Origin of the sequence: Actinomadura formosensis, from assembly GCF_050948385.1 — a bacterium.
Taxonomy (GTDB): Bacteria; Actinomycetota; Actinomycetes; order Streptosporangiales; family Streptosporangiaceae; genus Spirillospora; species Spirillospora formosensis.
Map to the genome: position 1 here is coordinate 1,249,775 of NZ_CP192011.1, position 56,644 is coordinate 1,306,418.

The 56,644-nt window shown below is 72.7% G+C and carries 52 protein-coding genes (2 of these 52 cut by a window edge); 27 read left to right on the plus strand and 25 right to left on the minus strand.

The features are described 5' to 3' along the window. Together ACQP1N_RS05920 and ACQP1N_RS05925 are read right to left on the minus strand one after the other, a co-directional pair. On the minus strand, positions 1-1,995 hold the 5' portion of the coding sequence (locus tag ACQP1N_RS05920; RefSeq protein ID WP_433229514.1) for a helicase-associated domain-containing protein. 372 nt of this gene lie to the left of the window's left edge; only the first 1,995 of its 2,367 coding nucleotides appear in the window; its start codon is at positions 1,993-1,995; the stop codon falls past the left edge of the window. Positions 1,996-2,099: 104 nt separating this feature from the next. Next, on the minus strand, positions 2,100-2,717 hold the full coding sequence (locus ACQP1N_RS05925) for a TetR/AcrR family transcriptional regulator (RefSeq protein ID WP_067805246.1): 618 nt from the start codon (positions 2,715-2,717) through the stop codon (positions 2,100-2,102). Positions 2,718-2,902: 185 nt separating this feature from the next. Between ACQP1N_RS05925 and ACQP1N_RS05930 the strand changes: the two genes are divergently transcribed. From ACQP1N_RS05930 to ACQP1N_RS05940, 3 genes are all read left to right on the plus strand, one after another. After that, entirely contained in the window at positions 2,903-3,415 is a 513-nt protein-coding gene (locus ACQP1N_RS05930; RefSeq protein ID WP_242608758.1) for a GNAT family N-acetyltransferase, read from the plus strand. Between the two features lie 237 nt (positions 3,416-3,652). Continuing rightward, a complete protein-coding gene (locus ACQP1N_RS05935) occupies positions 3,653-4,285 on the plus strand; it encodes an HAD family hydrolase (protein ID WP_433229516.1) in 633 nt (210 codons plus the stop codon). 154 nt (positions 4,286-4,439) lie between these two features. Then, positions 4,440-4,835, plus strand: coding sequence for a cold-shock protein (locus ACQP1N_RS05940; protein ID WP_067805239.1), 396 nt, complete (start codon positions 4,440-4,442; stop codon positions 4,833-4,835). A 60-nt stretch (positions 4,836-4,895) separates the two neighbouring features. Here the strand turns inward: ACQP1N_RS05940 and ACQP1N_RS05945 are convergent, their stop codons facing one another. Then, positions 4,896-6,299: an MFS transporter gene (locus tag ACQP1N_RS05945; RefSeq protein WP_433229518.1), complete on the minus strand. Its 1,404-nt coding sequence runs from the start codon at positions 6,297-6,299 to the stop codon at positions 4,896-4,898. A gap of 316 nt (positions 6,300-6,615) precedes the next feature. Here ACQP1N_RS05945 and ACQP1N_RS05950 point away from each other — a divergent pair, with 316 nt between their 5' ends. After that, positions 6,616-7,311, plus strand: a complete 696-nt coding sequence (locus ACQP1N_RS05950; protein ID WP_433232587.1) for a DUF3027 domain-containing protein — start codon at positions 6,616-6,618, stop codon at positions 7,309-7,311. A gap of 4 nt (positions 7,312-7,315) precedes the next feature. Beyond that, positions 7,316-10,279 carry a sacsin N-terminal ATP-binding-like domain-containing protein gene (locus tag ACQP1N_RS05955; RefSeq protein WP_433229519.1) on the plus strand — a complete coding sequence of 988 codons (2,964 nt, stop codon included), beginning with the start codon at positions 7,316-7,318 and terminating at the stop codon, positions 10,277-10,279. Here the strand turns inward: ACQP1N_RS05955 and ACQP1N_RS05960 are convergent. After that, on the minus strand, positions 10,276-10,560 hold the full coding sequence (locus tag ACQP1N_RS05960; protein WP_067805233.1) for a DUF2530 domain-containing protein: 285 nt from the start codon (positions 10,558-10,560) through the stop codon (positions 10,276-10,278). The two genes, ACQP1N_RS05955 and ACQP1N_RS05960, sit on opposite strands and share 4 nt — an antisense overlap. A 105-nt stretch (positions 10,561-10,665) precedes the next feature. On the opposite strand from ACQP1N_RS05960, the gene ACQP1N_RS05965 reads away from it, so the two are divergent. From ACQP1N_RS05965 to thpR, 3 genes are all read left to right on the plus strand, one after another. Next, positions 10,666-11,133 carry a MarR family transcriptional regulator gene (locus tag ACQP1N_RS05965; RefSeq protein WP_067805264.1) on the plus strand — a complete coding sequence of 156 codons (468 nt, stop codon included), beginning with the start codon at positions 10,666-10,668 and terminating at the stop codon, positions 11,131-11,133. 450 nt (positions 11,134-11,583) lie between these two features. Continuing rightward, a complete protein-coding gene (locus ACQP1N_RS05970; protein ID WP_067805261.1) occupies positions 11,584-12,840 on the plus strand; it encodes an MFS transporter in 1,257 nt (418 codons plus the stop codon). A gap of 78 nt (positions 12,841-12,918) precedes the next feature. Further along, entirely contained in the window at positions 12,919-13,542 is a 624-nt protein-coding gene (gene thpR, locus ACQP1N_RS05975; protein WP_084263380.1) for an RNA 2',3'-cyclic phosphodiesterase, read from the plus strand. Here the strand turns inward: thpR and ACQP1N_RS05980 are convergent. Both ACQP1N_RS05980 and ACQP1N_RS05985 read right to left on the minus strand, forming a co-directional pair. After that, entirely contained in the window at positions 13,479-15,641 is a 2,163-nt protein-coding gene (locus ACQP1N_RS05980; protein WP_131732560.1) for a hypothetical protein, read from the minus strand. The two genes, thpR and ACQP1N_RS05980, sit on opposite strands and share 64 nt — an antisense overlap. A 118-nt stretch (positions 15,642-15,759) precedes the next feature. Next, a complete protein-coding gene (locus ACQP1N_RS05985) occupies positions 15,760-16,779 on the minus strand; it encodes a hypothetical protein (RefSeq protein ID WP_433229520.1) in 1,020 nt (339 codons plus the stop codon). 217 nt (positions 16,780-16,996) lie between these two features. Here ACQP1N_RS05985 and ACQP1N_RS05990 point away from each other — a divergent pair, with 217 nt between their 5' ends. Next, a complete protein-coding gene (locus ACQP1N_RS05990; RefSeq protein WP_433232591.1) occupies positions 16,997-17,911 on the plus strand; it encodes a class II glutamine amidotransferase in 915 nt (304 codons plus the stop codon). Positions 17,912-17,960: 49 nt separating this feature from the next. On the opposite strand, the gene serC is transcribed toward ACQP1N_RS05990, so the two are convergent. The 3 genes from serC to ACQP1N_RS06005 form a co-directional block, all read right to left on the minus strand. Further along, positions 17,961-19,097: a phosphoserine transaminase gene (gene serC, locus ACQP1N_RS05995; RefSeq protein ID WP_067801950.1), complete on the minus strand. Its 1,137-nt coding sequence runs from the start codon at positions 19,095-19,097 to the stop codon at positions 17,961-17,963. Positions 19,098-19,141: 44 nt separating this feature from the next. Further along, entirely contained in the window at positions 19,142-19,483 is a 342-nt protein-coding gene (locus tag ACQP1N_RS06000; RefSeq protein ID WP_067801948.1) for a hypothetical protein, read from the minus strand. A 147-nt stretch (positions 19,484-19,630) separates the two neighbouring features. Next, positions 19,631-20,734 carry a citrate synthase 2 gene (locus ACQP1N_RS06005; protein ID WP_067801946.1) on the minus strand — a complete coding sequence of 368 codons (1,104 nt, stop codon included), beginning with the start codon at positions 20,732-20,734 and terminating at the stop codon, positions 19,631-19,633. 185 nt (positions 20,735-20,919) lie between these two features. Here ACQP1N_RS06005 and pdxH point away from each other — a divergent pair, with 185 nt between their 5' ends. Both pdxH and ACQP1N_RS06015 read left to right on the plus strand, forming a co-directional pair. After that, on the plus strand, positions 20,920-21,576 hold the full coding sequence (gene pdxH / locus ACQP1N_RS06010; RefSeq protein WP_242608759.1) for a pyridoxamine 5'-phosphate oxidase: 657 nt from the start codon (positions 20,920-20,922) through the stop codon (positions 21,574-21,576). Further along, positions 21,573-22,883, plus strand: a complete 1,311-nt coding sequence (locus tag ACQP1N_RS06015) for an MFS transporter (protein ID WP_433229521.1) — start codon at positions 21,573-21,575, stop codon at positions 22,881-22,883. The genes pdxH and ACQP1N_RS06015 overlap by 4 nt, the downstream gene beginning before the upstream one ends. On the opposite strand, the gene ACQP1N_RS06020 is transcribed toward ACQP1N_RS06015, so the two are convergent. Next, positions 22,869-23,570, minus strand: coding sequence for a UdgX family uracil-DNA binding protein (locus ACQP1N_RS06020; RefSeq protein WP_433229522.1), 702 nt, complete (start codon positions 23,568-23,570; stop codon positions 22,869-22,871). The genes ACQP1N_RS06015 and ACQP1N_RS06020 overlap by 15 nt on opposite strands. Positions 23,571-23,669: 99 nt before the next feature. Here ACQP1N_RS06020 and ACQP1N_RS06025 point away from each other — a divergent pair, with 99 nt between their 5' ends. The 3 genes from ACQP1N_RS06025 (at position 23,670) to ACQP1N_RS06035 (ending at position 27,883) form a co-directional block, all read left to right on the plus strand. Then, positions 23,670-24,371, plus strand: a complete 702-nt coding sequence (locus ACQP1N_RS06025) for a metal-dependent transcriptional regulator (protein WP_067801935.1) — start codon at positions 23,670-23,672, stop codon at positions 24,369-24,371. Between the two features lie 189 nt (positions 24,372-24,560). Continuing rightward, positions 24,561-26,888 (plus strand): SpoIIE family protein phosphatase, encoded by a 2,328-nt coding sequence (locus tag ACQP1N_RS06030; protein ID WP_067801931.1) that lies wholly within the window; start codon positions 24,561-24,563, stop codon positions 26,886-26,888. Continuing rightward, positions 26,888-27,883 carry a zinc-dependent alcohol dehydrogenase family protein gene (locus tag ACQP1N_RS06035; RefSeq protein WP_433229524.1) on the plus strand — a complete coding sequence of 332 codons (996 nt, stop codon included), beginning with the start codon at positions 26,888-26,890 and terminating at the stop codon, positions 27,881-27,883. The genes ACQP1N_RS06030 and ACQP1N_RS06035 overlap by 1 nt, the downstream gene beginning before the upstream one ends. Here the strand turns inward: ACQP1N_RS06035 and ACQP1N_RS06040 are convergent. Together ACQP1N_RS06040 and ACQP1N_RS06045 are read right to left on the minus strand one after the other, a co-directional pair. Next, on the minus strand, positions 27,880-28,716 hold the full coding sequence (locus ACQP1N_RS06040) for a class I SAM-dependent methyltransferase (protein WP_067801921.1): 837 nt from the start codon (positions 28,714-28,716) through the stop codon (positions 27,880-27,882). The two genes, ACQP1N_RS06035 and ACQP1N_RS06040, sit on opposite strands and share 4 nt — an antisense overlap. Positions 28,717-28,852: 136 nt before the next feature. Beyond that, positions 28,853-29,014: a hypothetical protein gene (locus tag ACQP1N_RS06045; protein ID WP_165488361.1), complete on the minus strand. Its 162-nt coding sequence runs from the start codon at positions 29,012-29,014 to the stop codon at positions 28,853-28,855. Positions 29,015-29,120: 106 nt separating this feature from the next. Between ACQP1N_RS06045 and ACQP1N_RS06050 the strand changes: the two genes are divergently transcribed. From ACQP1N_RS06050 to ACQP1N_RS06075, 6 genes are all read left to right on the plus strand, one after another. Further along, positions 29,121-29,516, plus strand: a complete 396-nt coding sequence (locus tag ACQP1N_RS06050) for a hypothetical protein (protein WP_242608761.1) — start codon at positions 29,121-29,123, stop codon at positions 29,514-29,516. Between the two features lie 184 nt (positions 29,517-29,700). Further along, a complete protein-coding gene (locus tag ACQP1N_RS06055; protein ID WP_067801916.1) occupies positions 29,701-30,846 on the plus strand; it encodes an acetyl-CoA C-acetyltransferase in 1,146 nt (381 codons plus the stop codon). A gap of 69 nt (positions 30,847-30,915) precedes the next feature. Next, a complete protein-coding gene (locus tag ACQP1N_RS06060; RefSeq protein ID WP_433229527.1) occupies positions 30,916-31,710 on the plus strand; it encodes an enoyl-CoA hydratase/isomerase family protein in 795 nt (264 codons plus the stop codon). Between the two features lie 95 nt (positions 31,711-31,805). After that, complete coding sequence (locus tag ACQP1N_RS06065) at positions 31,806-32,474, plus strand: hypothetical protein (protein ID WP_067801905.1); 669 nt, start codon at positions 31,806-31,808, stop codon at positions 32,472-32,474. Positions 32,475-32,604: 130 nt separating this feature from the next. Further along, the gene (locus ACQP1N_RS06070) at positions 32,605-33,345 is read left to right on the plus strand and encodes a hypothetical protein (protein ID WP_067801903.1); all 741 of its coding nucleotides are present in this window, start codon (positions 32,605-32,607) and stop codon (positions 33,343-33,345) included. Positions 33,346-33,603: 258 nt separating this feature from the next. Next, positions 33,604-36,474 carry a helix-turn-helix transcriptional regulator gene (locus tag ACQP1N_RS06075; RefSeq protein WP_433229529.1) on the plus strand — a complete coding sequence of 957 codons (2,871 nt, stop codon included), beginning with the start codon at positions 33,604-33,606 and terminating at the stop codon, positions 36,472-36,474. A gap of 50 nt (positions 36,475-36,524) precedes the next feature. Here the strand turns inward: ACQP1N_RS06075 and ACQP1N_RS06080 are convergent, their stop codons facing one another. Further along, on the minus strand, positions 36,525-37,337 hold the full coding sequence (locus ACQP1N_RS06080; protein WP_067801899.1) for a class I SAM-dependent methyltransferase: 813 nt from the start codon (positions 37,335-37,337) through the stop codon (positions 36,525-36,527). A 193-nt stretch (positions 37,338-37,530) separates the two neighbouring features. Further along, complete coding sequence (locus ACQP1N_RS06085; protein ID WP_433229531.1) at positions 37,531-39,471, minus strand: acyl-CoA dehydrogenase family protein; 1,941 nt, start codon at positions 39,469-39,471, stop codon at positions 37,531-37,533. Positions 39,472-39,631: 160 nt separating this feature from the next. Here ACQP1N_RS06085 and ACQP1N_RS06090 point away from each other — a divergent pair, with 160 nt between their 5' ends. Beyond that, positions 39,632-40,354 (plus strand): IclR family transcriptional regulator, encoded by a 723-nt coding sequence (locus tag ACQP1N_RS06090; protein WP_433229533.1) that lies wholly within the window; start codon positions 39,632-39,634, stop codon positions 40,352-40,354. A gap of 28 nt (positions 40,355-40,382) precedes the next feature. Here ACQP1N_RS06090 and ACQP1N_RS06095 read toward each other — a convergent pair whose 3' ends face one another. From ACQP1N_RS06095 to ACQP1N_RS06105, 3 genes are read right to left on the minus strand one after another with little or no spacing between them, the layout of a single operon-like run. Further along, entirely contained in the window at positions 40,383-41,417 is a 1,035-nt protein-coding gene (locus ACQP1N_RS06095) for an ABC transporter permease subunit (RefSeq protein ID WP_067801896.1), read from the minus strand. Beyond that, on the minus strand, positions 41,414-42,295 hold the full coding sequence (locus ACQP1N_RS06100; RefSeq protein WP_067801894.1) for an ABC transporter ATP-binding protein: 882 nt from the start codon (positions 42,293-42,295) through the stop codon (positions 41,414-41,416). The genes ACQP1N_RS06095 and ACQP1N_RS06100 overlap by 4 nt, the downstream gene beginning before the upstream one ends. Beyond that, positions 42,292-42,696, minus strand: a complete 405-nt coding sequence (locus tag ACQP1N_RS06105) for a GntR family transcriptional regulator (protein ID WP_174548876.1) — start codon at positions 42,694-42,696, stop codon at positions 42,292-42,294. The genes ACQP1N_RS06100 and ACQP1N_RS06105 overlap by 4 nt, the downstream gene beginning before the upstream one ends. 185 nt (positions 42,697-42,881) lie before the next feature. Here ACQP1N_RS06105 and deoC point away from each other — a divergent pair, with 185 nt between their 5' ends. The 5 genes from deoC to ACQP1N_RS06130 all read left to right on the plus strand — a co-directional run bounded on the left by deoC (position 42,882) and on the right by ACQP1N_RS06130 (position 47,835). After that, complete coding sequence (gene deoC, locus ACQP1N_RS06110; RefSeq protein WP_067801887.1) at positions 42,882-43,811, plus strand: deoxyribose-phosphate aldolase; 930 nt, start codon at positions 42,882-42,884, stop codon at positions 43,809-43,811. A 2-nt stretch (positions 43,812-43,813) separates the two neighbouring features. Then, positions 43,814-45,244, plus strand: coding sequence for an aldehyde dehydrogenase family protein (locus ACQP1N_RS06115; RefSeq protein ID WP_433229536.1), 1,431 nt, complete (start codon positions 43,814-43,816; stop codon positions 45,242-45,244). Next, positions 45,237-46,091, plus strand: coding sequence for an aldehyde dehydrogenase family protein (locus ACQP1N_RS06120; protein ID WP_067801883.1), 855 nt, complete (start codon positions 45,237-45,239; stop codon positions 46,089-46,091). Before ACQP1N_RS06115 ends, ACQP1N_RS06120 begins: the two co-directional genes overlap by 8 nt. Positions 46,092-46,173: 82 nt before the next feature. After that, on the plus strand, positions 46,174-46,890 hold the full coding sequence (locus ACQP1N_RS06125) for a hypothetical protein (protein ID WP_131732562.1): 717 nt from the start codon (positions 46,174-46,176) through the stop codon (positions 46,888-46,890). A 6-nt stretch (positions 46,891-46,896) separates the two neighbouring features. Continuing rightward, a complete protein-coding gene (locus ACQP1N_RS06130; protein WP_433229537.1) occupies positions 46,897-47,835 on the plus strand; it encodes an LLM class flavin-dependent oxidoreductase in 939 nt (312 codons plus the stop codon). Between the two features lie 4 nt (positions 47,836-47,839). Here the strand turns inward: ACQP1N_RS06130 and argS are convergent, their stop codons facing one another. The 6 genes from argS to ACQP1N_RS06160 form a co-directional block, all read right to left on the minus strand. Further along, a complete protein-coding gene (argS, locus tag ACQP1N_RS06135) occupies positions 47,840-49,585 on the minus strand; it encodes an arginine--tRNA ligase (protein WP_067800655.1) in 1,746 nt (581 codons plus the stop codon). A gap of 52 nt (positions 49,586-49,637) precedes the next feature. Beyond that, entirely contained in the window at positions 49,638-50,786 is a 1,149-nt protein-coding gene (gene plsX / locus ACQP1N_RS06140) for a phosphate acyltransferase PlsX (protein ID WP_433232593.1), read from the minus strand. 222 nt (positions 50,787-51,008) lie between these two features. Continuing rightward, the gene (locus ACQP1N_RS06145) at positions 51,009-51,425 is read right to left on the minus strand and encodes a hypothetical protein (RefSeq protein ID WP_067800729.1); all 417 of its coding nucleotides are present in this window, start codon (positions 51,423-51,425) and stop codon (positions 51,009-51,011) included. Between the two features lie 101 nt (positions 51,426-51,526). Continuing rightward, positions 51,527-51,901, minus strand: coding sequence for a hypothetical protein (locus tag ACQP1N_RS06150; protein WP_067800658.1), 375 nt, complete (start codon positions 51,899-51,901; stop codon positions 51,527-51,529). Beyond that, positions 51,898-52,758 carry an alpha/beta fold hydrolase gene (locus tag ACQP1N_RS06155; protein WP_242608763.1) on the minus strand — a complete coding sequence of 287 codons (861 nt, stop codon included), beginning with the start codon at positions 52,756-52,758 and terminating at the stop codon, positions 51,898-51,900. Before ACQP1N_RS06155 ends, ACQP1N_RS06150 begins: the two co-directional genes overlap by 4 nt. Then, entirely contained in the window at positions 52,755-53,480 is a 726-nt protein-coding gene (locus ACQP1N_RS06160) for a DUF998 domain-containing protein (RefSeq protein ID WP_067800661.1), read from the minus strand. The genes ACQP1N_RS06155 and ACQP1N_RS06160 overlap by 4 nt, the downstream gene beginning before the upstream one ends. Before the next feature lie 416 nt (positions 53,481-53,896). On the opposite strand from ACQP1N_RS06160, the gene ACQP1N_RS06165 reads away from it, so the two are divergent. Further along, the gene (locus ACQP1N_RS06165; RefSeq protein WP_084263095.1) at positions 53,897-55,213 is read left to right on the plus strand and encodes a KamA family radical SAM protein; all 1,317 of its coding nucleotides are present in this window, start codon (positions 53,897-53,899) and stop codon (positions 55,211-55,213) included. A gap of 103 nt (positions 55,214-55,316) precedes the next feature. Here ACQP1N_RS06165 and ACQP1N_RS06170 read toward each other — a convergent pair whose 3' ends face one another. Together ACQP1N_RS06170 and ACQP1N_RS06175 are read right to left on the minus strand one after the other, a co-directional pair. Further along, positions 55,317-56,489: an MFS transporter gene (locus tag ACQP1N_RS06170; RefSeq protein WP_433229540.1), complete on the minus strand. Its 1,173-nt coding sequence runs from the start codon at positions 56,487-56,489 to the stop codon at positions 55,317-55,319. 135 nt (positions 56,490-56,624) lie between these two features. Next, positions 56,625-56,644 carry the 3' portion of a YbhB/YbcL family Raf kinase inhibitor-like protein gene (locus tag ACQP1N_RS06175; protein ID WP_067800666.1) on the minus strand. The gene runs 502 nt beyond the window's last position, so the window shows 20 of its 522 coding nt (coding positions 503-522); its start codon lies beyond the right edge, outside the window; it ends in the stop codon at positions 56,625-56,627.

Below are 56,644 nucleotides of genomic sequence, written 5' to 3' on the forward strand. Positions count from 1 at the left end.
GGCGGTCGGCGGCGGGTCGGCGCGCTGCGCGTCCGGCCGGGTCACGATCACCCCGCCGCCGGGCGCCTCGGCGACCGGGGCGAGGCCCATGGCGCGCAGGCCATCGAGCAGGTCGGCGCGCTGCAACCCGGACGCGAGGACGGTCGGGGCGAGGCGGTACAGGCGCAGCGGGCCGGCGCGGCGGTCGGCGAGGATCTCGTCCAGGGTGGCGGGGGAGTCGGTCCGGACGTAGGAGGAGAGGGCGCCGACGCGCAGGTGCCCGTGCCGGCGGGCGACGTCGTCGATCAGGTAGCCGAGCGGCTGCGGCAGCGGGGTCGCCGAATGCCGGGTCAGCAGGCCGGTGATGTCGGCGGCGGACCGTCCGGCGTCCAGGGCGCGGCGGATCGACTCGGGCGTGAACCGGTAGACGGTGGCGCCGCCGGTGGACTCGACGTCGGCGGTGAGCGCGAGCTCGCGGGCGAGGTCGGTGACGAGCGGGCCGGGCGCGATCGCGGTCAGGTCGGCCTGGATGACGATCTGGTCGACCGGATCGGGCAGGTACTTCTCCAGGGCGGGTTCGGGGTCGTCGCCGGCGAGGAGGTCGCGGGCGAACGGGACCAGCTCGCCGAACCCGGTGAGGCCGAGCACGGCGGCCTCGCGCAGCGTCCAGCCGATCATCCGGTCCCGGGTGGGGCCGCCGCGGCGGGGCCGCAGCCAGCCGAGCCGGGCGTGGAGGGAGCCTTCGTCGACGACGGCGCCGCGGTCGGCGTCCGTGAGGACCTCCAGGATCTCCCGGCGGAGGGCCGGGGCGCCGCTGCGCACCATCGCCTCGCTGAGCGCGTTGATCAGCCGGTCGCGGTCGTCGCGTTCCCCGGCGAGCCCGGCGGCGCGGTCGGACTTCAGCCAGCCGCGCGCCAGCTCCGTCCAGCGCCCGGCGGTGTCGCGCATGAGCCACAGGTCGTAGGCGGGCGTGGGCAGCCATTCGCCGTCGAGGTCGCCGCTGCGGGTGAGCAGCCCCGCCGCGTAGGCGACCTCGACCAGCAGCGCGGCCTTCCATTCGGGGACGTCCAGCAGCGTCGCGGCGGCGCGCAGGTCGCGGACGGCGAGGCCGCCGCTGCGCAGGACGGGCGGCGGTTCGAGCCCCCAGCGCTCCAGGAGCTCCTCGATGAGCCGGACGGCGCCCTGCGCCTCGCCCGCGGCGGCGCGGACCACGACGTCCTCCCCGCGCGGCTCCCGCGCCGCGGCCGGGAGCTGGGGCGGTTCGGCCGGGACGTCCCGGAAGAGGCGGTCGCCGCGCAGATGCAGCGCGACCTCGCGCGGGAGGGTGACGGTGCGGTCGTCTTCGGCGGCGAGGAGGCCGCGCGCGAGGAGCCGTTCGATCGGGGTGGCGGCGGTGCCGGTCCGGACGGGACGGCGCGCGTCGGCGACCCGTCCGACGGGCGGCCCCCACGCGAGCTGGTCGAGCGCGGCCCGCGCCTCGGGCCCGGCGTCGTCGATCAGCGCGGCCGGGTCGGCGAGCAGTTCGGCGAGCCGCCGCAGCAGCCGCGTCGAGTCGGGGAACCCGCGCGGCGCCGCGCCCTCCAGGTCGATGATCAGGTCGGTGAGCCGCTCGACCGGATAGCCCGCGAAGACCTCCTGGGCGGGCGGGCCGAGCCCCGCCGGATGCGGCAGGGCCTGCCGGACGCCGGGCGCCGTGGCCGGTGTCCCGTCCCCCCAGGCCAGCCCATGGCGGCGCAGCGTGCCGAGCGCCCGTTCGATCTGCGCGGGGGTCGCGCCGAGAGCGGTGGCGAGCGCGTCCGGTTCCGGGGCCGGCAGGACGAGGAGGGCTTCGAGGACGGCGAGCGTGAACCGGTCGAGCCGGTCGAGCGCGCGGGACACCGCGGCGGGCGTCGCGGCGCGGGCGGCGAGCGCGGTCAGGTCGGCGGGGACGGGGGCGAGCAGTTCGGGACGCGCGGACAGCAGCGCACGAAGCTCGTCGTCGCCCCGTGCGCGCAACCAGTCCGCATACGTTTCCATGCCGTTCCCCAACTTTATGTCGCGCGCACGTAGCACGTACGCGAGCCTCAAGGGTAGGGCCCGCGGGGCGTGCCCGCAGCCGGTGGGGAACGGGAGGCCGCAGGTCAGGTGGCGGGCGTGCGCTCCAGGCGCAACAGTCCGAGCCCGAGCCGCGCCCAGCTCTCCACGAACCGCTTCTCGTCGATGTGGGACGGCGGTTCGTACATCGACTCGTTCGCCAGCCAGTAGTTCACCACGGCGCCGCCGAGGACGGTCGCGATGGCGGGCCAGTCCTCGGCCGAGCCCTCGAACTCGGGCTGGGTGGACAGCCACGTCGCGATCCCGTCGTACAGCGGGTTGACGATGCCCTCGCGCATCTCCGCGACCAGGTTCGGGAACTGGTCGAGGTCGCGGAACAGCACCCGGATGAGGTCCTGCTCCTCGCGCATCTTGGCGAGCCCGGCCTGGCAGGTCATCCGCAGCCGGACCTCCAGCGGACGCTCCTCGAAGGCGGGCGCCTGGACGAGGACGTCGCTGATCTGGCGGCGCGTCCGCTCGATGTGCTCGCGGATGGCGGAGGCGAGCACCTCCTCCTTCGAGCGGAAGTGCCGGTAGAGGCCGCCCGCGCCGGGGGACAGCCCGGCCGCCGCCTCGATCTCCGCGACCGACGTGGCCGCGTAGCCCCGGTCGGCGAACAGCCGGAGCGACTCGGACACGATGCGCTCACGCGTGGATGTCGACATGGTGATGAATTCCTCCAGAAGAACACTAAGGCATCTTCGGCCCGCGGGCCGCCGCGTCCGGTGCGGCACGCCCGGATTCGTGATGCGTCTCGTCCGGGGGCCCGGGGGGCTAGAGTTCTTTGGCGCACGCCAGTTCCTCGCCGCATGCCCCGTCGCCGGGAGGGGTTTCGCTGGAAAGGTCGACGATGTTCAACTCTCCGCGGAAGGCGGCGGGCGGCGCGTTCCTGCCCGAGGACTTCGTGGTGCCCACGCTGGTGGCGGGGCCCGACTTCCAGATCCGCCCGATCACCGTGCACGACGTGGTGAAGGACTACGGCGCCGTGATCGGCAGCCTGGACCGGCTCGCCGGCCGGTTCGGGCCCGAGTGGGGCTGGCCCGACCGCGAGTTCACCTTCGAGCAGGCCCTGATCGACGTCGCCTGGCTGCAGAAGGAGGGCCAGCTGCGGCGCTCGTTCAGCTACGTCGTGATCACGCCGGACGGGGAGCGGCAGCTCGGCCGCATCCACGTGGCCCCGTCCGATGATCCGGAGACGGACGCCGTCGTCGTGTTCTGGGTCCGCGCGGACGAGGAGAACTCCGCCCTGGAGAAGGAACTGGAGACGTTCGTCCGCCAATGGGTGACGACGGCCTGGCCCTTCACCAAGGTCCGCTTCCCGGGCCGGGACCCGGGCGAGGGCTCAGGCCAGGCGGCGCACTAGACCCGCCAGGACCCGGCCGAGGGCCGGGTAGACGACGGCGGCGCCGGGGGCGAGATCGTCCTTGGGGTCGGGGTGGCTTCTTCGGGTACAGCGTTTTCCCTGGTCAGTCGGTTTGTGGTCGGGGGCCCGGGTATATCGGCACTACGGTCCCGCGCTCTCCTACTCGGATCCCGTCGCATCGCCACTACCGGGAGAGCGCGGGTCCTCTCGTGTGTCCGGACCTTTACCCTGTGAGACGTGCCCGATCTCCTTCCCTCCAGTGCCCCCTTCGCCGTCGGTTTCGACCTGGACCTGACCCTGGCCGACACGCGGGCCGGGATCAGCGCCGTGTACGCGGCGCTCGCCGCGGAGACGGGCGTCCCGATCGACACCGGCCTCGTGGTGCGGCGCATCGGGCCGCCGCTGGAGGAGGAGATGGCGTACTGGTTCCCGGCGGACGAGGTGCCCGTGATGGCGGCGCGGTACCGGGCGATCTACGCCGACATCGCGATCCCGGCGACCGTCCTCATGCCGGGCGCCGCCGCGGCGCTGGAGGCGGTGCGGGCCCGGGGCGGGCGCGTGGTCGTCGTGTCCGGCAAGAACCAGGCCGACACCGAGCGGACCGTCCGGTTCCTCGGGCTGCGGGCGGACGCCGTGGTCGGCGGCCTGTTCGGCGCCGACAAGGGGGCGGCGCTGCGCGAGCACGGCGCCGGCGCCTACATCGGCGACCACACCGGCGACGTGGACGCCGCACGGGCCGCGTCGGCGGTGGCGGTGGCCGTCGCGACGGGTTCGTTCGACTCGGCGGCCCTCACCGCGTACGGGGCGGACGTCGTCCTGCCGGACCTGCTGGCCTTCCCGGAGTGGTTCGGCGGGTTCCGGGCGGCCTGAGCCGCGATATTCGGGTGCCGCCGCAGAACGTCCCCGATAGCGTTGAAGACGTGGCCTCCACAGGCGTCGCGGGGGGGACCCGGCGTGTACACCGGTCCGTGGCGAGGCACTAATCTTGTGGGCGATTCAGGACGATTACCGAACGAGGTCTCCGGTGCCGACTGGCAAGGTCAAGTGGTACGACTCCGACAAGGGGTTCGGCTTCCTCACCCGCGACGACGGCGGTGAGGTCTTCGTGCACTCATCGGCGCTGCCGAGCGGGGTCACGACGCTCAGACCGGGCCAGCGCATCGAGTTCGGCGTGGTCGAGGGGCGGCGCGGCCAGCAGGCGCTGCAGGTGCGGGTGCTGGAGTCGCTGCCGTCGGTGGAGAAGACCATCGCCAAGCAGCGGCGCAAGAAGCCGGACGAGATGGTCGTCATCACCGAGGACCTGATCAAGCTGCTGGACGGGATCTCCAACACCTACCGGCGCGGCAAGCACCCGGCCCCGGCGGAGGCGAAGAAGATCGCGACCGTGCTGCGCGCGGTCGCCGACGACCTGGCGCCCTGAGCCGCCGGTCGCCCCGAGCCGCCCGTGCTGAGCCGCCCGTGCTGAGCCGGTCGCACCGGGCTAGGCGCGCATCTCCGGGTGCGCGTCCTTGATCGTCGTGTGCTGGTCCGGACGGCGGGTGCGGCGGCGTGTCCCGGCCTGCCGGGACACGAGCAGCCCGAAGGAGGCGGCCAGCACCGCCGCGACGGCCGCGAGCGCGACCCGGCCGTCCGCGACGATCGACATGCCGAGGCCGAGCAGCCCGCCGAGCACCCAGCTGAGCTGGTGCAGCGTCTCCGACACGGCGAACGTGGACGAGCGCATCTCCTCGCCGATCTCGCGCTGCACCACCGCGTCCATGGACAGTTTGCCGAGCACCTGGCCGAGACCGGCCGCGGTCGCCACCGCCAGCGCCGCCCACAGCCCGAAGAACGCGGCGCCCGCGGCGGTGACGCCGGTGACGGCCGCCAGCGTCGCCGACACGATGAACCGGGGCGCCCGCGCCTTCATCCAGGCGCCGAGCGCGGTGCCGAGCAGCCCGCCGGCGGCCGCGCACGCCGCCAGCAGGCCCAGCGCGACATGGTGGGACACCGGGTCGAACCGTTCCTGCCGCAGCAGGAACGCCAGGTAGATGATCAGGAAGCCGGAGAAGGCCCGCAGCACCGCGTTGGCCTCCATCGCCTCCGCGACGAGCGGCCCGACGCGCGGCAGCGTCCGCCAGCGGCGCGCCTGTTTCGCGGCCTTGTCCGGCTGCGTGCGCCGTGTCCCGCCGGGGACGTCGACGCGCCCCGGCAGCCACATGGTGAACACGACTCCCAGCAGGAACACGACCGTGCCGATGCGCAGTACCCAGGCCGCCCCGATGAGGACGGCGAGGCCCGCGGTGACGGGCGCGACGATCGACGCGGTGATCAGCCCCGCGAACGAGGCGCGCGCGTTCGCCGTGACGAGCGAGATCTCCTCCGGCAGGACGCGCGGGGTGGCCGCCGCCCGCAGCACCCCGAACGCCTTGGACAGCACGAGCACCCCGAACGCGGCGGGCAGGAAGGTGACCTGGTCACCGTGCGGGAGAGCGCTCGCCATCGCCCAGCACAGCAGTGCCCGCATCACGAACGTGCTCGCGATCGCGTACCGGCGGGCGTGCCTGGCCCGGTCGAGCGCGGGGCCGATCAGCGGCGCGACCAGCGCGAACGGCGCCATCGTGACGATGAGGTAGAGGGCGACCTGGCCGCGCGCCTGGTTGACGTCGAGGCCGAAGAACAGCGTCCCGGCCAGCGCGACCGCGACCATCGCGTCACCGGCGGAGTTGATCGCGGACGCCTCGATCAGGCTGCCGAGCCCGCTGCGTCCCGCGCCCTGCGCGTGCGTGACGCGGCGGGTGAGCCGTCCCGTCCCGAGCACGGCCGAGCGCACGGCGCGGGCCGCCCGCGCCGCACCCCCGGCGGCGGCGCGTACGGACCCTCCGGCCCTTGCCCGGTCTGCCATGCGCCTGCTCTCCCCCTGCGGTCGTTCCGGCTCGGCGCCGGGACACGGCCAATGGAGTCGTTCGACCGAGGGTACGTTCCCCGCTGAGCGGGAGGCTCACCTCGCGCCCGGCCGGGCGGGTGTCCGGTCATGCCGTCCGATGGGCGAGAATTGGGGTGTGAGCCCACAGCGCCAGTCCAGCCCCGCGCGACCCGCCACCGCGCGCACCACCTCCGGGCCCGCCCGCCGGACCCGCACGCCCGCCGTCGATCCGGCCTGCGCCGAGGCCGTCGACCTCGCCCGCGAGGCGGCCGAGGAGACCGCCGGCGCCGCGGGGATCGGCGAGCACCTCGGCGTGCGCGCCGAGGCGGACCGCGTGGTCACGCACTATTTCGAGTGCCTCGACCTCGCCTACCGGGGCTGGCGCTGGGCGGTCACCGTGACCCGGGCGGCCCGCGCCAGGATCGTCACGGTCAGCGAATGCGTCCTGCTGCCCGGCGACGACGCGATGCTCGCGCCCGAGTGGGTGCCGTGGCTGGAGCGGCTGCGTCCCGGCGACCTCGGGCCCGGCGACCTGCTGCCGACCGCGCCCGACGACGTCCGGCTCGCCCCCGGCTTCACGCAGGTCGACGACTCCACCGACCGCGCGGCCCAGTGGGAGCTCGGGATCGGCCGTGTCCGGGTGCTGTCCCGCGAGGGACGCGACGAGGCCGCCGCCCGCTGGTACGAGGGCGTCGCGGGCCCCCGCGCCCCGATCGCCGCCTCCGCCCCCGCCCAGTGCTCCACCTGCGGCTTCTTCGTCCCGCTGGCGGGCGAGCTGCGGCAGATCTTCGGCGCCTGCGCCAACGAGTACGCCCCCGACGACGGCCGTGTCGTCTCCGCCGACCACGGCTGTGGCGCGCACTCCGAGGCGGTCTCCATCCCGGCCGCGTCCGAGCACAACCCGCCGGTGATCGACGAACTGGGCTATGAGGTCGTCCCCACCGGCGACGACACCGTGCCCCTGGACGACGAGGCCCTCGGCCATAGCTGATCCCATGCCGGAAACCCCGGACATCTTCGGCGCGCGCGCCCTCCGCGACCGCGTACTGCGCGCCTGGGCCGAGTCCCCGGCGCGCTTCCGCGAGGACGCGAACGCCGAAGAGGACCACGCCCTGGGCGGCTACCGCGACCGCGTGGTGATCGAACTCGCCCAGAACGCCGCCGACGCCGCCGCCCGCGCCGCCGTCCCCGGCCGCCTGCGCCTGACCCTCCGCACCCTGCCGGCGGGCACCGTCCTGACCGCCGCGAACACCGGGACGCCGCTGGACGCGGCGGGCGTCGAGGCCCTCTCCACCCTCCGGGCCTCCGCCAAACGCGGCGACGCCGAGGCCGTGGGCCGTTTCGGCGTCGGCTTCGCGGCCGTCGTGGCCGTGACCGACACCCCCTCCATCGCGTCCGGGAACGCGGGCGTCGGATGGTCGCGGGAGCGGGCTCGGGCGCTGGTGGAAGGGGTGCCCGGGCTCGCCGGGGAACTCGGCAGGCGGGGCGGGCACGTGCCTTTGCTGCGGCTGCCGTTCGCGCTCGAAGAACTGCCGGAGGTTCCGGACGGGTTCGACACGGTGGTGCGGCTGCCGTTGCGGGAGGACACCGTCACGTCGGTCCGGCGGCAGTTGGGGGAGGTGGGGGCCGCGCTGATGCTGGCTTTGCCGGCGTTGGAGCGCGTTGAGATCGATGTTGAGGGGGACGTGCGCGAGCTGGCCGCCGAGCGGCGTGCGGATGGCGAAGTCGTCATCAACGGGAGTTCGTGGCGGACGGTCGAGTCGCATGGGGAGATTCCCGGGGCGCTCCTGGAGAACCGTCCCGTGGAAGAGCGGGCGCGGCCGTTCTGGCAGGTCCGGTGGGCCCTCCCAGAGGACGGGTGGCCCGAGGGCATGCCGGGGGTCGTGCACGCGCCCACGCCCAGTGATGAGCGGCTGGACCTGCCCGCGCTGCTCATCGCGTCGTTCCCGCTTGCGCCGGATCGGCGGCATGTCGCGCCCGGGGCGTTGACCGACTTTCTGGTGGAGCAGGCCGCGGAGGGCTATGTGCGGCTGCTGGGCGGGCTTGCGGGGTCGCCCGCGGTGCTTGAGCTCGTGCCGGGGCCGATCGGGGCCGGGGAACTGGACGCGCGGGTCCGGCGGGGGATCCGGGAGCGGCTGCCCGAGGCGCCCGTGCTGCCGCACCGGACGCGGGGGCGCGACGCGGTCGCCGTTGACGCGCCCGCCCCGTTCGTCGAGGTGCTCGGCGCGGACGGCGTCGTCGGCGGTCTGCTGCCGCCGCGGTGGCCGGCGCGGAGCCCGGCGCTGGCGGCGCTCGGGGTGCGGCGGGTCGAACTGGCCGATGTGATCGACGAGCTGGCCGCCGTGGACCGGGAACCGGCGTGGTGGCATCGGGTGTACGGGGCGCTCGACGGGGCCGCCAGGGACGCGCTGGGGGCCTTGCCGGTTCCGCTGGCGGGCGAGGCGGGACGTGTGGTCCGCGGCCCGCGGGGGTTGCTCATCGCGGACGGTGTCGATCCCGCGGGGCTGGACGTGCTCGGGCTGCGGTTCGTCCATCCGGAGGCCGTGCATCCGCTGCTGACGCGGCTCGGGGCGGTCGAGGCGGGGCCGCGGACCGTGCTCGCGGACGCCGCCGTGCGGGTGGCCGTCGAGGAGTCGTTCGAGGCCGACGACCCGGACGTGATCGCCGAGGCGGTGCTGGGGCTGGTCGCGGCGGCGCGTCTTGATCCCGGCGAGGAGCCCTGGCTGGCCGAGCTGGCCCTGCCCGGGGAGGACGGGGAGCTTTACCCGGCGGGTGAGCTGCTGCTGCCGGAGAGCCCGTTGCGGGGGCTCATGGCCGGGGACGCGCCGTTCGGTGTGGTGGACGGCGAGGCGCTGGAGCGGTGGGGCCCGGAGACGCTCGCGGCCGTGGGCGTCCTGGACGGGTTCGCGCTGGCCAAGGGCGAGGACGTGAACCTGACGGGCCTCGCCGACGAGGCGGAGACCCTTGAGCTCGATGACGAGGATCTGTGGGCCGAGGACGTGCTCCGGAGGGTCGGGCCGCAGGATCTTCCGCCGCTCGTGCCGGAGTTCGTGGCCGTCCGCGACCTGGAACTCGTCGATGACTGGACGGCGGCGCTGAGGCTTCTTGCCACGCCCCCGTGGCGGGCCGCGATCGTTGATCCCGCGCATGTGACCCTGCACGACGGCCGGCGCGTGGCGGTGCCGTCGTACACGGCGTGGTGGCTGAGGCGGCACCCGGTGTTGGACGGCCGCAAGCCGGGTGAGTTCCGGCTGGGCGGGGATGAGTCGCTGACCGGGCTCTATGACGTCGCTCCAGAGGGCCTGGACGAGCGGCTACTGCTCGCCTTGGGCGTCCGCACATCGCTGGAGGAACTGCTCTACGAACCCGGAGGCGCGCAAGAGCTGCTCGACCGGCTCGGTGACCCCGGCAGGAACGTCAGCCGTGCCCAACTGGGCGTGCTCTGGACGACCTTGGCCGATACCCCCGAGGTTGATGTCGAGCCACCCGACCATGTGCGAGCCGTCGTGGACGGCGAAGTCGAGGTCGTGGACGCGGAGGACGCCATCGTCCTCGACAGCCCTGACCTCCTGCCCCTCCTGCAAGGGCAGCCTCTGGTCATCGCCGCCCAAGGGCGTGACACGCGGCTTGCCGAGCTTCTTGATCTGCCCTTGGCAGGGGACGAAGTGCCGGGCGAGGTCGGGACGGAAGGCGAGAAGCGTCCCGTGCCGGATGCGGTGAGGGCCGTCCTGCCGGAGGCGCCCGCCGACTACCTCGCGCACGACCGCCTCACCGTGGACGGCCAGGAGGTCCCCTGGTGGACGCGGGACGGCGAAGTCCACGCGAGCGGCGTCCACGGGCTGGCGCGGGCGCTCGCGTGGTCGACCGGGCACTGGGCCGATCGGCTTCTCATCGAGGCCGTCCTGCGCGACCCGGAGAGCCTGCCCGCCCTGCTGGCCGAGGCCGACCTGGAGCCCTAGCCGGTCCGCTCGCGGTCCGCCGCCGGGGCCGGCTCCGAGCGGGCGGCGCGGGCGGCGTCCGCGCGGGCCCGTCCCGCCTGGAGCCTGGGGACGTACCACATGGCGAACAGGCCGATCCCGATGCCGGTGACGCACACCCACAGCCACCAGCGGTCCTCGGACGGCAGCCCGACGACCAGCAGCACGACGAGCGCGACCGCCCACGCGATCGCCCCCGCGGCCGCGATCCGGACGTCGTTGGTCGGCATCGGCGGCGGGTCCGGTCGGCGAGGTTGGCTCATGGGGTCAGGCTACGTGTCACGTCCGCGGGCGTACATCGGGCCCGGCGTCCACCACGGCGCCGGTGGCGTGGCAGCATGGGCAGCAGCACCGGGAGAACGATGACGATGACACCGCCACCGATCCGGGGGCGCACCGCGTCCGCACCGGGTCTGGCCGAGGAACTGCGCATATCGATCGCGCGGCTGTCGCGCCGGCTGCGCACGCTGCGGCCGGCCGCGGCGGGCGGGGGCGGCCGGCCGCTGTCGCTCACGCAGTTCGCCGCGCTCGCCGCCATCGAGCGGCACGGGTCGATGACGCCGCGCGAGCTGGCCGACCACGAGAAGGTGCAGCCGCCGTCGATGACCCGCGTGCTCGCCTACCTGGAGGAGCACGGGCTCGTCGCGCGCAGCCCGCATCCGACGGACGGGCGCCAGGTCGTGCTGCACGTCACCGAGGAGGGCGCCGCCATGCTCGCGGACGAGCGGCGCCGCAAGGAGGCGTGGCTGGCCCAGCGGCTCGCCGAGCTGTCGGCCGGCGAGCGGGAGATCCTCCGCAAGGCCGCCCCGATCATCGACAGGCTCAGCCGGTCCTGACCCGCCGGGCCGCCGGTGTGGCCGCGTTCATAGGCCCTTGCCGGAATGACGCTCCTCCGATTACCGTTAGCATTGGTAATGACTTCTGCTAACGAAAGCTTCGATGAGCCGGAGGGGACCGCGACGCGCGGCCCCTACGGTCGGCGTCGCGCGCACACGGCCCGCGCCGCCGCCCCCGCGACACCCGCGTCCCCGAAGACCGCGGCCCCCGCGCGCACCCGGCACCGCCGTTCCGCGGCCGGGCGTCCGATCGCGCGTGCGACCGTCCGTCCCGCCGCCCTCCCCCCTGCCGACCACCGGGACGCCCCCGCCGCCCCGCGCCCGGACGAGCCCGCCCCTGGCCCGCCGCCCGCGGACGATGCCGGAGCGGTCCAAACCGCCGTCCCGGACGAGCCCACCGCCGAAAAACCGGAGCAGCAGGCCCAGGACGAAGAGCCGCGCCCCGGCGGAATGTTCCGTTCGCTCCGCAACCGCAACTACCGGCTGTACGCGGCCGGCCAGGTCGTCTCCAACACCGGCACCTGGATGCAGCGCATCGCGCAGGACTGGCTCGTCCTCGAACTCGCGCACGGCAGCGGCACCGCGCTCGGCATCACCACCGGCCTGCAGTTCCTGCCGATGCTGCTGTTCGGCCTGTGGGGCGGCGTCATCGCCGACCGCTACCCCAAGCGCCGCGTCCTGATGCTGACCCAGATCTCGATGGGCGTGCTCGCGCTGGTCCTCGGCCTGCTCGCGGTGAGCGGCAGCGCGCAGGTGTGGCACGTGTACCTGCTGGCGTTCGGGCTCGGCGTCGCCACGGTCGTCGACAACCCCACCCGCCAGGCGTTCGTCATCGAGATGGTCGGCAAACGCGACCTGCCGAACGCGATCGCGCTGAACAGCGCCACGTTCAACGGCGCCCGGCTGCTCGGCCCCGCCGTCGCCGGGGTGCTGATCGCGCTCATCGGCACGGGACCGGTGTTCCTGGTGAACGCCGCGTCCTTCGGCGCCGTCCTGTTCGGCCTCTACGCGATGCGGACGGACGAACTGCACGAGGCCGCGCCGGTCAAGCGCGCCAAGGGCCAGCTCCGCGAGGGCCTCCGCTACGTGCGCGGACGCCGTGACCTGATGCTCGTCCTGATCCTCGTCGGGTTCCTCGCCACGTTCGGCATGAACTTCACCACGACCGTCGCGCTGGTCGCCAGGGAGGTCTTCCACACCGACGCGTCCGCGTTCGGCCTCGCCTCCAGCATGCTGGCGCTCGGCGCGCTCAGCGGCGCGCTGCTGGCCGCCCGCCGGGTCGCGCGGCCCCGGCTGCGGCTGCTCGTGGTGATGGGCCTGGTGTTCGGCGCGCTGGAGGTCGTCACCGGGCTGATGCCGACGTACTGGATGTTCCTGGCACTGCTCGTCCCGACCGGGATCGCGATGATGACGATCACGACGGCGGCGAACGCGACGATGCAACTCGGCGTCGCCCCGGAGATGCGCGGCCGGGTGATGGCCTTGTACATGCTCGTGTTCCTCGGCACGAACCCCGTCGGCGCGCCCGCGGTCGGCTGGCTCGCCGAGCACTTCGGCGCCCGGATGAGCCTCGTCCTCGGCGGGCTGGTCTCCGTTCTCGCCGCGCTGGCCGTGGGCGCGGTCGCCGCCCGGGGCCGCTCAGGTGAGGCCGGGGTGGTCCGCCTCGCGTCGGCCCGGCTCCGCCGCCCGCGTGCCGCCGAAGGATGACGGGGGCGGCGCGGCCGATCCGCGTGACAACGGGGCCGTCTGCTGAAAAGCTGGCGGCGTGGCCTTTCGGACGTTCCCATGAGGCTTTTCGTGGCGCTCGTGCCGCCACCGGACATCCTGGACGAGCTTGAAGAGGCCGTCCTGCCGCACCGCGACGCGGTGCCCGGCCTGCGCTGGGTGCGGCGCGACCTGCTGCACGTCACGCTGACGTTCTTCGGCGAGGTCGACGACCGCGCGTTCGACCGGCTGCTGCCCCGGCTGGAGCGCGCCGTCGGACGGCACGAGCGGATGACGCTGTCGCTGGCCGGCGCGGGCGCCTTCCCCGGCAACGGCGCGCACGCCCGCGTCCTGTGGACGGGCCTGTACGGTGACCGCCGCCGGCTGGCCCGGCTCGCCGCCTCCACCACCGCCGCCGGACGCCGCGCCGGGACGCTCCAGGACAAGCACCGCGGCTTCCGGCCGCACCTGACGTTGGCGCGGTCCCGGCAGCCGCTGGACGTGCGGGCGCTCATCGAGCCGCTGGCGGCGTTCGCCGGAGCCTCCTGGGAGGCCGGCTCCATCCAGCTGATGCGCAGCCATCTGCCCGGCAAGGACCACGACCAGGTCGTGTACGAGCCGCTGAAGACGTGGTCGCTGCGTCACAGCTCCGGCGGGGGAGGCGCGGGACGGTCGGCGTCGGGCGGCCCCCAGGGGACGCCGTAGCGCTCGCAGGCGCGGCGCAGCTCGTCCAGGTCCGGCGGGAACGTGATCTGCCGCAGCACCCGCCCGGACGGCGCCCACACCACCAGGCGCGGCATCCGCTCGACCGCCTCGTCGATGCCGACGCCGCCGACGCGGTCACGGGCCAGCTCCCACTCGACCTTGCCGCGTCTGGTGACGACGGCGAGCCCGGCGGACGACACGCGAAGCTGGGACCGGTTCCGGTCGTACACCCAGTAGCCGAGGAGCCCGATCAGCAGCCCGGCGGGCATCGACCAGCTCGCCGTGGCGTTGAACCCGCCCAGGTCTGGGCCGAGCCACACCGCACCCAGCAGCGCCACCGCCTCGCACAGCAGGACGCTCATGCCGTAGGTCCCGATGCGGGAGCGGCGAGTCGCGTCCAAGAGCGCGCCCGGGGCCGTGACGGGGCTGGGCGGCGAGGAGGCGGGGAACGTGACGTCCTGCTCGCCCAGGCCCTCCGGCCATGAGGGCGGGGCCGGACCGTCCTGAACGGTGCCGTCCTGGCCCGTGCCGGGCGTGGGCAACGCGGCCGTGGCGCGCTCGGGCTCCGGAGCGGCGAGCGTGGACACGGCCGAATGGAACGCGGCGCTCAGGTAGGCGTCGTACTCGGCGTCGGTGACCGGCAGGCCCGCGCGGCGGGCCGAGTCGCGCAGGTCGGTGCGGGAGATCCGCAGCGCCGACAGCGGCGCGGCGAAGAACTCGTCGCCGTCGGAGTCGTACAGCCGGACCCACGCGTGCCCGCCGACGGTCAGCAGCTCGATGCCGCCGATACGGTCCTCGGGCATCTTCAGCACGACGTCGCCGGCGGCGTCCGCCCAGCCGAGCCCGCCCTCGGTGACGACGAGCCGCCCGCCGGGCACCTGCGCGAAGATCTCCGGCAGCCCTTCGAGCCCGTACTCGGGACGGCGCGGCGCCCGCGCCGCCGACGTGATCACCCGGTAGCCGTGGTCGTCGAGGGCGTGCGCGAGCTGGAAACCGTCCAGGCCGTGCGCGGGCAGCCGGGCGACGAGTTCCAGCCGGTGCCCGAACGCCAGCGCGGCGAGGTCGGCGCGGCGCGGTTCGCCGCTGACCGGGTCGAGCCGCAGGCCGGGACCGACGACGACGGCCGCGACATCGCCGGCGCGCAGGTCCTGGACCTCGCGGCGGCGGCCGGGACGGGCCCGCACCAGCAGCCGCTCCGCGGTGATCGTCCAGCGGACCTGGACGGCGCGCAGCAGCCGGCGGCGGGCCGCGAGCACCCCGGCGATCGCGGCGAGCGCCCAGCAGCCCGCGGCGAGCCGGGCGCCGAACGCGTTCGTCCCGTCCAGCGCGATCCTGGTGATCATCACGGTGCCGAGGAGCGCGGTCAGCGCGCCGAGCAGCACGATCCGGCGCCGGCTCGGCAGCGGTTCGGGCGTGGCCAGCCGCTGCTCGCCGGCCCGCCCGCCCTTGCCGCGCGCGGCCCTGCCCCCGGCGGACGGCCTGGCGGGCGGCTCGGCGGGCGGCTCGTGCGCCGCCGCCAGCAGCGCCGCCTCCTGGTCGAGGAGCCGCTTCTCGGCGGCGTGGTCGCGGGGGAGCGGGCCGCCGCCCGGGACGTCGTCCTCCAGCCCGGAGACGCGCAATGCCTCGTCCAGCGCCGGATCGAGCAGGTCGGTCGCCTCGCCGTCCAGGATGTGCATCGGGATGCCGAGCCGCCGGGCCGTCACGAACACCGCCAGCGGCTCCAGGCCCATCGCGGTCAGACCGCCCACGGCCGTCCGCCCGAACCGGTGGAAGACGGTCAGCACGCCGTCGCCGGTGGTGATGGCCAGGCCGTCGATCCGGGACCGCTCGTACGACACCATGACGAGCCCGCCCCGGCCGACCCGCTCCAGCCCCGCCGCCGACAGCCGCCAGTACGGCCGGGGACGGCGGCGGCGCGCGTCCGGGACCGCGCCCAGCAACCACGGGATCGCGGCGACGGCGCCGATCAGCGCGGCCCACAGCCACACCGGGCGGATCGGCAGCAGCGCCAGCGCCACCGCGAGGACGGTGAACGGGCCGGCGGCGACGGGCCGCCACCGGCCGCCGGAACCCGCGAGGCCCACCAGCTCATGCTCCACAGTCCGCATCCTCACACGGGTCCGCGCGGGACCGTCGCCTCCTTTCGCGATCCGGTCGTTCTCCGAAAGCCTTTTCCAGCGTGGGGGTCAGTTCACGGGTCGATTTCCGTCACTGTGGTCACCGCCGCCTCCGGACGAGGCCGTAGCCGGCGGCGCCCGCGATGGCCAGCGCGAGGAACAGGCCCATCCGGGTGTTGGTGGCGTCCCGGTGCCCCTCCTCGGCGTTCCCGGCCGGACTCGCGTTCTTCGACGAGGCGGACGGGGACGGCCGCGCCTCCTCCGGCAGCGGCACCCGGTAGACGGGCTGCTTCCTGCCCTCCGAGCCCACCAGCAGGGATCCGCCGTCCGTCGTGTAGGTCACCGACTCGCCCTGCACCTGGGCGGGCAGGCCGATCGACTTCAGCGACTCGCCGGGCCTGCCGTCCGGCCGCACCGAGTACAGGCGGGCGCCGAAGTACGTCCGGATCACGCAGGTGCGGCCGTCGGGGGAGAACGCGCCGTCGGTCGCGATGGCCGGGGCGTCACCGACCTTGCGCATGACGTTGAACCCGCCGGTGCGCAGCCGCGCGGGCGCCTCGTAGATCTTCCCGCCGGCCAGGTTGGTGATCTTGCTGGCCAGGTAGAGTCGGTTCGTCCGCGGGTTGATCATGAGGGTCTCGGCGTTGCGCGGCCCGTCCTGGTACTTGAGCCGGAACGCGGTGGCGTGCAGCGTCTGGCTGCGCAGCCGGGCCGGCTCCGGAATCCGGTACACGGTCACGTACGGCCAGGCGCCGCCGAGGTTGTCGCCGATGTCGGCCACGAAGATCGCCGGCCGGCCGCGGCCGTCCCTGCCGAGCGCGATGGCCTCCCAGTCGCGGGCGCCCGCGCCGGCGACCGTGAGGACGGCCTGCACCCTCCCGTCCGGGCCGAGCGCGAAGATCTGCGGGACGCCGCCGGAGTCGTTGTGCGTGTAGACGGTGCCCTGATGCAGGCTGCTCGCCGCGAGGCCGCTGGACTCGGTGATCCGCGGATCGCTGATCGTGAACGCGACCCGGCCGTCCTTCGCGGCGGCCGGCGCGGCGGGCGCGAAGACCGTCACGGATGCGCCGGTGACGGCGAGCGCGGCACTGGCACGGGTGACGACGCGGACTGCTGACATGACCTGACCACCCCGTTCCGCGCCCCCACGATCATATGACCCGCGCCGGTCAGCTCAGCAGCGCACCGACGACCACGGCGAGGATGAGCGCGGTCAGCACGGTGGGAAGCAGCCATTGGGGCGCGCGGTTCACGGTCCGAGCTTATTCGGCGCCATGAACGGGTCGAACCGGCCGCCCATGATTCGCATCTCATCCAGCATGTGTGGATTGTTCGGAGTGGTGCGTTCGCCGTTCGCGGATGACCCGGGGCCGGTGTCGGACGTGTTCGTCACGTTGGGCACGCTCGCGGAGGAGCGCGGCACCGACTCGGCGGGCCTTGCGTTCCTCGGCGCCTGGCCCGGCCTCGGCGGCTCCGCGGTCGGCTGCCGGGTCGTGCGGGGACGCGGCCGGTTCTCGGAGATCTGGCACCCGGCGTACCTGGCCGAACTGGACCGCACGCCCGTCGTGCTCGGCCACACCCGCTGGGCGACCCAGGGGTCGCCGCTGGATCCCGGCAACGCGAGCCCGATGGCCGTCTCCGGGGCCGCCGCCGACCCCTCCATCGGCCCGTCCGCCGGCATCGTCGCGACCCACAACGGCGACATCGACGCCGCCGACCTGCGGGCGCGGTTCGCGCCGCCGCCGGCGTCCGGCACGACCGACAGCGAACCGATCTTCCAGCTGCTCGCCGGCTGCCGGACCTCCACCGAGGTGACGGGCCTCCTCGAAACCCTGGTCGGACGGGTCGCGCTGGCCTGGGTGCACCGCGATCGGCCGACCGAGGTGCACCTGGCGCGGGGCGCGCTCAGCCCGCTGACCGTGGCCGTGGACACCGACCAGAACATCTACTGGGCGTCCAACCCGCGCTGGTTCCGGGAGGCCGAGCGGCACACGCGGGTGCAGTTCGTGTCCGTCGTCATGCTCCGCGAGGGGACCTACCTCAAGGTCGGCATGGAACGCCGTCCCGGCCGCCGCGATCTGCCCGACGTGCTCGCGACGGCGAACTTCGTGCCCACCGCACGCGACACCGACATGGACCCCCGCGTCTGGACGGGCTTCACCCGCTCCGACCGGGAATGCGACCAGGCCGGCCTGCGGCACCGCGCCATCCGGCGTCCCGGCGGCACCGGGGAACTGGTGACCGTCGCCTGAAACGGCCCTCGGGGGCGCGGCGCGGCGTCCCCGAGGGATCACCGCGTCGTCAGAGACGCTCGACGACGTGGTCGACGCAGGCGGTCAGCGCCTCGACGTCGTCCGGGTCGATCGCCGGGAACATCCCGATGCGCAGCTGGTTGCGGCCCAGCTTCCGGTAGGGCTCGGTGTCGACGATCCCGTTGGCGCGCAGCGTCTTCGCCACGGCCGCCGCGTCCACGTCGTCGTTGAAGTCGATCGTGCCGACGACCTGCGAACGCTGCGCCGGGTCCACCACGAACGGCCTGGTGTAGGAGGTCTTCTCCGCCCAGGTGTAGAGCCGCCGGGCCGAGTCGGCCGTGCGGGACGTCGTCCACTCCAGGCCGCCCTGGCCGTTCATCCACTCGATCTGCTCGGCGAGCAGCAGCAGCGTGGCCACGGCCGGGGTGTTGTAGGTCTGGTCCTTGGCGGAGTTGTCCACGACCGTCTTCAGGTTGAAGAACTCCGGAACGTACCGGTCGGACATGGCGATCTCGTCGATCCGCTCCAGCGCCGCCGGGGACGCCAGCGCCACCCACAGGCCGCCGTCGGCCGCGAAGCACTTCTGCGGCGCGAAGTAGTAGACGTCGGTCTCGGCCACGTCCACGGGCAGGCCGCCCGCGCCGGACGTGGCGTCCACCAGGACGAGCCCGTCCCGCGCGGTCGTGCCCGCCGGGCGCCTGATCGGCATCGCGACGCCGGTCGAGGTCTCGTTGTGGGTGAGCGCGTAGACGTCCACGTCCTCCTCGGCCGACGCCTCCGGGTGCGTCCCGGGCGGGCTGGAGATGACGGTCGGCTCACCCAGCCAGGGCGCGCTCGTGGTGACCTTGGCGAACTTGCTGGAGAACTCACCGAACGTCAGGTGCTGCGACCGCTGCCGGACGAGCCCGAACGCGGCCGCGTCCCAGAACGCGGTCGTGCCGCCGTTGCTGAGCAGGACCTCGTACCCCTCGGGCAGGGAGAACAGCTGGGCCAGCCCCTCCCGGACGCGGCCGACGAGGGACTTCACCGGCTTCTGCCGGTGCGAGGTCCCCATGTAGGTGGAGCCGGAGTCGGCCAGCGCGGCGAGCTGCTCGGGGCGGACCTTGGACGGACCGCAACCGAAACGGCCGTCCGCCGGCTTGAGATCTGTGGGAATGTCAATGGTTGGTTTCGCGCTCTCGGTCACTTGTAGAAGGCTATCTGAGCTGCGACGAAGATCGCGGTCCGGGTTCACATGCCGAGACGGCGGCGCCGCCGTGCCCATGTCAGCAGGCCCACGAGCGCCACCGCGCAGCCGGCCGCGATGACGGCCGGCGGATAGACCCAGTCGTCGCCCCTGGAACGCGCCTCGATCGCCGTGCGAACCGAGTCGTAGGTCAGGAAGGCCAGGAACAGGGCCGCGATCACGACGGCGATCCGTCCCGACACGGCGTCGGTGCGGCGGCGCCGCTCCGCACGCTCCGCCTCATGCCGCCGCATCTCCTCGGCGGCGTCGGCCTCCGCGGCCTCCGGCCGTTCCGGGACGGCCGGGCCGATGTCACCGTCGAGTGGCTCGTCGGGCTGGTGGCTCATGGATCCAATGATGGCAAAGGGGCGAGTTTCGCACCTGGCCGCCCGAGGCGATGGCACCGGGCCGCCCGAGGCGGTGAACGCGGCACGCAAAAGGCCCCCGGACTCCGGGCCGGGGGCCTCAAGGCGCGTCGTGCGGGGGAAGGTCTTTCAGCCCTTGAGGACTTCCGCTGCTCCCGTGACGTCGGTGATGGAGCGGCTGCCCGGGCCGGTGTAGCGGGCGCTCGGGCGGACGAGGCGGCCGGTGCGCTTCTGCTCCAGGATGTGCGCGGCCCAGCCGGCGGTGCGGCCGCAGGTGAACATGGCGGGCATCATCGCGGTCGGAACCTCGGCGAAGTCCAGGATGACCGCGGCCCAGAACTCCACGTTCGTCTCGATCGGCCGGTCCGGGCGGCGTTCGCGCAGCTCGGCGAGGGCGGCGTCCTCCAGGGCCTTCGCGGCCGCGAAGCGGGGGGCGGCCAGCTCCTTGGCGGTGCGGCGCAGCACGCGGGCGCGCGGGTCCTCGGCGCGGTAGACGCGGTGCCCGAAGCCCATCAGCCGCTCGCCGGAGTCGAGGATGCCGGCGACGACCTTGCGGGCGTCGCCGAGCTGCTCGACCTTCTCGATCATCGGGAGCACGCGGGCGGGGGCGCCGCCGTGCAGCGGACCCGACATGGCGCCGATCGCGCCGGACATGCTGGCCGCGACGTCCGCGCCGGTGGAGGCGATGACGCGGGCGGTGAAGGTGGAGGCGTTCATGCCGTGCTCGGCGGCGGAGACCCAGTACGCGTCGATGGCCCGGACGTGCTTCGGGTCGGGCTCACCGCGCCAGCGGACCATGAACCGCTCGGTGATGGTCTCCGCCTCGTCGATCCGGTGCTGCGGGACCATCGGCACGCCGACGCCGCGGGCGGACTGCGCCACGAAGGACAGCGCGGTCACCGATACTCGCGCGAGGTCCGCGCGGGCCTCCTCGTCGGAGATGTCGAGCAGCGGCCGCATCCCGTACGCGGTGGCGAGGGTGGGGAGTGCGCTCTGCACGTCCACCCGCACGTCGCCGGAGGTGACCGGGAGCAGGTGCGGGTCGGCGGGGGTCAGTCCCGGGGTGAAGCTGTCGTCCACCAGCAGGCCCCAGGCGTCACCGAAGGAGACGCGCCCGACGAGTTCCTCGATGTCGACACCCCGGTAGCGGAGGGCGCCGCCCTCCTTGTCCGGTTCGGCGATCTCGGTCTCGAAAGCCACGACCCCTTCGAGACCAGGTTTGAAGTCGGACATGTCGTCCTGCCTTTCGTCCCCAAGAGTGATAAGGCGGTGCCGTGCCATTGAACCCTGTCCGCCTTACTGACCAGTACCCAGGGGTCATGTGAGTTGCACACAAGGCCCGGGTGAGAGGCTCGGACGCTGTGGATTCCCCAACACCCGATCCCGCACGGCTCCGCAGATCCTACGAGGGGGGCGAATTGTCCGAGTCGGCGCTCCCCGCCGACCCGCTCGCGCTGTTCGCCGCCTGGTTCGCCGACGTGCACGCCTCCGGGCTCGCCGAGCCGAACGCGATGGTGCTCGCCACCGCGTCCGGCGACGGCGTGCCGAGTGCCCGGCTCGTCCTGTTGAAGGGGTACGGGCCGCAGGGGTTCCGGTTCTTCACGAACCTGACCTCCCCCAAGGGGCGTGACCTCGCGGAGAACCCCCGCGCGGCGCTCGTGTTCCCCTGGCATCCGATGTACCGGCAGGTGCGCGTCGCGGGCCCGGTGGCGGAACTGTCGCGGGACGAGTCGGCCGCCTACTTCCGGACGCGTCCGTACGGGTCGCGGCTCGGCGCGTGGGCGAGCGAGCACCAGTCGGGAGTCATCCCCGACCGGGAGACGCTGGAGCGCGGCTACGCCGAGGTGGCCGAGCGCTGGCCGGATCCGGCCGCCGGGCAGCCGCCGGGCGTACCGGACGGCGAGGACTCCGACGTCGTCCCGCTGCCGGACTTCTGGGGCGGGTACCGCGTCGTCCCCGAGTCGATCGAGTTCTGGCAGGGCCGCCGCGACCGGCTGCACGACCGGATCCGGTACCGCCGCGAAGCGGGTCCGGAGGGTAGCGGCGTGTGGGTGGTGGAGAGACTGTCTCCGTGACAACCGCACGTGGCAGGCTGCGGCGGCTCGCCATCGACACGCGACCGCTCGCCTACCCCGCGTACCGGCGGCTGTGGCTGGGGCAGGGCGTGTCGTTCCTCGGGTTCCAGGTCACCTCGGTGGCCGTCCCGGTCCAGGTGTACGACATGACGAAGTCGTCGCTGTGGGTCGGTGTGCTCGGCTTCGTCAACCTCGTCCCGCTGATCGTGTTCGGGCTGTGGGGCGGCGCGGTCGCCGACCACATGGACCGGCGCAGGCTGCTGTTCCTCTCGTCCTGCGTGATGTGGGCGGCGACGCTGCTGCTGCTCGTCCAGGCGCTGCTCGGCATCGAGAGCCTCGCCCTGATCATGGGCGTGGTCGCGATCCAGGCCATGGGTTTCGCGGTGGCCTCGCCGACCCGCGGCGCGATCACTCCCCGGCTGGTCGACGGGCCGCTCGTCCCGGCGGCCAACACCCTCAACTTCACCGCGAGCACGTTCGGGATGCTGGCGGGGCCGCTGTTCGCCGGGGTGCTGCTGGCCCACTGGCACTACGCGGCGGCGTACGCGCTCGACGCGGTGCTGTTCACCGTCGTGCTGTACGCGGCGCTCCGGCTTCCCCCGATCCCGCCGCTCGGCGACACCACCGGTTCGCCCGGCCTGCGGTCGGTCTTCGACGGGCTCCGCTACCTGGGGACGCAGCCCGTGCTGCTGATGTCGTTCGTCGTGGACATCATCGCGATGGCGGTCGCGATGCCGCGCGCCCTGTTCCCCGAGGTGGCCGAGACCCGGTTCGGCGGGGAGGGGGCCGTCGGCTACCTGTTCGCCGCCATCGCGATCGGCGCGTTCCTCGGCGGGCTGTCGTCCGGCTGGATCGGGCGGGTGCACCGCCAGGGGATCGCCCTGGTCGTGGCCATCGCGGTGTGGGGCCTGGCGGTGGCGGCCGCCGGGCTGTCCGGGTCGCTGTGGCTCGCGGTGGTGCTGCTCGCCGTCGGCGGCGCGGCCGACCTGGTGTCGTCGGTGTTCCGCCAGTCGATGCTCCAGACGTACGCGCCCGACCGGATGCGGGGACGGCTCCAGGGCGTCTTCACCGTCGTCGTCGCGGGCGGCCCGCGGCTGGGGGACGTCCGGGCCGGGGCCACCGCTAGCGTCGCCGGGGCCACCGCGTCGTGGGTGGGCGGCGGTCTCGCCTGCGCGGTGCTGGTCGTCATCGCCGGGTTCGCCGTCCCGGCCCTGCTCCGCTACGACACCCGGACCGCCGAGACCGTGCCCGCGGAATCGGAGGCCACGGAATCCGGGCCGGCCGCGGCCGCGTCAATGGAGAACTGAGGCGGCGACCTTCAGATCGTCCAGCAGGCCCGCGTACATGGCGTCGCGGTCCTCGGCGCGCAGGACGGCCGACGGGTGGATCGTCGCCAGCAGCCGGGGCCCGGCCCGCTCCGGCGCCTCGTCGATCTCCCGCGCGGCGGCGGGGGTGCCGAGCGTCTCCAGATCGGGCAGCGGCAGCAGGCGCCCGCGCTGCCTCGTCACCCGGAACGACGCGCCGAGCAGCGCCTTGCCCGCCGTGGCGCCCAGCGCGACGACGATGTCCGGGTCCAGAATCCGCAACTCCGCGAGCAGCCAGGGGCGGCACGCGTGCATCTCGCCCGCGTTCGGCGTCTCGTGGATGCGCCGCTTGCCGCCCGCCGGCCGTTTGAACTTGAAGTGCTTCACGGCGTTGGTGACATAGACGTCGCCGCGCTCTATCCCGGCCTCCTCCAGCGCTTGGTCGAGGACGCGTCCGGCGGGGCCGACGAATGGGTGACCCTTGCGGTCCTCCTGGTCGCCGGGCTGCTCGCCGATGAGCACGACGCGTCCGCCCGGTGAGCCCTCGCCGAAGACGGTCTGGGTGGCGTTCTCATAGAGGCCGCAGCCGCGGCAGCCGGCCGCCGCGTGGCGCAGCGCGTCCAGGTCGGCGCGCTCCTCGGGCGTCTCGGGCAGGAACGGTTCCGCGTCCCGGGAAGGTTTCGCATTCATCTCGTGTTGCTCCGTACCCGGCTTCAGGGGGATATTCGCGGGGCCAGGCGACGTGTGGTCTGAGCAAGTAGACTCCTGCCCATAAGACTGGAGGGAGCTGTGACCTCACACGGCCTTATCGATACCACGGAGATGTACCTCCGGACGGTTTTCGAGCTCGAAGAGGAGGGGATCATCCCCCTTCGCGCGCGCATCGCGGAGCGGCTTTCCCAGAGCGGCCCGACGGTGAGCCAGACGGTCGCGCGGATGGAGCGCGACGGGCTGCTGCGGGTCGAGGGCGATCGGCACCTCACACTGACCAAGAGCGGTCGCGGCCTCGCCACGCGGGTCATGCGCAAGCACCGGCTCGCCGAATGCCTGCTGGTCAACGTCATCGGCCTGCCCTGGGAGGACGTCCACATCGAGGCGTGCCGGTGGGAGCACGTCATGTCGGAGGACGTCGAACGCCGCCTCGTCGCGCTGCTGGACAACCCGACCGCCTGCCCGCACGGCAACCCGATCCCCGGCCTGGACGAACTCGGCGGGCACGGCGACGAAGACGACACCGCGCCGCTGTCGGCGATGACCGCGGTGGCGAGCCCCTCCGGTGCCGGCGCGGTGATCAAGCGGATCAGTGAGCAGGTGCAGAGCGACAGCGACCTGATGCTTAGACTCAAGCAGATAGGGATACAACCGGGACGAGAGGTGATTCTCCGGGCGACCGATGACGGGGTACGGGTGATCAGTGACGCCGAGGGCGAGGGACCAGCGACGGAGCTGCCACGCGACATCGCCGAACACGTCTTCGTCAGCAGGCGCTGACACGGTCGGCGCGCGGGCACCGGTCTTCACGGTCTATACCGAAGATCTCCTTATCGGCGTGCCGATCGTGCGTATCTCGGCGGCGGGTTCGTCGTTCAATACGACGAGGGTACGCGCGGCAGCCGTGCCGCGACGCCTGGTGATCACCGAGCCGGTGACGATGACTGTGAGCGGGATCGGGATGGGGAGATGAGCCACTGGGGGGAAGCGCCTGACGAGGCGCGCCTGCCGCCCGAGACCGTCCTCGACCAGATGGAGATGGCGGTCATCGTCTGCGACCGCTTCAGCAACGTCATCTACGGCAACTCCTTCGCGCGGCAGCTGTTCGGGTACGGCGGCGGCGAGGTCATCGGCCAGTCGGTCCTCTCCCTGGGCATCGCCGAGGAGGACTACGAGCAGGCGGCGGAGCTGGCCAGGCACGTGCTCAAGGGCGGTGTCTGGGAGGGCACGTTCTGCAACCTGCGCGCGGACGGCACCACCGTCTACACACGCGCGCACGCGGTGCCGCTGCGGCATCCGTCCGGCGCGGTCGACGGCGTGGTGATCTTCGCGCGGGAGGCGCTCCGCTCCAACCAGCGCGAGCGGGAGCGCTACGGGCTGCTGGAGCGGATCGGTGAGCGGCTCGCCGGGTCGCTGCAACTGGAGGACACCCTCCGCCGGGTCGCCGACACGCTCGTCCCGCAGTTCGCCGACCACTGCTTCATCGACCTGTTCAGCGGCGACCGGCTCTACCGCAGGGTGTCGCGGCACGCGGGGGGCTGGGAGCCGCCGCCCGATACCTGGGCGGAGGTCGGCGCGCCCGTCTCCTACCCGCCCGGCCACTTCAGCGCCAAGGCCATGGAGCGGCGTGACACCGTCCTCGTCGAGGACATGGTCCGGCACCGGTTCGCCGCGCCGAGCGAGGCGTCCCGGCGGCTCGGCGACGCGATGGGCATCACCTCGGTGATCTCGGCGCCGCTGCTGGTGCGCGGCGAGCTGCTCGGCGTGATGAGCCTGGCGCTGTCGAAACTGTCCGACCGCCCCGACCCGCACTACGACGGCTTCGACCGCGACCTGCTCGGCGCGATCTCCGGCCGGGTCGCGCTCGCCGTCGACAACGCGCTGCTGTTCGAGGAGGAGCGCAACACCGCGCTCGCCTTCCAGAAGCACCTGCTGCCCGGTGACCGGCCGCCGCCGCTGGACGGCCTGCAGATCGCCTGGCGGTACGAGCCGGCCCGCCCGCTGGAGGCGCACGGGCACGGCATCCAGACGCAGGTCGGCGGCGACTGGTACGACGTGATCCCGCTGTCGGCGGGCCGGGTCGGCCTCGTCATCGGCGACGTCGAGGGACGCGGCGCCCGCGCCGCGGCCGTGATGGGGCAGTTGCGGGCCGCGCTGCGCGCCTTCGCGCAGGACGACAAGCCGCCCGCCGACATACTGCGCAAGCTGGACGAGTGGGTCCGGACGATGACGCGCCCCGAGCGGATGCGGTCCGGCTGGAACAGCGACGATCTCGTCCGCCCCCCGCTCGTGTCCTGCACCTACTTCGTGTACGACGCGTGGTCGCGGGTGCTGGAGTTCGCCAACGCCGGGCACGACCCGCCCCTGCTGATCGTGGACGGCGAGGTCGGCGAGCTGCCGTTCGAGAGCCAGGGCGGCATGCTCGGCCTGCGCGCCCCCGGGATGGGCGGCGAGATCCTCTACAACGAGGAGAGGACCGAGCTGAAGCCGGGCTCCACGCTCGTCCTCTACACCGACGGCCTCATCGACCGGCGGCCCAAGGAGGACGGCGAGCACTACTCCCGCGAGGAAGCGCGGGAGATGCTCCGCACCGCCGTCACCAAGGCCGCGGGCGGCGACGTCGAAGCGATCGCGAACGCCGTCTACGACGCGGTTCCCGGCGAGATCGACGACGACGTCGCGATCGTGGTGATCCGCACCGCGGGCGACGAACTGGCCGTCGAGGAGCGCACGTTCACCGCCGAGCCGATCATGGTCTCGGAGGCGCGGCGGATGGCCGCCGACGCGTTCGCGAGCTGGGGGATGCTGGACGAGCAGGCCGAACTGGCGTGCCTGCTGGTGTCCGAGGTCGTCACGAACGTCGTCCTGCACGCCACCACGACGCCCGCACCGCGCCGCGAGATGACCGTCCCGGTCCCCGCGGGGCCGCCCGGACGCGGCGGTGAGCCGCTCGGCGCGCCGCCGCCCGTCCAGTTCAACACCGATTTCGGGGCGAGCCTGGAGGACGAGCCGTTCGAGGGCGGAACCTTCCACGAGGACGACTGGAACCTCGGCGTCGACCTCGGCCGCCGCGAGCCGCAGATCAAGGAGTTCCGGCTCCGGTTGCGGCGTGGCGCCGACGCGGTGTGGGTCGAGGTGTTCGACTCCGACATGCGGCTGCCGCGCATCCGCAGCGCGGGCGAGACCGACGAGGGTGGGCGCGGCCTCTACCTGGTCGACCAGCTCGCCACCCGGTGGGGTGCCCGGCCCACGTCCGACGGCAAGGCCGTCTGGTTCGAGTTGCCGCTGACGCCGTGATGCGCGCCTGGGTGGTCGAGACGCCGTCCCCGATCGCGTCGGGGCCGCTGCGGCGCGTCGATCGCGAGGTGCCGTCCCCCGGTCCGGGCGAGCTGCTGGTGCGGGTGCTGGCGTGCGGTGTCTGCCGGACGGACCTGCACGTCGCCGAAGGCGACCTGCCCGTCCACCTGCCCGGGGTGACGCCCGGCCACGAGATCGTCGGCGAGGTCGTCGAGGCGGGCCCCGGCTGCCTGCGCGCCGCCGGCGACCGGGTCGGTGTGGCATGGCTGCGCGGGACGTGCGGCGCGTGCCGGTTCTGCCGCCGCGGCGCCGAGAACCTCTGCCCGGCCTCGGTCTACACCGGCTGGGACGCGCACGGCGGCTACGCCGAATACGCGCTGGGCGTCGACGCCTACACCTACGCGCTGCCGCCCGAACTGGACGCCGTGCGCGCCGCGCCGCTGCTGTGCGCGGGCATCATCGGCTACCGGGCGCTGCGCCGCGCCGCCCTGCCGCCGGGCGGGCGGCTCGGCATCTGGGGGTTCGGCGGCTCGGCGCACCTGGCCGCGCAGATCGCCCTCGCCGAGGGCGCCGACGTGCACGTCTACACCCGCAGCCCGGCCGCCCGCGAGCTGGCCCGCGAGCTGGGGGCGTCCTTCGCGGGCGACTCCTTCGACGCCGCGCCCGCGCCCCTGGACTCGGCGATCGTCTTCGCCCCGGCGGGGGAACTGGTGGCCGCCGCGCTGGAACGCCTCGACCGCGGCGGGACGTGCGCGATCGCGGGCATCCATCTGAGCGACGTCCCGGTCCTGGACTACCGGCGGCACCTGTTCCAGGAGCGGCAGGTCCGGTCGGTGACGGCGAACACCCGCGCGGACGGCGAGGAGTTCCTCACGATGGCCGCGCGCCTGAACGTCGCCGTCACGACACACGCCTACGGGCTGGACGAGGCAGACCGTGCGCTGGCCGACCTCGCCGCAGACCGCTTCACGGGCGCCGCCGTCCTCGTCCCCTAGGAGATCGGTTCGGCGGCGACGTGGGCCCATGACTGGGTGAACCAGAGCTCACCGCCGATGACGCGTGGCTTGGCGCCGGTCTTGGGGCCGCCGTCCACCTCGTCGAGGAGGGCTTCGCGGATGCGGTCGGCCGCGGCGTCGTCGCAGGCGCCGGCGAGCCACGGCTCCACGGGGCGTTCCACGGTGAACACGTCCAGCCGGCGGATGCTGCCGCCCGCCGAAGTGATCAACTCGGTGAGCCGGGCGATGGACGGGGTGCCCGGATGGTCGGGGTCGCGGAGCCGCTCGATCCGGTCGCGTTCCGGGCCGGCGAGGTTGCCGCGGACGAGATCGGCGATGACCACCCGTCCGTCCGGGCGGCAGACGCGCAGCAGCTCGCGCAGCACATGGTCGGGATCGCCCAGGTTGTAGAGCGAGAACCGGGCCGTGACGAGGGAGAACGTGTTGTCGCGGTAGGGCAGTGCGGTGGCGTCCGCCTTGATCGTCGGGCGGTCGGGGCCGACCGGATGCGGCCGGTGGTCCTCGCGCGTCGCCGACGCCGGGGGCCGGTCGCCGTCCGGGGCGTCGCCGCCGGTGATGCGGACCGGACCCGTGCCGAACTCGACGGTGGTCATCCGCCCGGACCGGCCGGTGGACGCCGGCGGGTCGGGCATCGCGTCCACCGCGGTCATGTGCCGGACCCGGGGCGCGAGCGCGGCGGGCATCGGCCCGCGGCCGCGCGCGACGTCGAGGCAGACGTCGTCGCGGCCGGGTTCGACGAACTCCAGCAGGCGTCTCAGATGCGGGGCGATCGTGCCGCCGCTGCGCTGGACGGCGGGCGCCGGATGCGGCACTGGGGCACTCCCTCGGCTCGGGCCGGCTTCCCTGGACGGGCATTGCCGGGCGGGGTGTGGAAGCCGTTTTCGACAGTTATGACTCACCGCCGGGGGAGTAAGTTCGCGCCCGCCCCGGGAGAATTTCGCCGCCGCCTCACCCCTTCAGATGCTGGCCGTACATCGCGAACACGACCAGCACGAACACGGTGATCACCGCGGCCCGGGTGGGCATGGGCACCCGGAGCCGCACCGCGGCCCAGCGCACGCAGAACGCGGCGAGGAGTGACACGACGACAAGAGCGAGGATGTCTTCCATGGCCACCTTCAGCTTCGGGGGGAGTGCGCCTTCTTGAACGATAGACGTGTAAGGAACGGGTTACCTGCCGGTCCGGACCGGCGCGATGCCCGATAATCTCGCCTTTGTGGCAGATGAAACGGAAGTAGACGACCGTGACAAGGTCGACGGGATGATGACCAACCTGGCGCGCGGGCGGATCGCCCTCGGCCTCGCGACACTCGCCGCGCCGAAGCTCAGCGCGAAGCTGATGGGCCTCGGCGCCGCCGACGCCGGCCGCGACTACATGGTCCGGATGTTCGGCGCGCGGGAGGTCGCGCTCGGCGCCGGCTACCTGCTCAGCGATGACGGCGGACGCCGGCTGTGGGCGCGGATCGGCCTCGCCGTCGATGCGCTCGATGTGGCGAGCGGCATGAAGACCCGCAGGGGGCTGCCGCTGTGGGTGACCGCGGGGGCCGTGGGGATCGCCGGCGGCGCCGCCGGGATCGGTGCCGCGAAGGTCGCCTCGGACCTTCTGCGCTGACCCTTCCGCCCGGGGGCCGGGTGATCTCGTCCGGCCCCGGGTAACTCCCCGCGCGGGGGATTCGGCAGGGGAACGCACCCGGAGACTCAGCTCACATGGCGTTGCGTCATGATGGATGTAATCTCATACTGACTAACCGAATCTCACTCGGTTTCGGGACGGAACCCCATACTTTGGAGGCGTAGTGGCCGAGGCGTACATCATTGGCGCGGTCCGTACCCCTGTCGGTACCAAGAAGGGCGCCCTGAAGGACGTCCACCCGGCCGACCTCGGGGCCCACGTGCTCAAGGAACTCGTCAACCGCACCGGTGTCGACCCCTCCGCGGTCGAAGACGTGATCATGGGCTGTGTCATGCAGGTCGGCCCGCAGTCCCTCGACATCGCGCGCACCGCATGGCTGTCGGCGGGGCTGCCGGACACCGTGCCCGGCGTGACCATCGACCGGCAGTGCGGATCGTCCCAGCAGGCGATCCACTTCGCCGCGCAGGGCGTCCTGTCCGGCACCCAGGACCTGGTCGTCGCCGCCGGCGTCGAGCAGATGGCCATCGTCCCGATGGGCTCGTCCGTCGCGATGGCCATGGAGAAGGGCATGCCCTTCCCCTTCGGCGAGGGCTGGGCCGAGCGGTACGGGATGCAGGAGATCTCCCAGTTCCGCGGCGCCGAGCTGATGTGCGAGAAGTGGGGCTTCACCCGCGAGGACCTGGAGAAGTTCGCGCTGGAGAGCCACCGGCGCGCGGCCAAGGCCATCGAGGCCGGCTACTTCGACCGGGAGATCGCGCCCATCGCGGGCCTGTCCAAGGACGAGGGCGCCCGCCCCGACACCACCCTGGAGAAGATGGCGGGCCTGAAGACCCTCCGCGAGGACGGCGTCATCACCGCGGCCGTCGCCTCGCAGATCTCCGTCGGCTCGTCCGCGCTGCTCATCGCGTCCGAGGAGGCCGTGAAGCAGCACAACCTGACCCCCCGCGCCCGCATCCACACCCTCGCGGTGTGCGGCTCGGACCCGGTCTACATGCTGACCGGCCCGATCCCGGCGACCGAGAAGGCGCTCGGCAGGGCCGGACTGAAGATCGACGACATCGACGTCTTCGAGGTCAACGAGGCGTTCGCCCCGGTGCCGCTGGCGTGGGCGCACGACACCGGCGCGTCCCTGGAGAAGACCAACCCCAACGGCGGCGCGATCGCACTCGGCCACCCGCTCGGCGCGACCGGCGGCGTCCTGATGACCAAGCTCCTCCACGAGCTGGAGCGCACCGGCGGCCGCTACGGCCTGCAGACCATGTGCGAGGGCGGCGGCCAGGCCAACGCCACCATCATCGAGCGGCTCTGACGACCTCGCCTCACGTCCTGCCCCCGGAGTTCCGCTCCGGGGGCAGCCGCCGTCGCCCGGGAAGAAGGCATGTACGAGACCATCATCTACGCGGTGGACGAGCGGATCGCGCGGATCACGCTGAACCGTCCCGAGGCCCGCAACGCGCTCAGCGACCGGATGACGGCCGAACTGCTCGACGCGTTCGACCGGGCCAAGGCCGACCCCGGCGTGCGGGTGATCGTCCTCACGGGCGCCGGTGACCGGGCGTTCTGCGCCGGCGCCGACCTCGGCGGCCTGGGCCGGGCCCAAGCGGACGGACGCTCGGTCGCGAGCGCCTCCGCCATCCGCGAGAGCGCCCCGTTCCGCCTGTTCACGGCCTTCCCGAAACTCGGCAAACCGATCATCGCCCGGCTCGCCGGCCATGCCGTCGCCGGCGGCCTCGGCCTCGCCGCCGCCTGCGACCTGGTGATCGCCGCCGACGACGTCAAGCTCGCCACCCCCGAGGTCAACGTCGGCCTCTGGCCCATGATGATCATGGCGATCATCAACCGGAACGTCGCCCCCAAGCGGGCCTTCAAGCTCTACTACACCGGTGCCCGCATCACCGCCGCCGAGGGCCGCGACATGGGCCTGGTCACCGAGGTCGTCCCACGCGCCGACCTGGACGCCCGGGTGGACGAACTGGCCCGCGTCATCGCGTCCAAGAGCCCGGTCGGCCTGCGCCGCGGCCGCGACGCCTTCTTCGCGATCGAAGGCCGCCCCCTCGACGACCAGGTGGCCCACCTGCTGGGCGAACTGGTCGAGCTGACCGCCACCGAAGACGCCAAGGAGGGCATCACGGCCTTCCTGGAGAACCGTCCCCCCGACTTCCAGGGCCGCTGACCCCGCAGAGCCGGTGATCCGCGGGGCACTCTGATGCAGGGGGCACAGTCTTCCGCGGCGGGTGGGCGGAGGATGGCGGGCGGGAGGGCAGCGAGATGGCGGTCGGTCGGCGTGAGGTCCGGGTTTCGTTCGCGGCGTTGGTACGGATCAGGGACGACGACCGCCATGTGCTGCTGCACTCGCCGAGCCGTCCCGGGTCCTTCAGCCCGCCGGGAGGCGTCTACAAGAGCTTCGCGCCCGCGGCGCGGATCCTGGAGGGGCTCGGATTCCGCGCCGACCGCGCCGACCCGCTCGCCGACGACATGCGGTCTGATCTGCGGGGATTCCTGCCGGCGCCGTCCCTGGCCGGGTTCCAGCGGTGGTTCGCCACCGGCGCCTACCGGGAGGACGCCACCGAGTGCCTGCGCCGGGAACTCGCCGAGGAACTGGTGGAGTCGGGGCTGCCGCACCTGGTGCCCGACACCTTCGGGGCCGACTTCGAGCATGTGCGGACGGTCGTCGAAGGCCCCTACCAGGTGCCCGGCAAGCCGTTCCGGCAGGTGCGCCGCCTGGAGGTGTACGAGCCGGTGATGAACGGGCCCGCGATCGCGCGCCTGTGCCGGTCCCTGGTCGAGGCGGGAATGGACGAGACGGTCCCCGACGCCATCTGCGCCACCACCGAGCAGATCGGGCATGGCCGGAGCGGCACGGCCCTGATCGGCGCCCACTCGGCCTACCTGGTGAGCGGCAGGCGCCCCCGGCTGGAACTCCCCATGCTCCGCTGAGACCGTTGGAGAACAGGGGCCGGCGCATCGCTCACGGCGGTGTCCAGGCCGGCCGGACGACCTCCGCGATGCCGCACTTCCGCCCGCCGGCATGAGGTGGACTTTGCCCGGACGGGGGAAGGGAGCCGCCGTGGGGGAGTGGTTCACGCGGGAGATCGCGGACGCCGGGCGGCTCCGGCTGTTCTGTTTCTTCGTGGCGTTCATCGCCGGATTCCTGTTCATCCGGTTCAGCGTGCGGATGATCCGGCGGCAGGTGCGGTGGTGGCCGGGGAACGTCACGCCCGGCGGGCAGCACGTCCACCACGTGGTGTTCGGCATGGTGTTCATGTGCGTGGGCGGTGTGGGCGGGCTGGCGGTGCAGGACGGTTCGTCCGGGTGGGCCGCCGCCACCGCCGCCGTGTTCGGGGTCGGGACGGCCCTGGTCCTGGACGAGTTCGCGCTCGTGCTGCATCTCCAGGACGTCTACTGGAGCGATCAGGGCCGGTTGTCGGTCGAGGTCGTCTTCATCATGATCGCGCTGTGCGGGCTGATGCTGCTGGGCCTGCGGCCATTGGGCGTGGACGACGCGGCGGGGGACGGGTTGTGGACGATCGTGCTCGTCCTGCTGCTCGACCTGTGCGTGGCCGTGGTCGCCCTTCTCAAAGGCAAGGTCTGGACGGGGCTCATCGGCCTGTTCATCGGGATTGTCGCGGTGGTCGGCGCCGTCCGGCTGGCGCGGCCGGGCTCGCCCTGGGCCCGCCGCCGCTACCGGCCCGGCTCGCGGAAGGAGCGGCGGGCCCTGGTGCGCGAACGCCGGTACCGGCGGCCGGTGCAGCGGCTCGGGGACCGGCTGAGCGATCTCATCGCCGGACGGCCGTCCATCAAGTCGTAGGACGAGGTTTCTGTGCGAACCGCGAACTCTTGCGGGGGCCTGAACGTCTGACATGACGGTGGCCGTGGTACATCGGGGGACCACGGCCACCGTCATGCTCGGCGCGGGCCTGGCGACCGCCCTCCGGCCGCCCTCTCAAGGTGGCGGCGGTGGAGCCGCCCGCGGGCCCATGTGATGAACACCCGGTGTCTCACGGACCGGAATTTTGCGGGGGATGTTCGGGGGGTTTGGCATGCTTGTGACGTGAATGCGCGTGTGATGAGTCCCGTTCTGGTCGGCAGGGTGGCGGAGCTGGGGGAATTGCGGGACGCCCTTGCCGCCGCACCCGGGGCCGTGCTCGTCGGCGGGGACGCAGGGGTCGGCAAGACCCGGCTCATGAGCGAGTTCGCCGGGACGGTGGAGGCGAGGGTCCTCGTCGGGGGGTGCCTGGAGCTCGGCTCCGACGGTCTGCCGTTCGCGCCGTTCACGACCGTGCTGCGCGAGCTCGTCCGCGAGATCGGCATCGAGGGCGTCGCCGGGCTCGTCCCGCGCGGCGACACCTGCGGCCTCGCCCGGCTGCTGCCCGAGTTCGGGGAGCCGGAGTCCGACGCCGCGTCCGGGGAGGAGCGCGCCCGGCTGTTCGAGGTCGTGCTGACGCTGCTGGAGCGGCTCGCCGAGCAGGGCCCGGTCGTGCTGGTCATCGAGGACGCCCACTGGGCCGACCGGTCCACCCGCGACCTGCTCGACTTCCTGATCCGCAACCTCGGCACCGCCCCCGTGCTGATCGCCATGACGTACCGGACGGACGAGCTGCACCGGGCCCACCCGCTGCGCCGGCTGCTCACCGGGCTGGACCGGCTCGACCGCGTCCGCCGGCTGGAGCTCGGCAAGCTGACCCGCGCCGGTGTGTCCGCGCTGGTCACCCAACTGCTCGGGCACACCCCGCCGCCCGGCCTGGTGGAGCGGGTCGAGGCGCGCAGCGAGGGCAACCCGCTGTTCATCGAGGCGCTGCTCGACGAAGACGGCGGGCTGGCGTGCGAGCTGCCCGAGTCGCTGCGCGACCTGCTGCTCGTCGGTGTCCAGCGGTTGCCCGAGGAGACGCAGGACGTCCTGCGGGACGCCAGCGGCGGCAGTACCCGGATCGAGCACGTGCTGCTCGCCGCCGTGTCCGGGCTGGACGACGCCGCGCTGACCCGCGTCCTGCGGCCCGCCGTCGCCGCGAACGTCCTGGTCGTGGACGGCGACGGGTACGCGTTCCGGCACGCGCTGATCCGCGAGGCCGTCCACGACGACCTGCTGCCGGGCGAGCACACGCGGCTCCACACGCGCTATGCCGAAACCCTGGAGAAGGACCCTTCGCTCGTTCCCGCCGGGCGGCTGTGGGTGGAGCTGAGCTACCACTGGAAGCAGGCCCACAACAGCACGTGGGCCCTGGTCTCGTCCTGGCGTGCCGCCGGTGAGGCCCGCAAGGCGCTCGCCTATGCCGAATGCCTGGCGATGCTCGAACGCGTCCTGCAACTGTGGGACCGGGTCCCGGACGCGGTCGAGCGCATCGGCGCCGACTACGTCAAGGTGCTCGAGGACGCGGCGAACGCCGCCGATCTGGCCGGCGAGTTCGACCGCGGCATCAAGCTCGTCACCGCCGCGCTCAAGGAGGTCGAGGCTGCGGACGGCGAGCGCGACACCGAACGCTGGGCGAGACTGCTGGAACTGCGCGGCCGGATGCGGTACCGGATGGCGCGGCCCGGCTTCGTCGAGGATCTGCGCGCCGCGGTGCGGGCCCTGCCCGTCGAGCCGCCGACCGTGCTGCGCGCGCGGGCGCTGTCGGCGCTGGCCAGCTATGTGCGCATCACCACCGACATCGACGGGGCCCGCAGGGCGGCGGCGGAATCCCTGGCCATCGCGCGCAAGCTCGGGGACGACGTCGCCGAGGCCGAGGCGCTCATCACGATGTTCTGCACCGACATCGACTACGAGGACGACGACGCCCTCGCCGAGGCCGAGGCGACCGCCGACCGCACCGGCAGCCACCGGGTGCTGCTCCGCTACCACGTGATCAAGTCGCATTTCCTGGAGGGCGCCGGACGGCACGAGGAGGCCGCCGCCGTCGCCGCACGCGGCAAGGAGATGGCCCGCGAATACGGGGTCGCCCGCACCCAGGGCACGTTCCTCAGCATCAACCAGGCCGAACCGCTGGTCTCGCTCGGCCGCTGGGACGAGGCCCTCGCCGTGATGAACCACGCGATGGAGCAGGACCCGGCGATCACCACCCGGACCTCGCTGCTCGTCCTGTCCGGCTGGATCGCGCTGGCGCGCGGCGACCTCGCGACCGCGCGGGAGCGGCTCGTCGCGTCCCAGGAGATCCTGAACCTCAAGATGCGGTGGCTGAAGGCCCAGGACTACTTCAGCATGCTGTGGCTGGACATGAGCATCGCGCTGGAGGAGGGACGTCCCGACGCCGCCCTGGACGCGCTACAGCCCGTCCTGGAACATGCCGGCCTGCCGGACGATGCCCGCTACGCGTGGCCCGCGCTCATGACCGCCGTGACGGCCTGCACGGAGGTGGGCGAGGCCGCCGCCGACGACCTGCGGCGGATCGAGGAGCGCGTGGCCGCCCTGCGCAGTTCCGGACGCCTCCAGCGGGCGTGCCGGCTGACGTACGAGGCCAAGCTGACCGGCGTGTACGGCGCCCCCGACCCCGACGCCTGGGAGAAGGCCGCCGCCGCGTGGACCGAACTCGGCAACCCCTACTACCGGGCGCGGGCGCTGATCCGCGCCGCGGAGGCGGCGCTGACCGGCGGTGACCACGAGCGCGCGGCGGCGCATCTGCGCGTCGTCGCCGGCACCGCGGACGCGCTCGGTGCCGTGCCGCTCGCCGAACACGCCGCCGACCTGCTGCGCCGCACCCGCGCGCCGCGCCGCGGCGACGCCTCCGCGCCGCTCGGCCTGACCCCGCGTGAGTTCGAGGTGCTCCGCCTGGTCGCCGAGGGACGCAGCAACCGCGACATCGCCGAGGCGCTGTTCATCTCGGTGAAGACGGCCAGCGTCCACGTGTCGAACATCCTCGGCAAGCTGGACGTGACGAGCCGCGGCGAGGCCGCCGCGACCGCGCACCGGCTGGCGCTGTTCGCGCCCGCGAAGCGGCGGTGACGGGCCGGACTCGGTGACCCGTCACCGCCGGGAGCGCTGCCCGTGTCCGGTCAACGCCGGACGCGGGCGACGCAGAAGACCGTCTGCCCGAACGGCGGCCTGATGAGGCGCTCGATGCCGCGGGTCAGCGGCACGACCGTCCGGTCGTAGATCTTGACGAGCCGCGGGTCGGGATACCCGGCGCCGCCGCGGCGGACCGCGAACCACCAGGCGATGCCGCCGAGGAAGTTGATCGGCTTGAGCACCTCGGGGACGAGCCCGGCCTCGCGCACCGTCTTCTCCAGCGTCGCCGGGGTGTACCGGGTGACATGCCCGACCTTGCGGTCGAAGTCGCCGTACAGCTGCATGTAGCCGGGCACCCAGATCACGATGCGGCCGCCGTTGTCGGTGACGGAGGCGAGGTCGCGCAGCGCCTGCACGTCGTCCTTGATGTGCTCCAGGACGTTCATCATCACGACGGTGTCGACCTTCTGCCGGATCTCGATGTCGGCCGGCAGGGCCAGGTCGATGACCTCGACGTCGTCGTTGCCGGCGTGGCGCTTGCGCAGCTCGCCGACGCAGTACGGGTCGTTGTCGCTGACGACGAGGTAGTCGAGACGTCCGGCGAACTGCTCGGAGAAGTGCCCGAGGCCGGAGCCGACCTCCAGCATCGACCGGCCGACGTACGGCGCGACGGTCTCGTACTCGTACTTGCGGTAGTTGCGGGCCTCATCCCCGCCTAGGTGGTTCTCCAGCGCGCCCTCCCCCGCGGCGGGCTGGACGACGTCTTCGCCGGGTGTCGCCGGAGCGGCCTTCTTCGGGCCGCTGCCGAGGAGGTTGAGGAGGGTGCCTGCGATGGACTTCTTCTGACCAGGTGACTGCATACTTCCCGCTCGCTGGGGTGCGTTGGCGTTCGGCTTCACGTTCGCCGGATCGAAGGCCTGGCCCGCTCGGGGACGGGGCTGATCTCTGGCGCGTAGGCCGGGACAGTCTACCCATGCGTGAACGCCGGACGTCCCGCGGTGACCGATTGGCGGGCGTCCGCCGGGCGTGTCGCCTGGTCGGCGGGTGGCGGGGTCAGTCGATGGTGCGGTGCACGGACTCCTTTTCGCTCGGTCCCGGCTCGGACGGCGCGATCCACGGCCCGGGGATGGACGGGTCGAGGACGCCCTCCTCCACCCACGCGAAGTCACCGGCGAGGACGGCCCGCGCGAGCTTCACGTCCATCGTGTCGGTGTTGCGCCACAGCCCGTCGAACAGTTCCTCGACGCGGACGCGCGCCTGCCGGCAGAACGCGTCGGCGAGCCGCAGGGCCGACCTGCCGGGCGTCCCTGCGGTGCCCGACAGCGCGCCCTGCGCCGAGGAGTCGGCGTGGGCGCGGACGCACACCGCGCTCATCGCGAACAGTTCGGCGCCGATGTCGACCATCCGGCCGAGGAACCCCTGCCGGTGCTCAAGACCGCCCTGCCAGCGTCCCGCCGCGTAGAAGATCGACCGGGCCAGCTTGCGGGACGCCCGCTCGACATACCGCAGATGGTGGGCGAGCGGCCCGAACTCGGCGTAGGAGTTCGGGCGCTGCCCGGCGCCGGTGACCAGCGTCGGCAGCCAGCGCGCGTAGAACCCGCCCGCCTTCGCCGCCGCTCGCGCCTTCTGCCCGGTGGAGGCGTCCGGGTCGATGATGTCACCGGCCACCGACAGGTGCGCGTCCACCGCCTCGCGGGCGATCAGCAGATGCATGATCTCGGTGGAGCCCTCGAAGATCCGGTTGATGCGCAGGTCGCGGAGCAACTGCTCGGCGGGCACGCCCCGCTCGCCGCGCGCCGCGAGGGACTCGGCGGTCTCGTAGCCGCGTCCGCCGCGCAGCTGGACCAGCTCGTCCGCGGCCCGGTAGGCCATCTCCGACGACCACAGCTTCGCGAGCGCCGCCTCGATCCGGATGTCGCCCCGTTCGTCGTCCGCGAGCTGGCCCGACAGGTCGAGCATCGCCTCCATCGCGTACGCCGTCGCCGCGATGAACGCGATCTTGCGGGACACGGCCTCGTGCTCGCCGACCGGCCGCCCCCACTGCACCCGCTCCTTCGACCACTCCCGCGCGATCCTGGTGGCCCACTTGCCGCTCGCCGCGCACATCGCGGGCAGCGACAGCCGCCCGGTGTTCAGCGTGGTGAGCGCGATCTTCAGGCCCGCGCCCTCCTTACCGATGAGGTTGGCCTTCGGGACGCGGACATCGTGGAACCGGGTCACGCCGTTCTCGATGCCGCGCAGCCCCATGAACGCGTTGCGGTTCTCGACCGTGATGCCCGGTGTGTTCATGTCCACGACGAACGCGGAGATGCCGCCGCGGTGCCCGTCGGACTTCGGGACGCGCGCCATCACGACGACGAGATCGGCGATGACGCCGTTCGTCGTCCACAGCTTGACGCCGTTGAGGACGTAGTCGTCGCCGTCCGGGACGGCGGTGGCGCGCAGCCGGGCCGGGTCGGAGCCGACGTCGGGCTCGGTGAGCAGGAACGCGCTGATCTGCCTGGCGCAGCGCGGCAGCCACTCGTCCTGCTGCTCCCGCGTGCCGAACAGCTTGATCGGCTGCGGGACGCCGATGGACTGGTGCGCCGACAGCAGCGCGCCGAGCGCCGGGCTGACCGACCCGACGACCATCAGCGCCCGGCCGTAGTAGAGCTGGCTGAGCCCGAGCCCGCCGTACTTCTCCGGGATCTTCATGCCGAGCGCGCCGAGGTCCCGCAGGCCCGTGACGACGTCGTCCGGGATGCGCGACTCCCGCTCGATGAGCGCCGCGTCGATCCGGGTGGCGCAGAACTCGGTCAGCCGGGCGAGGAACTCCTCGCCCTTGCGCCGCTGCTCCCCGGCCGGGCGCGGATGCGGATGGATGAGATCGAGGCGGAAGTCGCCGAGGAAAAGTTGTTTACCGAAGCTCGGCAGCCGCCATTCGGTCTCGCGTGCCTCTTCGGCGACCTTTCTGGCCGTCCGCTCGTCGACGTGGGCTTGGGTTCGCTGGCTCATGCCGATCGCATTTCCCATGGCTGGATCGGGAAACCCCGCACGTCCGGACTGCGAAGATGTTCCAATGGGCGGGACCGTCACCGACGGCCTGACCGGATCAGGCCAGAGGGGTTCACCGTCCGTCATGGGTGAGACACGAAAACCCACTCTCATCGCCTCGGTGCAGCGTGCTCTGCGTCTGATGGAGGCGGTGGCGTCGCATTCGAGCGGGGCGCCGGCCAAGCAGCTCGCCCGCGAGGCGCGGCTGCCGCTCGCCACCACGTACCACCTGCTGCGCACCCTCGCCCACGAGGGCTACGCGACCCGGCTGCCGGACGGGTTCTGGGTGCTCGGCGAGCGGGTCGAATCCCTGCACGGGCGGAGCCGCACGCAGCAGTTGCTCGCCCGGCTCCGGCCCGCCCTGGTCGCCCTGCGGGACGAACTGGGCGCCGCCGCCTATTTCGGGATGCATGTGGATGACGAGATCCGCCTCATCGACATCGCCGACGGCCCGCGCGCCCCGCGCGTCGACCTGTGGGTCGGTTTCGAGGACGCCGCGCACGCCACCGCGATGGGCAAGTGCGTGCTGAGCCAGTTCGACGACGAGCGGCGCCGCGACTACCTGTCCCGGCATCCGCTCGTCGACCTGACCCCGCACACCATCACCGAGCCCGGACGGCTGATGCGCTCGCTCAGCTCGTCCAGCGGGCTGCTGCTGGACCGCGAGGAGTACGCGCTGGGCACGGGGTGCGCGGCCGTCCCGGTGACGGACGCGACGGGTTCGGTCCGCGGCGCGCTCGCCGTCTCCTGCCGTCCGGGCAAGCTGCCCAAGATCGAGCGGGCGGCGTCCCAGATGCGCGCGACCGCCGAGCGGATCCAGCGCACGCTGACCCTCCACTCCTGAGAACCACGCCGATGCCGGTGAGCGGCCGCTAGGAGAGGCGGCGGCGCGTCCAGAAGAAGCAGAAGCCCGCGAGGCCCAGCGAGAGGGCGGTGAACAGCCCGGTCTCCGCCCACTGCAATGGCCAGAAGTGATCGCCGGGCTGGTAGACCACCTTCCCTCGATAGCCGAGCTCGGCGATCGCGTCGAAGCAGGCTTGGGCCGGGCCCATGGGGGGTCCGCCGTCCGCCGACGGGGGCGGTGGGGCGCAGGGCCCCGCCGCCAGGGAGGTGGGCATATCGCCGACCGTGCGGCCGGACGCGTCGACCGTTTCGGCGGAGAGCGTCCAAGCCCCAGGTACCCCCCTGACCTGTACGGAGAAGGCGTCGCCGTTCAGCAGGATGTCGCCATGGTTCTCGGACGTGATCGGGACGGTCCCGGTCTCGGGCGGGATGAGGTGCGGGCGGATCCACGTCGGCATCGCGATCTGGACGGCGACGAAGACGACCAGGGTGATCGCCATGGCCGGCAGCGTACGCCGGACGAGTACACCGACGGTGACGCCGAGCGCGAAGGCGAACGCCGCATAGCCGATCGGGGTGATGCCGCGCGCGTCGAACATCAGCGGCGTGATCCGCGGGAACCGGTCGTGGGCGGCCTCGTCCAGGGGGCCGGACCACCAGGTCGCCGCGAGGACGGCGAGTCCGGCGGCGGCCATGGCGGCCAGGCCGATGACGCCGAGCTTGACGGCGAGCCAGCGGGTCCGCGTGATGCTCTGGTTCCAAACGAGCCGGTGCGTGCCGCTCTCAAGCTCGCGGGTGATGAGCGGCGCGCCCCAGAAGACGCCGATGATCCCCGGTACGGACATCACGATGACGGCCAGCGCGCCGAAGTAGCTCCGGTGGTCGTTGAAGAACCGCGCGGTGAACTGCGAGCAGTTCTCCCGGGTGCCGCAGGCTGCCAGCCCGCTGTGGTAACCGTCCGAGATGCCCGGCCCGGTGATCGCCAGGACGGCGCCGAGGGCGGCGAGCCCGCCGAACACCACCGCGGCCTGGACACGGAACTGGCGGAGTGTCAGCCAGATCATCGGATCGCCTCCAGCGTCGGACGGGTCGGGGCGGGGGTCATGTAGGCCAGGACGAGGTCTTCCAGCCCGATCCGCCCGACCGTCCAGGCGGGGTCGTGGATGGGGCCGTCCGTCCGGACGATGAAGGTGCTCTGCCGGTCGGTGTGGCTCTCGGACACGACGTGCTGATCCGCCGGCAGCGTCGCCGCGTCCCTGCGCGGCCCGGTCAGCCGATGGTGCGCGGCCAGGAGCTCATCGACGTCTCCGGCCACCTGGACGCGCGACTTCACCAGCACGATCAGGTAGTCGCACATCCGCTCCAGGTCGGACACCAGGTGGGACGACAGGACGACGCTCAGCGAATTCTCGACGGCGGCCTCCATGAGCCCCTGCAGGAACTCCCGCCGGGCCAGCGGATCGAGGGCCGCCACGGGCTCGTCCAGGATCAGCAGTTCGGGCCGCTTGGCGATGCCCAGGGTCAGGGCGAGCTGAGCGCGCTGCCCGCCGGACAGCTTCCCGGCCCGATGCGCGGGATCGAGTCCGAGCCGCTCGATACGCTCCCGGGCGAGAGCGCCGTCCCACCCCGGGTTGAGCCGCGCACCCAGCTTCAGATGCTCGGCGATGCTCAGCCCGGCGTACGTCGGCGTGTCCTGCGCGACGTACCCGACCTTGGCCAGCTGTTCCGGTCCGCTCGCCGGAGACCCGCCCAGCACCCGGATGCTCCCGGCCGACGGCTCGATCTGCCCCACGGCCAGGTTGAGCAGCGTCGTCTTCCCTGCCCCGTTCGGCCCGACGAGCCCGACGATCCGCCCCTCCGGAATGTCAAGGGTGCAGCCGGACAGCGCCCACCGCTTCCCGTACTTCTTGCCCAGCCCTTCGGCCTGCAGGACGGCGCTCACGCTATGTCCTCCTGACTCGCGGCCCGAAAGGTCGTCATGAACAGCGCCTCGATGCTCTCGTCGTCGAGCCCGGCGAGCCGTGCCTTGGCGAGCCAGCGCCGCAGCTCCTGCCGCAGCGGCCCGTGCGCCGCGAGCGACTCCCCGGCCAGCGTCCGCGTCACGAACGTTCCGACCCCGGGCCGCGGCGCGACGAGGCCCTCGTGCTCCAGTTCCCGGTACGCCTTGAGCACGGTGTTCGGGTTGATCGCGAGCTGCGCCACCACGTCCTTGACGGTGGGCAGCTGATCCCCGACCCGCAGCAGATCGAGCCGCAGCGCATGCCGCACCTGCCGCACGAGCTGCATGTACGGCGACACCCCCGATCCGGGGTCCAGATGGAATTCGATCACCGCCACCTCCATTTATCTAGGATGCTAGTACTTTAGATGTGTGGCTCTACTTCCTGTCAATGCATCCGGGAAAGACCCAGCTCAGCGGCTTCCAGACCGGCCGGCCCGCTCGGCAGCGGCCCGAAGCGGGGACGACGGCGCTGCTTCGTTGGTTGTCCGGTTTTGTGCCGGGGGCGTGGTTCGGGGATGCTTGGGGAGTGTCAACGGAGACTCTGAACAGCGCCGCCGAACTGCGCGCCTTCCTGCACGGCCTGCCGGGCGTGGACCGGGTGGGGGCCGAGGAGCGGGCCGCGCGGCTGGCCACCCGGTCGATCAAGACGACGGCGAAGGCCGCGGCGATCGACCTGGCGATCTCGATGGTGGACCTGACCACCCTGGAGGGCGCGGACACCCCGGGAAAGGTGCGGGCGCTGTGCGCCAAGGCCGCCCACCCCGATCCGGCGGACGCGTCCGTGCCGAAGGTCGCGGCGGTGTGCGTGTACCCCGACATGGTGGACGTCGCCGTCCGGTCCCTCGACGGGACGGGCATCGGGGTCGCGAGCGTGGCGACGGCGTTCCCGTCCGGGCGGGCGCCGATGGAGGCCAAGCTCGCCGACACCCGGGCGGCGGTCGCGGCGGGCGCCGCCGAGATCGACATGGTGATCGACCGGGGCGCGTTCCTGGCCGGCGACTACGCGAAGGTGTTCGACGAGATCGTCGCGGTCAAGGACGCCTGCGGGGACGCGCACCTGAAGGTGATCCTGGAGACGGGCGAGCTCGCCACCTACGACAACGTCCGGCGGGCGTCCTGGCTGGCGATGCGGGCCGGCGCCGACTTCATCAAGACGTCCACGGGGAAGGTGTCGCCGGCGGCGACCCTGCCGGTCACGCTGGTGATGCTGGAGGCCGTCCGCGACTACCGGGCGGCCACGGGACGCCAGGTCGGGGTCAAGCCCGCCGGCGGGATCCGGACGACCAAGGACGCGATCAAGTACCTGGTGCTGGTGAACGAGACCGCCGGCCCGGACTGGCTGACCCCGGAGTGGTTCCGGCTGGGCGCCTCCAGCGTGCTGAACGATCTGCTGATGCAGCGCCGCAAGCTCGCCACCGGCGTGTACTCGGGACCCGACTACTTCACCCTGGACTGATCATGGTTTTCGAGTACGCGCCGGCGCCCGAGTCGCGGGCGGTCGTCGACATCCGCGCCTCCTACGGGCTGTTCGTCAACGGCGAGTTCACCGAGGGGCACGGCGAGCCGTTCAAGTCCGTCAACCCGGCCGACGAGAGCGTTCTCGCCGACATCGCCCGCGCGGACGAGTCGGACGTCGACCGCGCCGTGCGGGCCGCCCGCACCGCGTTCGACAAGGTGTGGGGCCCGATGCCCGGCCGCGAGCGCGCCAAGTACCTGTACCGGATCGCCCGGCTGGTCCAGGAGCGGTCGCGGGAACTGGCGGTGCTGGAATCGATCGACAACGGCAAGCCGATCCGCGAGTCGCGGGACGTGGACGTGCCGCTCGTCGCCGCCTGGTTCTTCTACTACGCCGGATGGGCCGACAAGCTCGGCCACGCCGGGTTCGGGCCCGACCCGAAGCCGGTCGGGGTGGCCGGCCAGGTGATCCCGTGGAACTTCCCGCTGCTGATGCTGGCCTGGAAGATCGCGCCCGCGCTGGCCTGCGGCAACACCGTCGTGCTGAAGCCGGCGGAGACCACGCCGCTGACCGCGCTGCTGTTCGCCGACATCTGCCGGCAGGCCGAACTGCCGCCCGGCGTCGTCAACATCGTCACCGGCGCCGGTGAGACGGGCCGGGCCCTCGTCGCGCACGAGGGGATCGACAAGGTCGCCTTCACCGGGTCCACCGAGGTCGGACGGCAGATCGCCCGCACCCTCGCCGGGACGGGCAGGAAGCTCACCCTGGAGCTCGGCGGGAAGGCCGCCAACATCGTCTACGAGGACGCGGCGCTCGACCAGGCCGTCGAGGGCATCGTCAACGGGATCTTCTTCAACCAGGGCCACGTGTGCTGCGCCGGCTCCCGGCTACTCGTGCAGGAGTCGGTCGCCGGCGAGGTGCTGGAGCGGCTGAAGGCGCGGATGGCGACGCTGCGGGTCGGCGACCCGCTCGACAAGAACACCGACATCGGCGCGATCAACTCCGCCGCGCAGCTCGCCAGGATCGAGGAGCTGTCGCAGGCCGGGGAGCAGGAGGGCGCGGACCGCTGGTCGCCGCCCTGCGAACTGCCGTCCCAGGGCTTCTGGTTCGCGCCGACGATCTTCACCGGGGTGGCCCAGTCGCACCGGATCGCACGCGAGGAGATCTTCGGGCCGGTCCTGTCGGTGCTGACGTTCCGCACCCCGGACGAGGCGGTCACCAAGGCCAACAACACCCCCTACGGGCTGTCGGCCGGAATCTGGACCGAGAAGGGCTCGCGGATCCTCTGGACGGCGCAGCGGCTGCGCGCCGGGGTGGTGTGGGCCAACACGTTCAACAAGTTCGACCCGGCCTCCCCGTTCGGCGGCTACAAGGAATCGGGGTTCGGCCGCGAGGGCGGACGCCACGGACTGGAGGCCTACCTCAATGCCTGACCGTCTCGCCGTCCGCAAGACCTACAAGCTGTTCATCGGCGGTGCGTTCCCCCGATCCGAATCCGGCAGGTCGTACGTGGTCACCGACGCCAAGGGCCGCTTCGCCGCCAACGCCTCGCAGGCGTCCCGCAAGGACGCCCGCGACGCCGTCGTCGCCGCACGCAAGGCGTTCCCCGGCTGGTCCGGGCGCACCGCCTACAACCGCGGCCAGATCCTCTACCGCGTCGCCGAGATGCTGGAGGGACGCCGCGACCAGTTCGTGGACGAACTGCGGCAGGCGGGCGCGTCGAAGAACGCGGCCGGCGCCGAGGTGGACGCGGCCGTCGACCGGTGGGTCTGGTACGCGGGCTGGGCCGACAAGCTGAGCGCCGTCGCCGGGGCCGCCAATCCGGTGTCCGGCCCGTTCTTCAACTTCTCCACGCCGGAACCGACCGGCGTCGTCGCGGTCGTCGCGCCCGACTCGCCGCTGCTCGGGCTGGTCTCGGTGGTGGCGCCCGCGATCGTGTCCGGCAACACCGTCGTGGTGGTCGCCTCCGAGCCGGCGCCGCTGCCGTCCATCACGCTCGCCGAGGTGCTGGCCACGTCCGATCTGCCGGGCGGGGTCGTCAACGTCCTCACCGGGCGGCGCGCCGAGATCGCGCCCTGGCTCGCGACCCACATGGACGTCAACGCCATCGACCTCGCCGGTGTCCCGGACGACCAGGTGCGGGACCTCGAAGAGAAGGCCGCCGAGAACCTGAAACGCGTCCTGCGCCCGCAGGACACGGAGTGGACGGACGAGCCCGGAACCACGCGGATGACCGCCTTCCTGGAGACCAAGACCGTCTGGCACCCCGTGGGGATCTAGGTCGATATGACGCAGCGTGTGTAGAGAGTCACAAAGCGTGGAATAGACCTCCCCGTAACTGATCAACACGGGGGGGAGATCAGTGCCTACCAGGACCGCATCGCGTACGACGTCGAGCCGCAGGACGGCCGGTCGTGCGAAGAGCACATCAGCGACCAAGTCCACCACGACCAAGAAGCCGGTGGTCAAGCGCACGCCGGCGGCGGCCGGCCGGGCGCCGTCGGCCGCCGCGACCCACGTCACGAGAGCCGCGAGCCAGGCCAAGACCGCCGCGACGCAGTTGAAGTCGGTCGCGACCAAGGCGTTGTCCGACGCCGTCAAGGCGATGACCAGCGCCATCCATGTGATGGACGCGGCGGCCAAGGCCATCACCACGGCGGCCAAGCCGGGCGGCGCGGCGAAGAAGAGCACGCCGTCGAAGAAGAGGGCGCCGTCGAAGCGGGGCACCTCGTCGTCCCGTAAGCCGGCGTCGTCCCGTAAGCCGGCGTCGGGCCGGTCGAAGCCGGTGTCGGGCCGGTCGAAGCCGGCGGCCTCATCCCGGACGGGCAAGACGGTCAAGGCAAGGCCGTCGAGCACGGCGAAGAAGCCGGCCGCGCCCAAGGCGCGGACGAGCGCCGCCCGTACGTCCGCGTCGTCCCGAACGAGCGCGAGCGCCAAGTCCGGCAGGGCCGGGAGGGCGGCCTCGGCCGCCGCGCCGACGTCGCCGGCCGAGGCCGGGACGTCCCGCTCGTTCCCGCATTCGACGCGGACCGAGGGCGGATTCCTGAACGGCCTCACCGGCACCGGCCGCGAGCGCTGACCGCCGATGGACGGGGTCGAAGGCCCACCCGCGGTGACGCCGCCGCACCGGGCGCGCCGGCCGCTGCGGTTCGGTGTCTGCCTCGCCCCGGACGCGTCCGTGCCGCTGGTCCGCGCCGCGCAGGACGCGGACCGGTTCGGGCTCGACCTTCTCGGCGTTCGCGACCAGCCGTTCCGGCGCGACACCGCGGATGCGCTGACGCTGCTGGCGACCGTGCTGGCGGTGACGTCCCGCATTCGGGTCCTGCCGGCGGTGGCGTGCCTGCCGCTGCGTCCGCCCGCCGCGCTCGCCAAGGCGATCGCGACGATGGACCGGTTCAGCGGCGGCCGTGTCGAACTCGGCCTCGGCGCGGGCGCCGCCCCGGACGGCATCGAGGCGTACGGCGGCACGCGGCTCGACGGCACGGCGGCCCGCCGCGCCCTTGCGGAGGCCGTGCAGATCATCCGGCTGCACTGGAGCGACCAGGCCGGGCTGCGGTACCGGGGCGAGCACTACCGGTTCGTCGCCGCGCAGGCCGGCCCGGTGCCCGCGCACCAGATCGGCATCTGGCTCGGCGTCACCGGGCCGCACGGCATCGACCTCGCCGGCCGCGTCGCCGACGGCTGGATCGCGCCGTCGTCCCTGGTCCCGCCGAAACGGCTCGCGACCGGCCGGCGCCGTCTCGACGACGCCGCGGCCGGCGCGGGCCGCAGCCCCGCCGAACTGCGCCACGTCTACATCCTCGAAGGCGCCCTGGGCGGACGGGACTCGCGCGGCTTCCTGCACGGCCCGCCCCGCCAGTGGATCGACGAGCTGACCGAACTGGCCATCGGCCACGGCGTCGACTCGTTCCTTTACGCCGGCGACCCCGAGCAGTTCCCGGTCTTCGCCCTGGAGGTCGTCCCCGCCGTCCGCGAACAGATGACCCGCGAAAGAAGCGGGACCGCGGCCACCACCCGGGGCTGACCTCTCACATGCGTTCGGGGGTGGGGACGCCCAGGAGGTGCAGGCCGGTTTCCAGGGTGCGCAGGGTCGCGGCGCACAGGGCCAGGCGGGACGCCTTCGTCGTCTCGTCCGGGGCCTTCAGGACCGGGCAGTTCTCGTAGAACGTCGTGTAGTCGTCCGCGACCGCGTAGACGTAGGACGCCAGCCGGTGCGGTTCGGCGGTGTCACCGGCCTGCTTCAGGGCGGCGCCGAAGCCGAGCAGCTCCAGGGCCAGCGCCCGTTCGGCCGGGTGGCCCAGGGTGATCGGGCCGGTCGCGTCCTCGGGGGAGAGGCCGCCCCTGCGGAAGATCGACCGGATCCGCGCCGCCGCGTACTGCAGGTACGGGCCCGTCTTGCCGTTGAACGAGATCATCCGGTCGAAGTCGAAGACGTACTCGCTGTCGCGGGCCACCGACAGGTCGGCGTACTTCACCGCACCCATGCCGACGGCCTGGACGATCGCGGCACGGGTCGCGTCGTCGAACGGCTCGTCGTGCTGGATCTTGTCGAACTCCGCGCCGGCCCGCTCGGCGGCCTCGTCCAGCAGTTCGGAGAGCTTGACGGTGCCGCCCGCCCGGGTCCGCAGGATCTTGCCGTCGGTGCCGAGGACGTTGCCGATCTGCGCGTGCTCGGCCCGCACCTCCTCGTTCAGCCAGCCCGCCATCCGCGCGACGGCGAACACCATCTGGAAGTGCAGCGACTGCGGGGCGCCCACCACGTAGATCATCCGGTCCACATGCTCGGTGTCGACCCGGTACCGGATCGTCGCGAGGTCGGTGGTGGAGTAGTTGTAGCCGCCGTCGCTCTTGCGGATGATCACCGGGAGGGGTTCGCCCTCGCGGCCGGTGAACCCGGGCGGGAACGCGCACAGCGCCCCGTCGCTGATCACCGCGATGCCCTTGTCCTCCAGCTCCTGGACGGTCGGGGCGAGCAGATCGTTGTAGAAGCTCTCACCCTTGATGTCGTCGTCGGTGAGCGTGACGCCGAGCCGGGTGTAGACGGCGTTGAAGTACCGCTTGGACACCTCCACCAGGACGTTCCACAGCCGCAGCGTCTCGGCGTCGCCCGCCTGCAGCGCGACGACCCGCTTGCGGGACCGGTCGGCGAACCGCTCGTCGCCGTCGAACTTCTCCCGAGCGGCCTGGTAGAACGCGGTCAGGTCGCTGACGGACGAGTCGTCCCGCGCGGCGGCGTCCTCGCCGAGGTCGAGCAGGTGCTCGATCAGCATGCCGAACGGGGTGCCCCAGTCGCCGACATGGTTGTCCCGGACGACCTCGTGACCGAGGAACGCGAGGATCCGTGCGATCGCGTCACCGACGATCGTGGTCCGCAGGTGGCCGACGTGCATCTCCTTCGCCACGTTCGGCGAGGAGTACTCGACGACGACCTTCTGCGGCTTGTCGGCTGCGGGGACGGCGAGCCGCTCGTCCTCCAGGGCCCGCTGCGCCTCGGCGGCGATCCACGCGTCGCTGAGCGTCAGGTTGATGAAGCCCGGCCCGCTGACCTGGACGTCCGACACGACACCGGCGGTGTCGAGGTTCGCGACGATCTCCTCCGCCACGTCTCGCGGCTTGCGGCCCAGCTTCTTGGCCAGCGGCAGCGCCACGTTGGCCTGAAGGTCGGCGAACTGCGACGGCCGGATGACCGGGTCGGCGTCCGCGTACGACGGTCCGAAGGCGGCGCTCAGCGCGGCCTGGACCCGAGCGGCGAGTACGAGTTGCGGATCGGGCATGTCCCAAGGTTATCGGCGCCGCGCCCCCATCCGGACATGGTTTTCGCGCGGCCTACGGCGCGGCGGGCGGCTCTTTGCGGTCCGGGACGGTGTCGGCGGCGGGCAGCCGGGGCGGCGGCGGGCCTTCCACCGGCCTCTCCATCGGCCTTTCCATCGGTTTCTCCGCGGGTCTGTCGTCGGGTCTGTCGCCGGTGTCGCGTTCGGGGTGCGTCCAGCGCCCGAACCGGGACGTGCGGGTCGCGGCGACCTGCTCCCGGATGCGCTCCACGATCCGTCCCGCCGCCAGCCGGTGCGCGAGCTCACAGGCCGACGTGATGGCGCGCGCGCGGGACGCGCCGTGCGCGATGACGACCGTCCCGTTCAGGCCGAGCAGGACGCCGCCGCCGTAGGTGTCGGGGTCGAGCCGGTCGCGGAGCTCCTGCAGGCGGCGGCGCTGGAGCAGCGCGCCCATCCGCGCCGCCGGGCTCGCCATCATCGCGTCGCGGATCTCGCCGAACGCGGCGCCGACCGTCCCCTCCATCGTCTTGAGGGCGACGTTGCCGGTGAAGCCGTCGGCGACGATGACGTCGACGCGCCCGCTCAGCAGGTCGTGGCCCTCCACATTGCCCGCGAACTCGATGCCGTGGTTGCCGCCGGAGAGCAGTTCGTGGGCCCGCTTGGCGAGCTTGTTGCCCTTGCCCGGCTCGGCGCCGATGTTGAGCAGCCCCACGGTCGGGCGCTCCGGGCCCAGCAGGATCTGCGCGTACGCCGTGCCGAGCGCGGCGAACTGGACGAGCGTCTCCGGCTTGACGTCCGCGGTGGCGCCCGCGTCCAGCAGGATCGTCGGGCGCGGACGCGTCGGCAGCGTCACCGCGATCGCCGGCCGCATCACGCCCTGCTGGCCCTTCAGCCGCAGCCGCGACGTCGCCACCACCCCGGCGGTGCTGCCCGCCGACACCAGCGCCGACGCCCGCCCCTGCTTGATCAGGTGGCAGGCGATCGCGATGGACGAGCGGGGCTTGCGCCAGCTCGCGAGCGCGCCCTCGCCCATGTCGAGCGCCTCGTCGGCGTGCACGATCGGGATCTTGCCGACGTAGCCGTACCGGTCCAGCTCCCGCCGGATCCGCATGGCCTGCCCGACCAGCACGAGCCGGACACCGTGCTCGCGGACCGCCTCCACCGCACCGGCGATGATCTCGTCCGGAGCATGGTCGCCGCCCATCGTGTCGACCGCCACCGGCAGCGGGCGTATCGGTGCGCGGCGGGACGTCGTACGGCGGGGCGCCGTACGGCGAGGCGTCGCGGGACGCGACGGCTCGCCAGTGCCGGTCATGGCCGCTCCAGGAGGGTGAAGGGGAATGCGGTGCGCCGCAACAACGCAGCTCATCGCATCGTAAGACGTTCCCGCACCCTTCTTGACGACGCCCGGCCGGAGTGGCGCGCCTCACCCGCGCCCGTTCGCCTCCTTGGAACGGCAGTCGGCACCCAGGCAGGACGCGTTCTGCACGACCGGCCGCCCGTCCACGAGGATCGTGTAGTAGGCGTGATTCGTCTTCTTCTCGCCGCTGCCGAAGACCTTGACCGGCTTCTTGTCGGAGGTCGTCCCGGTGCAGGAGACGCGTATGTCCTCCTTCGACCAGCCGGGCTGGTCCGCGCACTTCAGCGGCGCCGTCAGCCGCACGCCGCGCTGGTGCAGTTCCGCGGCGGCGGTCACCGGCAGCGCCTCGCGCAGCGCGGCCTGGGTCTTGTACTTCAGCTCCTTGCCGCCGGACAGCACCAGATACAGGGCTCCGCCGACCGCCACGAGCACGAGCAGCGCGGCGGATCCCAGGATCAGGGCCTGCTTGCGGCTGATCTCCACGCGACTGATCTTCACAAGGGCTTACGTCACCGACAGTACGGGGACGTAAGCGCCGGGTGGCAGGTTTTTCCGGTCCACAGGGCGATTCGTTGCCGTGGGTCCTAACCGTTCTCCTGCTCGCAGCCCAGGCCGAGGCAGCCCTGGCGCAGCACCTCACGTCCGCCGACGGTGATGACGTAGGTCTCCCGCGGACGGCCCGTGTCGGCGTCGTAGGCGACACCCTCCACCCTGACCGGCTCACCGGCCTTGGTGCGGGCCGTGCAGTTCATGCGCACCAGGGAGTCGGTGTTGGCCGCCGGTGACTTGCACACGGGACGTGCCTCCAGCTCGATGCCGCGCATCTTCAGCTCGTCTATGGCCCCGTCGGTGACGGCGTTGCGGTACGCCCCTTCCGAGATCCTCTGCATGACCTTGCAGCCCGACATGGTCAGGGCGAGCAGAGCGGCCAGGGCGACCACGCGAGCCCGCACGATCATGTCGCCTTCGCCTCGGAGATCTCGGCGACCGCGTCGGCGATCACGTCGGGACGGTCGAGCGCGACCATGTGCGGTGCGTCCGGCAGTTCGATCCGGCTGCCGCGCGGGCTCATCCGGGCGAGCCGCTCGTGTCCGCCGGCCCATTCGCGCTTTCCGGCCGGGTCCTCGATGTCCCCGAGCGCGGTCACGACGACGAGCGGGACGGGTGGGAACGGCCGCCGTCCGCGCAGGCTCGCCAGGTCGGCGGCCATCTCCCGGTAGGCCAGGTCCTCGGCGATGACCGTGCCGATCACCGTCCCGCGCCCGTACACCGACCGCACGACGTCGTCCGGGACGGCCTCGTCGCGGCGGCTCGTGTGCTTGAGGATCATCCGCCGTCCGAACGGCCCGGCCACCTTCGCCAGCCGGGTGGCGCCGAGGAACGCGCCCGTCGCCGTGGCCAGGGGGGTCAGCGCGGCGGCGAGCCGCACCGGCACCCGCGGGTCGCGCTCGTGGCTCGGGTCGATGAGCACCAGCCCCCGGACGAGCCCGGGACGCAGCCGGGCCAGCGCTTCGGCGGGGAACGCCGCCATCGAGTGCGCGAGGACGATCACCGGCCGCCCCGCCCGCTCCGCCAGCGCCTCCAGGATCGCGGTGTCGCGGCGCAGCGACGGCGGCGCGACGGCGGCCGGGCTGAGCCCGAGGCCGGGACGGTCGAACACCGTGACCCGGTACTCGCCGCGCAGCAGCCGGGCCGTCGGCGTCCAGTCGAACCAGGCGCCGCCCAGCCCGGAGGCCAGCAGCAGCGGCGGCCCGTCCGCCGGCCCCGACGCGACGACGTGCACCTGCTCGCGCCCGACGTTCACGATCTCGCTCACAGGTAGGCCTCCTCCTTCGCCTCCGACGCGGCCCGCGTGCCGCGCGCCGCGTCCCGCCGGTCGGCGTACAGCGCCCAGGCGATGGTCAGCAGCCCCAGGCACAGGATGCTGATCTGGACGCGCTGGACGACCCCGAGCCACTGTCCCAGATACATCGCGACCAGCGTCCCCAGCGCGGACACCGATTCGGCGAGCGCCAGCAGCCAGCCCCAGCGGGCGAGGGCGGGCCACCAGCCGTACCGGCGGGCGGCGAGCGACAGCAGCAGCAGCGCCGCCACACCGCAGACGATCACGGCGCTGCTGGTGAACGAGTGGAACTCGTGCGAGAACGACACGTGCTCGGAGCGTTCCCGTAGCGCGCACCAGGTCTCCAGGCTCGGCGCGCAGTCCAGCGGGAAGGACGCGTCGCCGATCGCGCACACGCCGAAGAGGCCGAGGAACGCCCACCCGGCCGTGGCGAGGGGTTTGCGGGTGAGCTTGCGGAGCGTTCCGAGCGCGACCAGGAGCGACAGCACGCCGGTGACGAAGTCGCCCGCGCTGTAGACGTGGTGGAACGGCTGGTCGGCGGCCGACAGTTCGCTGACGTAGCCGTTGATGACGTCGAGTTTGGGGCTGAGGACGTTCTCCAGCACGAACGTCGCGTAGGTGATCCCGGCCACCGTCGCGAGGACGACCACGCGTATGGGGACGACGCCAGGCCCGTCCCGTCCATCAGTGTCCACCGGCCCCCCTCACGCCACTTGACCGCGCCCGCGCCCCGTCTTGCACACGCCCGGTCCCGCCGCTAGGTCCTGCCCGCCCTGACCCAGTATTTACGAAGATCGGCACTACCGGTGACCTGGGGTGCAGGTTCCGGCGAATCCGCTGGCAGCGTCCACGGACGAAACGTCATCCGCCGCTGAGGGAGAAGATGACGTCGCGTAGTCGTTGTACAAGAGCCAGGCGGTCAAGGATGATGTCCAGGCGATTTGCCGGGATCGTCCCTTGACCAGCATTTGCCCGGACCGGGGAGGGGGTATCAATTCGGCATGAACCCGCCCAAACGGTTGAATGGGGGTTTCTCAGGCAGTTCTGATCACATTCTGTGACGATGAGCCCGGGGTGCGCTTCCCCCGCTGACAGCAAGGAGTACCAACACGTGACACTGGTGAACGACGCGGCTCCCGCGGTGCGATCCACCGGTCGCAAGTTCCGCGCCTTCACGGCGAAGCACCTGGACGAGCTCACCGCTCGTGCGGGGCTGTCGCCCACGCAGCGGCTCGCGACCCGGGCGGTGGCGACGGTCCTGCCGTTCCGGACGAACGCCTACGTCATCGAGGAGCTCATCGACTGGTCGGCCGCGCCCGACGATCCGATCTACCGGCTCGTCTTCCCGCAGGAGGACATGCTCCCCGCCGAGGACGTCGCCCACCTGTCGGACCTGCTGCGCCGCGACGCGCCGAAGGCCGAGATCGAGGCCGCCGCCCACCGGGTGCGGATGAAACTCAACCCCCATCCCGCCGGCCAGATGGAGCTCAACATCCCGAGCTTCGGCGACGGCAAGATCCCCGGGATGCAGCACAAGTACGACGAGACCGTGCTGTACTTCCCCAAGCAGGGACAGACCTGCCACGCGTACTGCACCTACTGCTTCCGCTGGGCCCAGTTCGTCGGCGAGACCGACCTGAAAATGGCCGGCGGCGACGTCACCCAGCTGCGCGATTACCTCGTCTCCCACCCCGAAGTGACCAGCGTCCTGTTCACCGGCGGCGACGCCATGATCATGGGCGAGCCGGTGCTGCGCCGCTACATCGAGCCCCTGCTGGACCTCGAACAGCTCGAATCCATCCGGATCGGCACGAAGTCGCTCGCCTACTGGCCGCAGAAGTTCGTCACCGACCCGGACGCCGACGACATGCTGCGGCTGTTCGAGCAGGTCGTGGAGTCGGGCAAGAACCTCGCGTTCATGGCCCACTACTCCCACCCGCGCGAGCTCGAACCGCTGATGGTGGCCGAGGCGTGCCGCCGCATCCGCGACAGCGGGGCGATCATCCGTACCCAGGCCCCCCTGATCCGGACGATCAACGACGACGCCGTGACGTGGGAGACCATGTGGCGCACGCAGACGCGGATGGGTCTCGTCCCCTACTACATGTTCGTCGAGCGCGACACTGGGCCGCAGGATTACTTCGCCGTCCCGCTCGCCCGCGCGTACGAGATCTACCGGGACGCGTACAAGAACGTGTCCGGCCTGGCACGTACCGTCCGGGGCCCGTCCATGTCGGCGACCCCCGGCAAGGTCTGCGTGGACGGCGTCATCGACCTGTTCGGCGAGAAGGTCTTCGCGCTGCACTTCATCCAGTGCCGCGACGCCGAACTGGTCGGCAAGCCCTTCTTCGCCAAGTACGACCCCAACGCGGTCTGGCTGGACGACCTCAAGCCCGCCTTCGCCGACCGCTTCCCCTGGGAGAAGTAGCCCGCCCGCCGTGGCGTGTTCGTCCGTCCCCCGGATGAACACGCCACCCGGGCGGGTACTCCGCCCCTCCCCAGTGCCCGCGTTCCGGTGGCCGAAGACGGAATCACCGCAGATGGCGCGCCAGGGCGAGGGAGGCGGCGACCGCGGCGGCACCGCACAGCGCCACGACGTCGCCCGGCGCCATGAATTCGCCCACCGCCCCGGCCGCGCCGATGCCCGCCGCCTGGCCCGTCATGAGGCCGGCGTTCGACAGCCCGAGCGCCTGCCCGCGGATCGTCTCGGGCACCGCGTCCACGAGCCGCTGCTGCACGGCCAGTTCGTAGCCCAGGCCGAACGTCCCGGCCGCCATCAGCGCGCACGCCAGCGGCAGCGGCGGCCCGGCGGCGAACAGCAGGAGCGGCGCCCCGGTCAGCGCCGCCAGCGGCAGCGTGAGCCGCTCCCGCAGGCCGGGGCGGATCCAGCGGCCCACCACGAAGTTCCCCGCGAACATTCCGGCCGCGGCGGCGGACAGCAGCAGCCCCGCCGCGTCCGGGGCACCGAGGTCGGCCGCGTAGGGGACGGCCATGCCCTCCGAACCGACCGACAGCGAGATCGGCAGCCAGGCCGCCAGCAGCAGACCCCGCGTGGTCCGGCGGCCGAGCAGCAGGCTGTTGACGCGCCACGTCTCGCGCGCCAGGCCGGACGACGCCCGCGGCGCCGCCGGGACGTCCGGGAGACGCAGATGGGCGAGGACCACGGCCAGTGCGGCACTGATCGCCGCGAGCCAGAGGGCGCCGGCCGGGCTGAGCACCGCCAGCAGCAGGCCGCCCGCCGCCTGCCCCGTGATCTGGGCCCCGGCGCTGGTCATCGTGAACAGCGAGCGGCCGAGCACGTAGCCGTTCCCGGGGAGCAGGACGGGAAGCCGGGCCTGGACGGTCGCGGAGCCGACCGGCGCGAACAGCCCCACCGCGACGAGCAGCGCCATGACCGCCGGAACCGGGAGCCCGCCCAAGGCGAGGACGGCCGTGATCCCGAAACGCAGCAGGTGGTAGCCGGTGAGGAGCGGCCTGGCCGGGATGCGGTCCGCGAGTGAGAGCAGCAGCGCGCCGCCCACCACGTACGGGAGCATCCCGGCGGCGAAGACGAGCGCCGCCGCGACGGTGGAGCCCGTCCGCTCGAACGTCTGGACGGACAGCGCCAGCGTGCGGACGGAGTCGCCGGCCACCTGGAGCGTCTGGAGGGTGAACAGCGTCCGGAACTCCGGCACGCCGAACACGTCGCGGTATCGCACGGTCATGACCGCGACTCTGCGGCACCGGCCCGCACCCCGGATACTGTTTCGGGGAAGAACGAAACATGTACCGGATCGAAGCCGGCCCGGGCGGCTGAGGCACCGCGGCCGCCCCGGGGACCGGGACGGCCGCACCGCACGTCAGGAGCCGTAAACCGGGA

Excerpts from the sequence above, each read along its gene's own strand:
- ACQP1N_RS05955 (WP_433229519.1), top strand. The coding sequence starts at position 7,316 with ATGCCGGAAACCCCGGACATCTTCGGCGCGCGCGCCCTCCGCGACCGC.
- plsX (WP_433232593.1), bottom strand. The coding sequence starts at position 50,786 with ATGGGCGGCGACCATGCTCCGGACGAGATCATCGCCGGTGCGGTGGAG.
- ACQP1N_RS06095 (WP_067801896.1), bottom strand. The coding sequence starts at position 41,417 with ATGATCTGGCTGACACTCCGCCAGTTCCGTGTCCAGGCCGCGGTGGTG.
- ACQP1N_RS06000 (WP_067801948.1), bottom strand. The coding sequence starts at position 19,483 with ATGAGCCACCAGCCCGACGAGCCACTCGACGGTGACATCGGCCCGGCC.
- ACQP1N_RS06075 (WP_433229529.1), top strand. The coding sequence starts at position 33,604 with ATGAGTCCCGTTCTGGTCGGCAGGGTGGCGGAGCTGGGGGAATTGCGG.
- ACQP1N_RS06130 (WP_433229537.1), top strand. The coding sequence starts at position 46,897 with ATGGACGGGGTCGAAGGCCCACCCGCGGTGACGCCGCCGCACCGGGCG.
- ACQP1N_RS06120 (WP_067801883.1), top strand. The coding sequence starts at position 45,237 with ATGCCTGACCGTCTCGCCGTCCGCAAGACCTACAAGCTGTTCATCGGC.
- ACQP1N_RS06035 (WP_433229524.1), top strand. The coding sequence starts at position 26,888 with ATGCGCGCCTGGGTGGTCGAGACGCCGTCCCCGATCGCGTCGGGGCCG.
- ACQP1N_RS06115 (WP_433229536.1), top strand. The coding sequence starts at position 43,814 with ATGGTTTTCGAGTACGCGCCGGCGCCCGAGTCGCGGGCGGTCGTCGAC.
- ACQP1N_RS05985 (WP_433229520.1), bottom strand. The coding sequence starts at position 16,779 with ATGTCAGCAGTCCGCGTCGTCACCCGTGCCAGTGCCGCGCTCGCCGTC.
- ACQP1N_RS06030 (WP_067801931.1), top strand. The coding sequence starts at position 24,561 with ATGAGCCACTGGGGGGAAGCGCCTGACGAGGCGCGCCTGCCGCCCGAG.
- thpR (WP_084263380.1), top strand. The coding sequence starts at position 12,919 with ATGAGGCTTTTCGTGGCGCTCGTGCCGCCACCGGACATCCTGGACGAG.
- ACQP1N_RS06065 (WP_067801905.1), top strand. The coding sequence starts at position 31,806 with ATGGCGGTCGGTCGGCGTGAGGTCCGGGTTTCGTTCGCGGCGTTGGTA.
- ACQP1N_RS06045 (WP_165488361.1), bottom strand. The coding sequence starts at position 29,014 with ATGGAAGACATCCTCGCTCTTGTCGTCGTGTCACTCCTCGCCGCGTTC.
- ACQP1N_RS05930 (WP_242608758.1), top strand. The coding sequence starts at position 2,903 with ATGTTCAACTCTCCGCGGAAGGCGGCGGGCGGCGCGTTCCTGCCCGAG.
- ACQP1N_RS06150 (WP_067800658.1), bottom strand. The coding sequence starts at position 51,901 with ATGATCGTGCGGGCTCGCGTGGTCGCCCTGGCCGCTCTGCTCGCCCTG.
- ACQP1N_RS06020 (WP_433229522.1), bottom strand. The coding sequence starts at position 23,570 with ATGAATGCGAAACCTTCCCGGGACGCGGAACCGTTCCTGCCCGAGACG.
- ACQP1N_RS05965 (WP_067805264.1), top strand. The coding sequence starts at position 10,666 with ATGACACCGCCACCGATCCGGGGGCGCACCGCGTCCGCACCGGGTCTG.
- ACQP1N_RS06060 (WP_433229527.1), top strand. The coding sequence starts at position 30,916 with ATGTACGAGACCATCATCTACGCGGTGGACGAGCGGATCGCGCGGATC.
- argS (WP_067800655.1), bottom strand. The coding sequence starts at position 49,585 with ATGCCCGATCCGCAACTCGTACTCGCCGCTCGGGTCCAGGCCGCGCTG.
- ACQP1N_RS06105 (WP_174548876.1), bottom strand. The coding sequence starts at position 42,696 with ATGGAGGTGGCGGTGATCGAATTCCATCTGGACCCCGGATCGGGGGTG.
- ACQP1N_RS06080 (WP_067801899.1), bottom strand. The coding sequence starts at position 37,337 with ATGCAGTCACCTGGTCAGAAGAAGTCCATCGCAGGCACCCTCCTCAAC.
- ACQP1N_RS05945 (WP_433229518.1), bottom strand. The coding sequence starts at position 6,299 with ATGGCAGACCGGGCAAGGGCCGGAGGGTCCGTACGCGCCGCCGCCGGG.
- ACQP1N_RS05960 (WP_067805233.1), bottom strand. The coding sequence starts at position 10,560 with ATGAGCCAACCTCGCCGACCGGACCCGCCGCCGATGCCGACCAACGAC.
- ACQP1N_RS06005 (WP_067801946.1), bottom strand. The coding sequence starts at position 20,734 with ATGTCCGACTTCAAACCTGGTCTCGAAGGGGTCGTGGCTTTCGAGACC.
- ACQP1N_RS05970 (WP_067805261.1), top strand. The coding sequence starts at position 11,584 with ATGTTCCGTTCGCTCCGCAACCGCAACTACCGGCTGTACGCGGCCGGC.
- ACQP1N_RS05925 (WP_067805246.1), bottom strand. The coding sequence starts at position 2,717 with ATGTCGACATCCACGCGTGAGCGCATCGTGTCCGAGTCGCTCCGGCTG.
- ACQP1N_RS06085 (WP_433229531.1), bottom strand. The coding sequence starts at position 39,471 with ATGAGCCAGCGAACCCAAGCCCACGTCGACGAGCGGACGGCCAGAAAG.
- ACQP1N_RS06170 (WP_433229540.1), bottom strand. The coding sequence starts at position 56,489 with ATGACCGTGCGATACCGCGACGTGTTCGGCGTGCCGGAGTTCCGGACG.